Origin of the sequence: Sphingobacterium siyangense (assembly GCF_007830445.1) — a bacterium.
Classification (GTDB): domain Bacteria; phylum Bacteroidota; class Bacteroidia; order Sphingobacteriales; family Sphingobacteriaceae; genus Sphingobacterium; species Sphingobacterium siyangense.
The window spans coordinates 115,344-173,014 of the sequence record NZ_VLKR01000007.1 but is presented as its reverse complement, the minus strand read 5'-3'; the positions used below and the strand labels follow the sequence as shown (position 1 = coordinate 173,014).

The 57,671-nt window shown below is 39.5% G+C and carries 45 protein-coding genes (2 of these 45 cut by a window edge); 9 read left to right on the top strand and 36 right to left on the bottom strand.

What is annotated here, in order from left to right; genetic code table 11:
* From IQ31_RS08670 to IQ31_RS08600, 15 genes are all read right to left on the bottom strand, one after another.
* A protein-coding gene (locus tag IQ31_RS08670; RefSeq protein ID WP_145327774.1) for a hypothetical protein crosses the window boundary here: on the bottom strand, window positions 1-1,085 show its 5' portion. 691 nt of this gene lie to the left of the window's left edge; only the first 1,085 of its 1,776 coding nucleotides appear in the window; its start codon is at window positions 1,083-1,085; the stop codon falls past the left edge of the window.
* Between the two features lie 84 nt (window positions 1,086-1,169).
* Window positions 1,170-3,977 (bottom strand): M16 family metallopeptidase, encoded by a 2,808-nt coding sequence (locus IQ31_RS08665; protein ID WP_145327773.1) that lies wholly within the window; start codon window positions 3,975-3,977, stop codon window positions 1,170-1,172.
* Between the two features lie 5 nt (window positions 3,978-3,982).
* Entirely contained in the window at window positions 3,983-4,438 is a 456-nt protein-coding gene (locus IQ31_RS08660) for a hypothetical protein (protein ID WP_145327772.1), read from the bottom strand.
* Between the two features lie 2 nt (window positions 4,439-4,440).
* Entirely contained in the window at window positions 4,441-5,895 is a 1,455-nt protein-coding gene (locus IQ31_RS08655) for a RagB/SusD family nutrient uptake outer membrane protein (RefSeq protein WP_145327771.1), read from the bottom strand.
* A 12-nt stretch (window positions 5,896-5,907) separates the two neighbouring features.
* Window positions 5,908-9,231, bottom strand: coding sequence for a SusC/RagA family TonB-linked outer membrane protein (locus IQ31_RS08650; RefSeq protein WP_145327770.1), 3,324 nt, complete (start codon window positions 9,229-9,231; stop codon window positions 5,908-5,910).
* Window positions 9,232-9,241: 10 nt separating this feature from the next.
* Complete coding sequence (locus tag IQ31_RS08645; RefSeq protein WP_145327769.1) at window positions 9,242-10,300, bottom strand: FecR family protein; 1,059 nt, start codon at window positions 10,298-10,300, stop codon at window positions 9,242-9,244.
* A gap of 62 nt (window positions 10,301-10,362) precedes the next feature.
* The gene (locus tag IQ31_RS08640) at window positions 10,363-10,935 is read right to left on the bottom strand and encodes an RNA polymerase sigma factor (RefSeq protein WP_145327768.1); all 573 of its coding nucleotides are present in this window, start codon (window positions 10,933-10,935) and stop codon (window positions 10,363-10,365) included.
* A 422-nt stretch (window positions 10,936-11,357) separates the two neighbouring features.
* Complete coding sequence (locus IQ31_RS08635) at window positions 11,358-12,110, bottom strand: carboxypeptidase-like regulatory domain-containing protein (protein ID WP_158638832.1); 753 nt, start codon at window positions 12,108-12,110, stop codon at window positions 11,358-11,360.
* 91 nt (window positions 12,111-12,201) lie between these two features.
* Window positions 12,202-13,725, bottom strand: a complete 1,524-nt coding sequence (locus IQ31_RS08630) for a family 43 glycosylhydrolase (RefSeq protein ID WP_208734174.1) — start codon at window positions 13,723-13,725, stop codon at window positions 12,202-12,204.
* Between the two features lie 322 nt (window positions 13,726-14,047).
* A complete protein-coding gene (locus IQ31_RS08625; protein ID WP_244294431.1) occupies window positions 14,048-14,527 on the bottom strand; it encodes a cupin domain-containing protein in 480 nt (159 codons plus the stop codon).
* 38 nt (window positions 14,528-14,565) lie between these two features.
* Complete coding sequence (locus IQ31_RS08620; RefSeq protein WP_070565284.1) at window positions 14,566-14,976, bottom strand: Dabb family protein; 411 nt, start codon at window positions 14,974-14,976, stop codon at window positions 14,566-14,568.
* Window positions 14,977-14,987: 11 nt separating this feature from the next.
* Window positions 14,988-16,313, bottom strand: a complete 1,326-nt coding sequence (locus IQ31_RS08615; protein WP_145327765.1) for a hypothetical protein — start codon at window positions 16,311-16,313, stop codon at window positions 14,988-14,990.
* An 87-nt stretch (window positions 16,314-16,400) separates the two neighbouring features.
* Window positions 16,401-17,780 carry a sensor histidine kinase gene (locus IQ31_RS08610; RefSeq protein WP_145327764.1) on the bottom strand — a complete coding sequence of 460 codons (1,380 nt, stop codon included), beginning with the start codon at window positions 17,778-17,780 and terminating at the stop codon, window positions 16,401-16,403.
* Window positions 17,777-18,466 carry a response regulator transcription factor gene (locus IQ31_RS08605; protein WP_145327763.1) on the bottom strand — a complete coding sequence of 230 codons (690 nt, stop codon included), beginning with the start codon at window positions 18,464-18,466 and terminating at the stop codon, window positions 17,777-17,779. The genes IQ31_RS08610 and IQ31_RS08605 overlap by 4 nt, the downstream gene beginning before the upstream one ends.
* Before the next feature lie 131 nt (window positions 18,467-18,597).
* Window positions 18,598-19,308 carry an SH3 domain-containing protein gene (locus tag IQ31_RS08600; protein WP_145327762.1) on the bottom strand — a complete coding sequence of 237 codons (711 nt, stop codon included), beginning with the start codon at window positions 19,306-19,308 and terminating at the stop codon, window positions 18,598-18,600.
* A 294-nt stretch (window positions 19,309-19,602) separates the two neighbouring features.
* On the opposite strand from IQ31_RS08600, the gene IQ31_RS08595 reads away from it, so the two are divergent.
* Complete coding sequence (locus IQ31_RS08595) at window positions 19,603-20,529, top strand: hypothetical protein (RefSeq protein ID WP_145327761.1); 927 nt, start codon at window positions 19,603-19,605, stop codon at window positions 20,527-20,529.
* Window positions 20,530-20,759: 230 nt separating this feature from the next.
* Here IQ31_RS08595 and IQ31_RS08590 read toward each other — a convergent pair whose 3' ends face one another.
* Together IQ31_RS08590 and IQ31_RS08585 are read right to left on the bottom strand one after the other, a co-directional pair.
* Complete coding sequence (locus tag IQ31_RS08590; protein ID WP_145327760.1) at window positions 20,760-21,518, bottom strand: riboflavin biosynthesis intermediates N-glycosidase; 759 nt, start codon at window positions 21,516-21,518, stop codon at window positions 20,760-20,762.
* Between the two features lie 115 nt (window positions 21,519-21,633).
* The gene (locus tag IQ31_RS08585) at window positions 21,634-22,080 is read right to left on the bottom strand and encodes a nuclear transport factor 2 family protein (protein WP_145327759.1); all 447 of its coding nucleotides are present in this window, start codon (window positions 22,078-22,080) and stop codon (window positions 21,634-21,636) included.
* Between the two features lie 530 nt (window positions 22,081-22,610).
* On the opposite strand from IQ31_RS08585, the gene IQ31_RS08580 reads away from it, so the two are divergent.
* From IQ31_RS08580 to IQ31_RS08560, 5 genes are read left to right on the top strand one after another with little or no spacing between them, the layout of a single operon-like run.
* Window positions 22,611-25,820, top strand: a complete 3,210-nt coding sequence (locus IQ31_RS08580) for a SusC/RagA family TonB-linked outer membrane protein (RefSeq protein WP_201665659.1) — start codon at window positions 22,611-22,613, stop codon at window positions 25,818-25,820.
* A gap of 37 nt (window positions 25,821-25,857) precedes the next feature.
* A complete protein-coding gene (locus IQ31_RS08575) occupies window positions 25,858-27,771 on the top strand; it encodes a RagB/SusD family nutrient uptake outer membrane protein (protein WP_145327758.1) in 1,914 nt (637 codons plus the stop codon).
* Window positions 27,772-27,803: 32 nt separating this feature from the next.
* Window positions 27,804-29,000, top strand: a complete 1,197-nt coding sequence (locus IQ31_RS08570) for a DUF5000 domain-containing lipoprotein (protein WP_145327757.1) — start codon at window positions 27,804-27,806, stop codon at window positions 28,998-29,000.
* A gap of 30 nt (window positions 29,001-29,030) precedes the next feature.
* A complete protein-coding gene (locus tag IQ31_RS08565) occupies window positions 29,031-30,266 on the top strand; it encodes a DUF4998 domain-containing protein (RefSeq protein WP_145327756.1) in 1,236 nt (411 codons plus the stop codon).
* 9 nt (window positions 30,267-30,275) lie between these two features.
* Complete coding sequence (locus IQ31_RS08560; RefSeq protein ID WP_145327755.1) at window positions 30,276-31,499, top strand: hypothetical protein; 1,224 nt, start codon at window positions 30,276-30,278, stop codon at window positions 31,497-31,499.
* Window positions 31,500-31,595: 96 nt separating this feature from the next.
* On the opposite strand, the gene IQ31_RS08555 is transcribed toward IQ31_RS08560, so the two are convergent.
* The 12 genes from IQ31_RS08555 to IQ31_RS08500 all read right to left on the bottom strand — a co-directional run bounded on the left by IQ31_RS08555 (window position 31,596) and on the right by IQ31_RS08500 (window position 43,166).
* Entirely contained in the window at window positions 31,596-35,648 is a 4,053-nt protein-coding gene (locus IQ31_RS08555) for a hybrid sensor histidine kinase/response regulator transcription factor (RefSeq protein WP_145327754.1), read from the bottom strand.
* Window positions 35,649-35,835: 187 nt separating this feature from the next.
* On the bottom strand, window positions 35,836-37,074 hold the full coding sequence (locus IQ31_RS08550; protein WP_145327753.1) for an McrC family protein: 1,239 nt from the start codon (window positions 37,072-37,074) through the stop codon (window positions 35,836-35,838).
* Between the two features lie 4 nt (window positions 37,075-37,078).
* The gene (locus tag IQ31_RS08545; protein WP_280176850.1) at window positions 37,079-37,786 is read right to left on the bottom strand and encodes an McrB family protein; all 708 of its coding nucleotides are present in this window, start codon (window positions 37,784-37,786) and stop codon (window positions 37,079-37,081) included.
* 51 nt (window positions 37,787-37,837) lie between these two features.
* Window positions 37,838-38,779 carry a 5-methylcytosine-specific restriction endonuclease subunit McrB gene (locus tag IQ31_RS08540; RefSeq protein ID WP_145327751.1) on the bottom strand — a complete coding sequence of 314 codons (942 nt, stop codon included), beginning with the start codon at window positions 38,777-38,779 and terminating at the stop codon, window positions 37,838-37,840.
* A gap of 173 nt (window positions 38,780-38,952) precedes the next feature.
* Window positions 38,953-39,357, bottom strand: coding sequence for a hypothetical protein (locus IQ31_RS08535; protein WP_145327750.1), 405 nt, complete (start codon window positions 39,355-39,357; stop codon window positions 38,953-38,955).
* Window positions 39,358-39,442: 85 nt separating this feature from the next.
* On the bottom strand, window positions 39,443-39,823 hold the full coding sequence (locus IQ31_RS08530) for a hypothetical protein (RefSeq protein WP_145327749.1): 381 nt from the start codon (window positions 39,821-39,823) through the stop codon (window positions 39,443-39,445).
* 118 nt (window positions 39,824-39,941) lie between these two features.
* On the bottom strand, window positions 39,942-40,508 hold the full coding sequence (locus IQ31_RS08525; RefSeq protein WP_112373548.1) for a hypothetical protein: 567 nt from the start codon (window positions 40,506-40,508) through the stop codon (window positions 39,942-39,944).
* 76 nt (window positions 40,509-40,584) lie between these two features.
* Window positions 40,585-41,094, bottom strand: coding sequence for a hypothetical protein (locus IQ31_RS08520; protein ID WP_145327748.1), 510 nt, complete (start codon window positions 41,092-41,094; stop codon window positions 40,585-40,587).
* A gap of 3 nt (window positions 41,095-41,097) precedes the next feature.
* Window positions 41,098-41,514, bottom strand: coding sequence for a hypothetical protein (locus IQ31_RS08515; protein ID WP_145327747.1), 417 nt, complete (start codon window positions 41,512-41,514; stop codon window positions 41,098-41,100).
* An 87-nt stretch (window positions 41,515-41,601) separates the two neighbouring features.
* Window positions 41,602-42,006: a hypothetical protein gene (locus tag IQ31_RS08510; RefSeq protein WP_145327746.1), complete on the bottom strand. Its 405-nt coding sequence runs from the start codon at window positions 42,004-42,006 to the stop codon at window positions 41,602-41,604.
* 189 nt (window positions 42,007-42,195) lie between these two features.
* Window positions 42,196-42,576: a hypothetical protein gene (locus IQ31_RS08505; protein ID WP_145327745.1), complete on the bottom strand. Its 381-nt coding sequence runs from the start codon at window positions 42,574-42,576 to the stop codon at window positions 42,196-42,198.
* 203 nt (window positions 42,577-42,779) lie between these two features.
* Window positions 42,780-43,166: a nuclear transport factor 2 family protein gene (locus IQ31_RS08500; RefSeq protein WP_145327744.1), complete on the bottom strand. Its 387-nt coding sequence runs from the start codon at window positions 43,164-43,166 to the stop codon at window positions 42,780-42,782.
* A gap of 476 nt (window positions 43,167-43,642) precedes the next feature.
* Between IQ31_RS08500 and IQ31_RS08495 the strand changes: the two genes are divergently transcribed.
* Window positions 43,643-43,984 carry a hypothetical protein gene (locus IQ31_RS08495; RefSeq protein ID WP_112373554.1) on the top strand — a complete coding sequence of 114 codons (342 nt, stop codon included), beginning with the start codon at window positions 43,643-43,645 and terminating at the stop codon, window positions 43,982-43,984.
* A gap of 175 nt (window positions 43,985-44,159) precedes the next feature.
* Here the strand turns inward: IQ31_RS08495 and IQ31_RS08490 are convergent, their stop codons facing one another.
* Complete coding sequence (locus IQ31_RS08490) at window positions 44,160-44,918, bottom strand: hypothetical protein (protein WP_145327743.1); 759 nt, start codon at window positions 44,916-44,918, stop codon at window positions 44,160-44,162.
* Between the two features lie 378 nt (window positions 44,919-45,296).
* Here IQ31_RS08490 and IQ31_RS08485 point away from each other — a divergent pair, with 378 nt between their 5' ends.
* Both IQ31_RS08485 and IQ31_RS08480 read left to right on the top strand, forming a co-directional pair.
* Window positions 45,297-46,286 carry a hypothetical protein gene (locus tag IQ31_RS08485; RefSeq protein WP_145327742.1) on the top strand — a complete coding sequence of 330 codons (990 nt, stop codon included), beginning with the start codon at window positions 45,297-45,299 and terminating at the stop codon, window positions 46,284-46,286.
* Window positions 46,287-46,563: 277 nt separating this feature from the next.
* Window positions 46,564-47,382, top strand: a complete 819-nt coding sequence (locus IQ31_RS08480) for a hypothetical protein (protein ID WP_145327741.1) — start codon at window positions 46,564-46,566, stop codon at window positions 47,380-47,382.
* 309 nt (window positions 47,383-47,691) lie between these two features.
* Here the strand turns inward: IQ31_RS08480 and IQ31_RS08475 are convergent, their stop codons facing one another.
* The 6 genes from IQ31_RS08475 to IQ31_RS08450 form a co-directional block, all read right to left on the bottom strand.
* Window positions 47,692-49,257: a DUF4832 domain-containing protein gene (locus IQ31_RS08475; protein ID WP_239468733.1), complete on the bottom strand. Its 1,566-nt coding sequence runs from the start codon at window positions 49,255-49,257 to the stop codon at window positions 47,692-47,694.
* Window positions 49,258-49,301: 44 nt separating this feature from the next.
* Complete coding sequence (locus IQ31_RS08470; protein WP_075991434.1) at window positions 49,302-50,516, bottom strand: SusE domain-containing protein; 1,215 nt, start codon at window positions 50,514-50,516, stop codon at window positions 49,302-49,304.
* A gap of 123 nt (window positions 50,517-50,639) precedes the next feature.
* Entirely contained in the window at window positions 50,640-52,280 is a 1,641-nt protein-coding gene (locus IQ31_RS08465) for a RagB/SusD family nutrient uptake outer membrane protein (RefSeq protein ID WP_145327740.1), read from the bottom strand.
* 17 nt (window positions 52,281-52,297) lie between these two features.
* Window positions 52,298-55,294 carry a SusC/RagA family TonB-linked outer membrane protein gene (locus tag IQ31_RS08460; protein ID WP_145327739.1) on the bottom strand — a complete coding sequence of 999 codons (2,997 nt, stop codon included), beginning with the start codon at window positions 55,292-55,294 and terminating at the stop codon, window positions 52,298-52,300.
* Window positions 55,295-55,729: 435 nt separating this feature from the next.
* Window positions 55,730-56,908 carry a glycosyl hydrolase family 28 protein gene (locus IQ31_RS08455; RefSeq protein ID WP_158638830.1) on the bottom strand — a complete coding sequence of 393 codons (1,179 nt, stop codon included), beginning with the start codon at window positions 56,906-56,908 and terminating at the stop codon, window positions 55,730-55,732.
* Between the two features lie 129 nt (window positions 56,909-57,037).
* Window positions 57,038-57,671 carry the 3' end of a hybrid sensor histidine kinase/response regulator transcription factor gene (locus IQ31_RS08450; RefSeq protein ID WP_208734173.1) on the bottom strand. Its footprint extends 3,431 nt past the window's final position, so 634 of the gene's 4,065 nt are visible here — the last part of the coding sequence; its start codon lies off the right edge, out of view; its stop codon occupies window positions 57,038-57,040.

Below are 57,671 nucleotides of genomic sequence, written 5' to 3'. Positions count from 1 at the left end.
GGCTTATCATTTTCATCTATCTTGAGGGTTAGATAATTGACCTTAGTAAAAGATCCTTGTTGTTTACCCACGAGAGACCATGCATTATTTTCATACTTCATTAACGATGCATACTGTGCGTTGGTTCCTGCCGTGTAATCTCTAAATGCAGCATAAGGAATTCCTTGTTTAGAGAAATCCAAGGAAATCAAATTTGCTCGAGTTGGAGTAAATCCAGTTGCCGGCCCCACTGGCTCCCATTGCTTAGTTTCGCTATTATACAGTCCAATAATACCTTTCTTTTGTTCGTCGGTACCTCCATTTGTTTGGACCGCAACATACAATTGTCCTGTTACTGGGTTGAATTCCAATGTCGATTCATTCACATTTTCTGATCCCAAGAAATCAGGCAACTCTACTTTTGTCCACACAGGCGCCGTCAACCTACCTACCTGAACAACAAAACTTTCGGATGTACCACTTTCTAAATCCTGCAATGTCAGGGTTTGGGGATTGGAATAATCTAAAATGGTTTCCTTGCTTTTAAAATCGGTACCATTGGACTTCAGTACTGTGCCGTCGTTGACAGTATATCGGGCAACCAACTTGGTGATATCGGCATCTACAGGTAGATCTACTTTGATATCAAGTTTGCTTATTGTAGCGGGATAATCGCGAAACAAATAATCTGGATTATCAGTGGCATAGAAACCAAAGGAAAGAATAGATCCCGACTTTTGTGCCGAAACGCTATATTCCGACATTCCGTTTGGTGTCACAAAACGGTAGACAGTTGCTTTGGAAAGATCGACAGCTGTAACCCCAGATTCCTGAATATTTTTCCCAACGTATGCAACCAATTTCTCCGAGGCAACCTTAAATGAAGGTACTGCTTTTGTGATATCGACCGAGTTGGGCACACGAATAGAAATATGCTGTCCTTCAATCGTACCATATACTGCATCTTTAAGGCCCGGATTGCTTGAAGGGTCAAAAGAAAAGGATTGCAACTGTACATTATCTGCAAGTAATGCCTCCTGTTTGCATCCGAGAAGAAACAGACTAAAGATCATCGTGATCAATATTAAACAATAGTGTTTTTTCATCCCTATATTTTTATGATGATGAAGCTTAGGTCTTATCTTTATCAAACTTGTCTGATATATCGCTGACCATTTCATCTGTATGAATTATTTCTTTAAATTTTCTGGTAATAATACCGCCTTTACTTTGTAGGCTTTATTAAGCTTAAGTTTAGCATAATCGGCAATGTCCGCAGCTTTTATCTGATCAAGCATTTGCTTATAACTGGTAAAGAATGACCAGGTTCCAAAACCATAATAAACATGGTTGCGCAGTTCTGCACTCCAAAATGTATCTTTTCCAAATTGTTTGTCGTATACCTGGTACATTTGTACTTTAGCATTATTAAGTTCTTCAATAAAGTAAGACGGATCTTTTATGATTTTATCAAGTTCGACCTGAACTTGTCCGATCAAAAACTCTGCTCTTGAAGGTTCGCAGGTAAAATTAATGCGTGTACGCATCAAATCGGTCGGTTCAGAAGTTGCACTGACACTAACACCTACGCCATATACGCCTGACTGCTCTTCTCTCAAATTTTTTCGGAGTTTAACCTTGAGCACATTTTCCAAAAGTTCATTTTTTAGTATCTCAGGGTAATCATAATGTGTAGAAGTGGTCTGATAGAACAAGTTAACCGTGGCCTTTTCTGCCTGGCCTGCATATTGGACAATTTCTTGATCTTGGCGTTGTTTATAAGCTGGCATCCGCTGCTCACTGCGGTAATATCCTGTAGGAAGTGCCGCTATATACTGTTCTACAAATGCTTGAATACTATCTATATCAAAATCACCGACGAGCACAAAATCAAAATCTTTAGCTGAATGGAAACGTTCCTTGAATACTGGTACAATACGATCAATCTGTAGATCCTTTTCAATGCGTTCGACCGAAAGTGTATTTTCTTCCAAATCGTCCGCCCCTATAGCTTTATTGATCGCTTGATTATAGGCATCCATCACATTGAATTTTTTATTCCTGGCGGCATCTAACCCTTGCTTTTTGATGCTTCCAAAAATTTTCTCATCGACACGAGGCTGAGTCCATTTGAGGTAAATCAGCTCAAACATAGACTTGATATCCTTTTGATTAGCTGACGCCGACAGTCCCTCTCGATTTGGCGCTATCATAAACGTGGCCGACGCTGAGTTTCCATTTAAAAATTTTGTTAATGCCGCCCGCGTAAATGCCCCCGCACCACTGGCTCCAATTATATTTTTGGCATACACAGCGTTGACATAATCGGAGCTGTCCATAGCAATAAAACCGCCTTTTCTAAAGGCTGTTAGTTGAATATGATTTTTTCTACTATCATTTTTCTTCAAAAAAAATCTGGCGCCATTGGAAAGTTGCCATTCGGTCACACCGACCTCGTTGATCAGTTTCTTTTGTATCACTTTACCGGATATAGGCAGATCGCTCAGCAATTGCTGGGGTATTTCAATATGATCTGTCCATTTCTTCAAATCTGCCTCGGCGGACTCTGCGAACAACTGGCGCAAAACACTTTCGTTGGGCACCTCTGCCATTAGGCGTTCAGGGGCGGTTAGCATCACAGCTGTATTTCCCGGCTTAAAATAACCCTGGAGATGATGCAGGAGGTTTAAAGAATCGAGTCTATCCAGATCACGTAATATCTGCCCATTACGTTGTTCCTTATCCATTAATATTTGGCCAGTAAAAAAGACATCTTTTAATTGGCTCAACATGATATTGGCATTTAGTTCTTTGTTCTCCGGCGCGCGTTGAAGCTGTCTTTTGTATTGCTCTCTATAATCAGACAGTTCTGAAGAGGTAAATCCATAGCGCAAAATACGTTCGCGTTCTTTCAAATATTTAGAAATTCCAGATTTGATCTGCCCCTCGTACAAGGTAGCTCCACCAACAGAAAGTCCATTGTTCAGTAAAAGATCAGAGACCGACATGGAAGCACTTTTGTAACTGTCGTCCAACTGGGCAATTCGATCAAATCTTTTCTTTAAAAGTGCATTTACTGCACTACGTTTTAAATTTTCAAAAAAATCAGCTTCCGTCTTTACAGCTTTGCTAGCCGGCAAAATCCCAATATAACTAAAGTCAATACTATTGGCCTCTTTGTCCGTATAGATATTAAAAAGTGTATCGGTATGATTTGCCAAGCTATATGAAATGCGCTTTGTTTCTGGTTTTCTGTTTTTAGCTTTTCCAAAAAGCTTTTTGATCATCTTCTCAACTGCTTTTGGATCTTGGTTTGTTACGACAGCCAATCCCATTAGGTTTGGCCTATACCATTTTTGATAAAAATCTACCAGCGTCGGCCGACGAAAATTACGCAATATATCCAGCGTGCCAATCGGTTTACGAAGGCCGTAACGGGAATGAGAAAAGATCAAAGGCAGGGTCTGATCGCTCAGGCGGGCAGAAAGACCTTCCTTGGTCCGCCATTCTTCTATGATGATGCCGCGCTCCTTTTCGATTTCCAAAGAATCGAAACTAAGATTGAACGCCCAGTCGCTAACGATATCAAGCGCTTTCTCTAAGTTTTCCTTCGACTTGCTATCGATCGTGATTTTATAAACCGTTTCATCATAGGAGGTATGTGCATTTAAGTCAGCCCCAAATTTAACGCCCAAAGACTCCAAGTAGGTGATGACTTCATTTTTTGGATAGTGCTTACTTCCATTAAAAGCCATGTGTTCAACAAAATGGGCTAATCCCAACTGATTATCCTCTTCCTGTAGACTGCCGGCATTGACAAAAAGCTGTATAGCAGTCTGCTGATTATTCGTATTATTAGGATAAATAAAATACTGAAAGCCATTTTTTAATTTTCCACGCAACAACTTTGGATCCTGTTTAAGGTCCTGCGCTTTCAGCTGTATGAATGATACAAGAAGAACACACAATATCCCTATTGTTTTTTTCAGAATATCCATATGTTCTATATTTTAGTAATTTTCAGACTGGATTGTTTATGATCAGGGCCGGGTAGGCCAAGTGTAATATTTTTATCGTTTCTGAGCAGACGAATAGTTAATGTATTGTCTTTACCTTCTTCTATCGAATGATTAATCCAGCGTATTGTTATAGGCATTTCTACGACACCTGGCTTAAACAAAAGCGACGAACCCGAATTAATAACTTCGTAATCTACGCCCGTTTTAAGGCCATCGCCCGCCACCACTTCATAATCCACTTCAATGGCTTCGAACTGTGTTTTTGTACTGAAATAAACTTTATAGTCAACCGACTCATTTCTGTTAGCCTGCACAGTTATTTCCGAAACGTTATTTTGGTGGATATAGAAAAAAGGATGATCATATGGAGTTTCTAATTCTTTATTACAAGCTAAAAATAGCAGGGAGATGAAACTCATTAAAAATAGGATATTTTTCATTTTTATTTATTTACAGTGGGATTGGGAGTGATGGATTTATTGGCATCTAATTCTGATTTTGGAATAGGAAGAATAAACAGATCATTGGGATAATTTATCTGACAGTTTGCCGAGTTACATCCGGTCCCACGATCCAGCGATTCTTTATAACGCATGATATCGTAGATACGCTGGCCTTCAAAAGCCAATTCCTTGCGTCTTTCCAATTTTATCAATTCCAACAATTCATTTGGTGAAGTATATTCGACAACAATTTCCGCGGTATTTTTACCTAGTGCCCTCGCTCTAACGGTTTTTAAGTCTTCAATCGCCAAATTATATTGTTGAGTATGAAAATATGCTTCCGCTCTATTTAGATAGAGTTCGGCAGACCGGATCACTTTAAAATTGACAGGCCAATTCAAATCAGTTGTTGTTGAATACTTCCCATTCTTAAGAGACATGTATCTCTTCGAACTTGATTGTAGTTCAAACATTGATTTACGGATATCATCTGTGCCTAATAAATTTAAAAAATTGTCTGAAGGATAGGCTAAAAACGCAACTCTATCAGAATAGAAGCTTGACATAAAATTTGAAGACCTAATAGTCAGATTTAGCTGCCAGATCACTTCAGAATTAATGCTGTTAAAATCTGAAAACTGACTATCCGAAATGAACATATTTTTATAATCTTCGGCATTCACCAATTTGTACTTTCCATCGGTCAATACTACTGAAGAATAGTTAATTACATCTTCATAACGCCCCATGTATAGATATATCCTCGACAAAAGGGCTCGTGCGGCATCTGCTGAAGCATATATCTTAGTCTTTCCTGTTGAATTTCCCAAAAAGGTAATTCCCTGTTCTAGATCAGCTATGATTTGCGCATAGGTATCTTTCATACTTGCCCTGGGCACGCGCTCACTCGGTAATGGTGTTACTGTAGGAATAGGAATTCCCGGATGACTTCCATCCGCTGTATACGTATAATGCTGTGCATAGACATTTGCCAATGCAAAAAATAGTAGTCCACGCAAAACGTGGCTCTGTCCCATATAGCTATTAAAATCGTCAGACCTACCATTTAGTGATTTACGCACCGTTTCAGCAGAGTTAATAATATTATTGATATTATTAATGGCCTCATAGCCTGTTGACCATATGGCTAAAGTCCCACCAGTTCCATCTTCTTCATCAAAAGTATAGTTATAGTCCGTTAACATATAATTTTGCGTACCATTTGTGATGCGTTGTATATCATCGCCACGTAAATCGCCATATATCCCATACTGTGACTGAAAAAAACGCGAGGTGAGGTTATAACTACCAACAAGTGCATCCCGCATACCATTTAAATCAGAAAATAGTTGCTCTTTGCCGAGTTGTCCTATGGGTTCAACTTCCAAAAATGATTTACCGCAACTTGCCAACGATAATGACACCGCGATTACTGTATATTTAAATAACTTCATGTTAAATTCTGATTAAAAACCGATATTGATACCCATTGAATAATTAAGCACGCGACTGGATTCTGAAAGCATATTTGCATAGGTATTGTCAACTACGCTTCCGCTTGTTACACCATACTGTTTAGCTAAAACTTCATAATTTTTTATTGATCCTTTTTTCGATGAATATGGAGTCCACATCGCAATATTACTCGCCATAGCGGTAACTGAAATATGATCTAACTTTAATCGGCGAATTAGACCGCTATTAAAAGTATATCCTACACTGATATTATCTAACTTAAGGTATGTTTTGTCCAATAAAAAGCGGGTGGAGTTCATAATAGATGAGGTACTTGTATTCGAAAGTCGTGGAGAAGTTGCCAGCTGCCCCGGAAAATACCAAGAATTCAGCATATCAATGGATTGATTGCCACTCAAAATATTAAGACCATCCAATCCATTATTTCTAGTTGCCTGATCAAAATAATAGCCTCCTTTTGAATATTTGAAAAAAATTGAAAAATTCCAGTTTTTATAATTAACATAATTCGTTAGTCCTCCATAATATTGCGGGGTTGAATCTCCAACAAGCACACGATTTTCTGTATTATATACTTTAGTTACATTGCCATCCAAATCATACCACATTGGATCTCCTGTAGAAGGATCCACACCTGCCCAACGCACAAGGTAGTAAGAGCGGGAATTATATCCTTTTCTCATGATCGTATTGCCCGAAACACGGTCAATATCTTCATTTAACTGCAACACTTTGTTTCTATTTGAAGATAAAATGAACGTTGCATTCCAATTAAAGTTTTCCTTTTGTAGTATTGCTCCATTGACACTCAACTCCACACCTGCATTTTGCATTTTTCCGACGTTTTGATAAGTACGTCTAAAGCCTGTCACCATAGATACATAGGCATCGTCAATCATATCGTGGGTAACATTTCGATAGTATTCGGCCGCTACATTCCACCGACCTAACAATCTAAAATCTATCCCTGTATTGAGCATTTTTGTTGTTTCCCATTTCAGTCCGTCATTCACACCTCTCGACATCGTCGTTCCAGAACTCCCCCCGTAACTATAATTGGAATCGTATTTGTAAATACCACTAGCATAAGCTGAATTAAATCGAGAGTTACCATTATTTCCGTAGGATGCCTTAAATTTCAAGAAATCAACAATCTTATTTTTTGGCCAAAAAGCCTCATTGCTTATTGTCCATGCCGCACCGACAGAACTAAAGGTTCCCCATTTTACATCTTTCCCAAAATTGGAACTGCCATCTTTTCGATAGGTATAGTTTATTGCATAACGTTTATCATATACGTAACCGGCACGCCCAAAATAGGAAAGTAACGTTTGTTTATCGCGGCTTGTTGTGCCAAGACGATTATCAGTGGCTACAAAGCCGACTTCCCGGATATAGTCATTTGGAAAATTACTTCCCGTAGCGGAAACAGATCTACGTTCTTCTTTTCGTGCTTCGGTTCCCAGTACAACATCAAAATCACCTTTAAAAATAGTACGCTTAAATGCTAAGGTATTTGTACTGATTAAGTTTAAAACCTGTGACTGCCCTCGATAGGCCTCGCCGTTACTGGAAGAGCCCGTGTAATTATACATTGAAAAGTACTGATCTTCATTGGCGCTGGTAAAATCCGCACCATTAAGGTTTGTAAAGACTAATCCATCCCATAGTTGATAAGTAAATCCTAAGGTTCCCAAAACATGTGCGGTTGCTTGTTTTTGTTCATTTTGATCGATCAGACCAGGCATACCCTGTAAAAGCCCGCCATTTGGATCTCGCTCAATATACTCACCATTTGGACCAAATGGACTAATCAATGGGCTGTACTGAAAATAAGCATTGCCTGGATTGAACATGTCATCTTTAGAATAAGAAGCAGCAAGTGTACTGTTCAAAACCAAACGTTTACCCACATTCCCACTTACGTTTGAACGCACATCATAACGTTTTGTAGAATTACCGATAATGGTCTGTTTTTCGTCATAGATATTGGCCGAGAGGAAATAATGAACAGCATCTGTTGAACCCGACAGTCCTAGGCTGTGGAGATTAGTAAAACCAGTACGATTATAAACATCTGCCCACCGTGTATCCTGACTGGTATCAATTTTCCCCAACTGATCAACCATCCCCATGGCTTTGACCAGGTTTAAATATTGGCGACCATTCAGTTGGTTGAGATGACTTGATGGCCGTCTATTTATCCCTGTTCGAAATGAATAAGTAAGTTTTGGGGCTCCTTTTCCTCGTTTGGTTGTTATCAGGATAACACCATTGGATCCATTTGCGCCATAAATTGTCGTTGCACTGGCATCCTTAAGTACGGTGACACTTTCAATATCATTCGGATTTATATATGTCAATGGACTGATCGAATTTTGCATCCCAGGAATTGAATTAGTCGTTCCGCCAGTATACAAAGGCACACCATCTACGACCCATAATGGCTCATTTGATGTTGTACCGCCAACGGTAGAGGATTCTCCACGTATTCTAGTGCTATAGCGTGATCTTGCAGAGCTATTTGTCCCCCCATCTTGTGAATTAAATTCGACCCCTGGAACGACACCTTCCAGTAAAGCATCCAACCGGAGTGCAGGCCTGTTATCGAGGTCCTTTCTTGTAATCGTAAAAGCCGATCCTGTTTGGTTCTCTCTCGCTTCTTTGGTACCATATGCTGTTACAATTACTTCATCCAGATAATCCATACTTTTTTGGAGCACGATAGCGAGATTTTTTCTGATATCTTTAGCAGGAATTTCTCTGGGTTTATAACCGATGTAACTGACCACAATAGTTGCCTCCATAGGAACGTCCAAACTAAATTCGCCGATATTGTTTGTACTGGTAACTTTATTAGTTCCTTTGATAGCGACACTAACACCAGCTTGATATGAAGGAGATTTACCATCCTGATCATCGATGGACACACGTCCTTTCAACAAGATTGTTCCCTCCTTTTCTTTGATCCGAGTTAATGTAATAGTTTTATTAACAATCTTATAGTCAACATGAAGCTCTTTAGCTAATTTCGACAATGCAGCTTGAATCCCATCTTCATCAAGCGAAATCTGAAACATAGACGTGTTTTCTACAATACCTGCATCATAAACAAAAGAATAACCTGACTGCTCTTCAATCTGCTTTAATACTGTTTTAAGTGGCTTTTTGGTTGTATCGATATGAATTCGCTGTGCGAAACTTTGCTGTATGCTACAAGACAATAGCCCAATTGTCATTAAGGTGGTTAGTTTAACCGAAAGCAATTCCGGATTTAAAAAAGCCGGGCTTCGTTTAAAGAATTTTTCATTCATTGTATTAAGGTTAATTATTTGCGAAATTCACATAGAGGACGTTGCCTTTCATCTGAAAATTCCCATTCGTTAAGTTTTTCATAATCTCAAGCACATCTGAGGTTTTTGTGCCATTTACTATTTTACCAGAGATATGCTGGTTAGGAACAGCGGACTGATAAGAGAGCTCAAAACCGTACCACTGGCTAAGTTGATGAAGTACAGTCTTAATAGATTCATTATCAAATTCAAAATCTAGTTTGCGCCATGCCTCTTTCTCTAGCTTCACCATCCGTTGAAGAGACAAAGCTCCATCTTTGTTGACAACTATGTTATTGGGGCGCAATATGACATTTTGATTTCCATTGCTTAGCTCAATTTTCCCCTCGTGCAGTGTGGTAATTGTTTTATCAAAACTAGGATAAGCGCTGACATTGAATTTTGTACCGAGAACTTTGATCTGCTGATCTGCTGTTTTTACGACAAAGCTGCGCCCGGGTATTGTAACGACTTCAAAGTAAGCCTCTCCTTCCAATGAAATTGTCCTTTGTGCCGCCTTGGCGTAATCTGGAGACAAGACGATTTTCGATCCGGCATTTAGCGACACTTTAGTGCCATCTGGGAGAATAACTTTGGTAAACTCCCCTGGCGCTGTTGCCAAGGTTCTTAAATCATGATGTTCTTTAAGATCCACATAGCTCGTCGAATCCAGAAAATCGTGTAAGCTGCTACTAATTTCTTGAGTTTGGCCCGAAGCATCTGTAATCCACGCCGCTGATCTAAAAACTTCATTGCTATTTCCCTTTTGCTGAATTGACCAGATCCAAACTACAGCTGTAGAAAGCAGCAGCAGTGCAGCGGCAACTCCCCATGCCCATTGCAATCGCCGTACTTTAGTGGGTGCAATACGTCTGTGAATCTCTGCCCAGTTTTTATCTTTAAATTCGACAGCTGTGAGATTGCTATCGAGTATCGTTTCTTTATCATCAAAACTATTGTACCAAAGCTGGAATTGTACTATATCTTCTTCTGAAGCTATTCCCTGGTTGATACGGGAAATAATTTCTTTAATGTCTTGTTGCGTCTTCATATGATTAACAATTGTGGTCTATATAGAAGTACCACAAGTCTTAAGCAACGCACGCCAAAAAATTAAAAAAATAATAAAGATTTCAAATTATTTATAAAAATCCTTAAATGTTTGAGGCTTTTGCTGATTTGATTTTCAACAGTTCGGTGTGATATATTTAGTTTTTCAGCGATCTCTCGACTGTCCAAATGATCTATGCGGGAATAATTAAAGATAATCTTTGCTTTCTCCGGCAGGCGTTCTACCTCTTGGAAAATAAGTTGCTGAAGCTCTTTAATGCATAATGAATCGTCCAGACCAAGCTCTTCCACGCGATCCAATAGTCCATAGGAATTAGGATCAACAAAATCGATTCTTGAAGATCTATTTAGATATTTGATTATAGAAAACTTGGCTGCCTGAAATAAATAAGCTTCAAGATTTTGAATCTCCTCGAGTTTGGGATTATTCCAAAGTGAAATGAAAATATCCTGTAAAAGATCTTCCGCAATATCTTTTTGTGGTATCCGGTTATTACAAATCACAAATATTTTGTCCCAATACCTTTCATAGATTATCCTAAATGCTTCTTGGTCTCCAGCCCGTATTAACTTTTGCAAAGTTAAATTTTCGAGTGAACTATAGTTGTTTTTCATTTTTCGCCTCGTTTTATCTCGTTACGGCAAAACAGTTCGATGTGAGGTACCAAAACTACAACAATAATTAAAAGAAAACAAGACAGTTAGCAAGACAAAAGAGGTCATTCTTATAAAACTATTTTGAAACGACTGTTATTCTTATGATTTAAGAACGGCTATAAGCTACCTTTAAAATGGAAGGTTCAACATAAAAATTGGCGTCGTACAGTGAAAATCCAATAGTCTTTAAAAACATTGGAGGACGAAACAAAAAAGAGGAAACGCAAAAAAGCCACATCTCAAGACCTGGCTTCTAAACTAAAATAGATTATTCAATAGTGGTTTGTCTTTTATTACTAGCAAACCACCAGTTGTAAAGTTCTATTTATACGAATTGATTGATTTGGATACTTTCCAGTCATTACCCACACGCTCCAAATTTAAGGCTCGATATATTCATGGTAACATTTTTTGATGTACAGGATAATATCATAGTCGGACATGTATTTCGCGGCGTCAATATTCGGACGGTACAACTGCATGAAAGTTTGTAGAGAATCACCTTTAAGGCCCGTCAAATTTTGAACCTTACGCTTCGAAAAGGTATTATCAAGATACTGTTCTTCTTCTTCCTTTATCAATTTCTGTTGGAGCTTGGATTGAGGAGTACGATTTTTCCCGAACATAGAAATAACAGAAAGCACATCAACACTAATCAGCGAGGCGGTACTATTGCTAGCTTGATTAGGGTGTCTCGGGACATTTGAAGAATAATTTTTGCTGATGAAAATGTCTTTAAATTTGAGTTTGCTATAATTGAAGGTCTTGGCAAATTCTTCCCGAAACTTTAAGGAATCAGCCTTATAATTTCCTAAAGAATTGATCTTGACTTCATCCAACAATATCGTTGTTTGCTTCATATATATGACCAAATTATCAAGATTGCTATTATCAACTATATATTTTTCCTCGCCATATCCGATTGAAGAAAAGGTAATTGTATCGCCAAGCTTAATGCCTGGCAATATAAATTTGCCATAGCTATCGGAATAGGTGCTGCGTGAAGCTACTTTGATCGAAACACCTATAAGAATATCACCCGAATACTTATCTTTAATCGTGCCTTTCAGACCTTGTGCAGAAGATAGGTTTGCGATAAAGAGCAATAGTAACAACAACTGTAGTCCACTCAATTTCAATCAGTTTTACAATAAAAATATTATAAAACTAAACATTTAACAATGCTATTAACTCTTTTTAACACGCGTTTTTATTCCATGCGGATTATTTAGATCGAATTAGTGTTACATCATCTATATGGCAATAAGCATTCGCCTTTCCACGAGCCATAAAACCTATTTCAACGCGCCCGTTTTTAATGGATATATTCGCTAAAGTAATATTACGCCAATGCTGATCCACTTTACTCAGTTTTTGTTTATACGCTTTACCATCGCTTAAGGCATACATATATAAATCCTCAAATCCACTGCCACGTTTAAATTTTGCAGATAAAGTATATTTTCCATCCGCTAGTTTCACATGCTGGCTAGACTGAATAATCTGTGAAACCTTACGTTTAAAATCTATTTTATCATTTATCTGCAAACTCTTTTCTCCAACGACCTGCTTTCTATCCTCGGTTGTATTGAAATAATTAAGCACAGGCGATAAAGAATCACCAACAGAGAGCATATTCCCTTTAATGATCGTGGTTTGCCATCCTAATAACTGTTCCTGAACAGGTTTTACCGGACTTGGTATATGTCTTCTATCGGCCTCGAAACTACCGTTCTTCACATAATTATTGTCACTGTTAACCAGCCATTCTCCTGTTGTTGGATGAAGGCTCCATGAACTTAAGGAATTAAAAATAGGCTTTGGGCCATTAAAAGATAGAGGACACCACTGGTTATATCCCAGACCATTACCCGCAAAATTAGCCCATCTATCGCCACAATAGATAATTGTCTGCTTTTTAGTTCCTTTTAGCGTTACAAAAAATCCTGTTTGCGTGACATGGGCATAATCGGCCTCTGAGCCCTCCATGATCAGCATTTCATTGGTAGGCGTATATGGACCGTAAATATGATCTGAAACTAAGTAATAGGCAAAAGAGGAATCCCAGCCGTACAAGTTGGAAGCAAATAAATAGTATTTTCCATTATGTTTGAACATACAGTTCCCCTCTCGCCCTTCGCCTTTAAATACCATATTACAATCCAGTAGTCCTACCTTCCCGTCCTTTACACCAATTTCTGAGATGTAAATCTTGTTTCTTCCTTTTCCGTAGGAATACACCAGGTAAGACTTTCCGGTGTCCTCATCAGTGAATACTGTTTGATCTCCGGTGTTGCTGGTGCCTATCATACCAGTCATATCGATGCGCTGGTGCCATTTAAAGGGGCCATTGGGACGCTCCGATAAGGTAACTAACAATTGATCATTGTGTTGGATGAGCAGTGCATACTTACGTATTTCCTTGATGTATGCGACACCTAAACGTCCTGCCCAACGCGTAGTCCGGGTAGAATTTTTATTGAGTTCATCAAGAGTCAAAACATCGCCACGAGAGGTCCAGTTTACGAGATCCTTAGACACATAACAGGTTACAGAAACAAAATTGTCACGTTCAGGAGTAACACTAGGATCATTTCGGTATTTTTCAGATTCTTGATATTTTGCGCCATACCAAAAATATTTAGTCTGCCCATCTTCAGGATCTTTGAAAGAAAAAATACCTCCTCCTTGACTATAAATAGGATATCCATCTTGGGTGTCCCAAAAAATATCATTTTTAATCTTCAAAAATCCTTTTATTGAATCTGACTGACCTTGCAGCTGTGAAAATAACAGGCAAAAGATAAAAGAAAATAAAATGTTTTTAGAAAAGGTGATCATAGTCTTGGTCTAATGGAAAGATCCAAGATAAAGCATTAATTCCTAAAGGCCATCATGGTCCAACCTGTCCTTTCAAAAAAAGGCTCAACATAAAAATTGGCGTCGTACAGTGAAAATCCAATAGTCTTTAAAACATTGGATGACGAAACAAAAAAGAGGAAACGATAGGAAACAAGAAAAATTACTGGCAATGTTGTGCCACAGGTCAGACTGAGGCACAACATAAATGTTAGTTATTTTTTGTTACGAAAAGATCATCAGCCCCCTCATTGATAGGGATATACAATCTTTCCCAGCTTTTTGAATGAACCATTTCCCAGCTATGCCCAGTACCTTTCAAATCTTCAGCCAAAAGAATCGTTCCAGGTTCAATTAAAAAAGTTGAACCATCGCTGACTTTAAATCTGATTTTACCTTTCAGCGTAACCACATATTGTCTTCTTGGAGCTGGATGAGCGTTTTTCTCCCATTCTTCTGTTTTATTGCTTGTCCAAAATGTACTCGTATTGGCGTGTTTCAATGTTGGAATAAAGCCTTTTTGAAACGAACAGGTTCCATCCGGATTGTTGATCAATCGTACTGCAGGCATTTTACCTTCGGCTTCCACGTTGACCTCCTTAATTTTTCCATGACCTTCTTGCGCTTTCACAGCGGTTAAGCTTGATGCTGCCAATACGCAAGCAATAGTTAGTTTGGATATCATTTTCATTTTGTAATGTTTGAAATTATTATTTTGTTGTTTTAATTTTAGAATTCATAAACCGTGTCGTGCACCATCATCCGTTCAAAATAAGGTTTGTATTTAGCGACAAGGGCGAGGTGCCCCGGCAGTTTACCATAAGCCTCTAGTTCCTCCAATGTCGCAAATTCCATGGACGCATTGTAGGTAAACGAGTTGTCCAATACCGCCCTTGGGGAAGAAGCAGCTGGCTTTCCATAACGTACATTTTTGACATAGGGAAGCTTTTTAAGACCTTCAAAAAACTGTTTAAACTCTTCTACCTGTTCAGCAGACAAGTCAGGTTTTAGCCAAAAAAGCAAATAGTGGAAATACACTTTTTTTGTTTTCGCTTTTTTCTCTTTTGCCATCAGTGAGGTGGCCGCAAAGCTCATTACGCCAGCAGTACCTAGTGTAAGGATAAAATCTTTTCTTTTCATGTTATTGCTATTTAATTAAAATCAATTCTATATTTAAGCACAAATGCCCACTTGTGATCTGTTACCACCGCTTGATCCGCAGCATTTAAATTATAGATCGGACGATTTTGCGCATCAAAAGTCAGCCGGCTGCTATTACCGTGCATCAGTAGCGAGATACCTGCATCATAAATTAGACTTTTGTCTTTCAATGCCTTGTAGTCTCCTACTTGTACAGAAACCGCTGGCTGCAGCTGTAAATTATGTTTGGATGGATTGAAATAAGGGAGTGTACCGCCGACCTGTGCGTAAAATGTATTTCCCGTGCCAGCATTTGGCAAGCTATTTCCCGCACCATTCAGGCTTGCATTGGCCGCATCGATACCTGTAGCGGGGTTGTTTGTCCCTGCAAAGCGGAGATAGTTAGGACCATAATCGCTGTGCATGGCCATACCATAGGCACTAATCGAAGTTCCTTTCTCTTTGTCGATGGGCGCGTCATAGATGATATCCGCTGCAAAATTGCGCATATCGTCATTTTTGGTCATCTGCCGTTCATCCAGATGCCAAAGGGCATTGTGCATATACTCAAATCCAGCCCCTATGCTGAGCACATCTTTTTTACCGAGGTATGTACCCGAATTGAATGGCGTTTCGTTACTCTCTTTATCGTGAAATGCATAGCGGAAGTAGCCTGACACATCTTTGCGTGCTTCATTTTTGCTGAAGGTGGCTTTATTTAATTTTGGATCAGCACTGGCGGCTGAATATGGATCAGCCAGTACCACCCGATAGTCAAATTTTCCAAACTGCCCTTTTGCATAGATGCTCATTTCACGTACGACCATATCAGTCGCCCCAGTATTGGATGTCGCATACAGAGGCAAGTCGTAAAGCAGCGTATTGAGTGGTCCTGTTGTAAAACGGGAAAGACCGCGCCAAGTCGAACGACCGCCACCGATCGCAAGTTTGGGACTGAAACTATATTCTGCATAGGCATCCAAGAGATCCATATACGTATTAGTTTTGCTGTTGACGTTTACGTTGGTAGGCCCCATCTGTAATACAAACAGTAAATTTTCGGTAGGCTTGTAAGTCATCTTTGCCCTAATACGCCGCAAAGAAAGATCAGATACATTCGAAACGGACTCGTTGTTTACCAAGCTTCCCGGATTGAGCTGACTATATCTCGCCCACAGCTCAGCGTATCCGCTGAAGCTGATATAACGTGTATGCTCCTTATTTAAGAAATGAGTAAGTTTTGGATTTCCAAAATCATTGGTTTGCGCCTCGGCGAGCTCTGCGCTACCTAGTCCCAAACTGAGGAACAACGCCAAGGTAAGCTGTTTTTTATTCATGATTCAACCTAATTTTGTTTTTTTGATAAGTCAAAATTAGGCTGAATATGGAGGTGATATTATTAGAAAACCATTAGAATTTTTAGCTTATTCAAGCTCCTTTGGATAGGCCAGTTTAAGTTCGACTGAAAACACAGTCCCTACATGGAGAGTTGAATTAACCGCTACGTTACCCTGATGCATCTCAATAATTCGCTGAACAATTGAGAGACCGATGCCATGTCCCTCTTTTGAAGGCGTACCCGCCACACGGTAAAACAAATCAAAGATATGCGGGATATCCTTGCTGTCTATTCCGATACCATGATCTATTACCTGCACCTGCGCTACGGTTTTATTTCTGGAGAGCAGTACCTGGGCATGCCGATCGGCACTATATTTACAAGCATTCTCGATCAGATTAGCAAAGGCCACTTTCAAAAGGTAGGCATTTGCAGATACCAAGATTTCCTCTTCGTCGATTACAGCATTAGCATCAAAAGAGATGCTTACCCGATAGTCTTTATTTTTCTCTAAGACCACTAACTTTGCTTCAAGCAGTATTTCATCCAGTCTGATTTCTTCAAAATTTACCTGCGAACTATCGTAGTTTGCCCGGGCAAAATCCAGCAGGGCTGTCGAAAGTACCGTAGCCTCCTTTGCATCGAGCAATGCCCTATCAATAGAGTTAAAATACTCATCCACATTGGTATTCAGCTGCTGCGCCAATTCCAGTTCGGCGATCATAGCTGCCAAAGGTGTTCTAAACTCGTGTGAAATAATGGATACAAAATGGCGCTGGTTATTGAAAGATTTTTCCAACCGATTGAACGTATTGTTGAATGTTTCGATAAGTTCTGAGAGTTCGTCTTTTGCATTACTATAGGAGACACGTGTGCTCAAGTTATGTTCGGACACATCCTTTATCTGATGTATAATGTAATTGATTGGCTTAAGAATATAACGTGCAAATAGAAATGAAGAGAAAAAAATAAAAAATAGGGCAACGATATAAATCGTTATCAAAATATTTTTCAGCCGTTCCATATGTGCAAAACCCGTTACATCGTACGCATGTCCGATCAAGAAAAAAGGCTTACCCTCAAATTGATAGTTTAAGCCCATATACAGTTCTTTGCCTTGCTCCCATGTAAAAAAATTAGACGTTTTGACAGATTCCAATTTAACATCGGGATACGTCGGTTCGCCTATATCGGAAAAAACAACCCTATTCTGCTGATCGAAAACAGTAATCTGGGCTTCGTTGATCAGCTTTTTATTTTGTTCATGAATTCTTCTTATCTGATGTTCCTGCACCTGTGCATCAAAAATAAATTCTGCGCGCCAGATGATCTTATAGCGCAACCGATCTACAAATTCTTCCTGCCGATTTAATTCCGAGAAGAAATAAACCGCATAGGCGAATAGAAACAAGATGATAGCCGAAGAGAGCGTAAATACCCAGGAAGTTCTATTGACAATCTTCATTCTTTATTGGATAAAATAAATCCATGTCCGGATTTGGTATGAATCAATTTAGGTGAAAAATCCCGGTCTATTTTTTTACGCAAATAATTGATATATACATCAATATAGTTTGTTCCGGTATCAAAGTTTTTGCTCCATACATTACGTGCGATTTCATCCTTGCTGAGCATGGTCTCCCTATGTTTCAAAAAGAAGTGGAGGAGATCAAACTCTTTGGGAGTCAACTTAATAAGTTGTCCCTGACTATGAACCTGCTTACTCCGGAGATCAATACTGATACGATCATAAGTCAGCAGCCCCTGAATCTCTTCTTCACTGATTTCCCTGTGCCGTTTAAGCAAGACAGCGATACGTGCAAAAAGTTCGCGTATTTCAAAAGGTTTCACCATATAATCATCGGCTCCCGCATCAAAACCAGATATTTTTTCATCGATACTGCCCAATGCTGTGAGCATGATGATTGGGATCCTGGGGTAAGCCGCACGCATCTGTTTACTGAGCTCAATCCCATTCATTCTTGGTAACATGATGTCTATGAGAAGTAAATCATAGTCAACAGATTTAGCTTCTTTGATCGCTGATTCCGCATCACCAAAAACATTAACTAGGTAGCCCTGACTTGCTAATCCTTTTTTCACACTCGAAGCAACGCGTTCATTGTCTTCTACGACCATTATTTTCACCATTCTAGCATGCTTGTATGTATCTACTAATACTGCAGGACAAAGTTAGTTATTTTTCAAAAAGGCCGGCGCAGCCTCCATGAACTTTAGACAACGGTCAGGAAAACTCGGTAAATTTACCGTTATCGCTATTGCTAAAATGGCATTGTTACCACCTTTGCATGATATTTACCTTTTTTAATCTCAAATAAAACTGCATACCCACCAGCTCCATCGCCATTAACAGCAGTAATGTATAAACTATCATTTGAGTCATCATAGTAGCATGTTGCAAACTCGTTGTTTACATTGAATAGGCTTTCAATTTCCTTTGCCGGGATCTGGATAAATTTTCCCTTTATAGTAGCTTCAATGGAGGTATAATGGCTTGTAGGGATTTCGCCATCTGTTCCCCATACCTGCTGCCCTTTAAATTTGTCTACAACGGTATAACCATCATATTGAGTCGATGAAAAATCACCTTTATTTTTTTCATAATCGAAACTATCGGAATTTATTTGAACGGTTATATCTTTTGCCATAAATTTTGCTGTGCCTTCATCAGAAAATACATTAGGGATCTGCTTATAGGATTCGATATATTTAATTCTTGAATGGTGTACATAGCCAGTGATGCTCTTGTTGCTTTTGTCTGTATAATCTACAATTACCCAATCGCCGAACTGGTCATCAGGAAACGCATAAACAATTTCATCAGCAGCAATTTTTGAAACAACCGCACTATTCACTGTAGCTTGTTTCCTCACATTTACATAGCCGTCTTTGTCAATGATTTTTGCAAATTGGGCCGAGGCCAATTGGCATATTGTGAGAAAAAGTAGTACTAAAAAATATCTGTGATTCATTTGGTATAAAGTTATTACTGATAATATTTTGCACTCAGCTTAATAAGATCTTCGATCATTTTATCTTCTTTAATTGAGGTGCTGTATACAAATTTAAATTGAAAGCTGATAATTTCGTTACTTTTATTTCATTTTCTACTTTTTTATTACTCAGCTCATAGCGATAAATTTCCCTAAACTTAATGCATTCAAACACAGCACAGCATTACATATTATTTCACTGGCAGAAGAATTGATTTCAAAAAGTTTTGAAATAACCGTAAATTCATTTTAAAATAATAATGTTGAATTAGAATGATGAGATACTTCATATTGACAATCGCTTTTTGTGCATTCGTGTTTGTATGCTGCAGTAATGAAAAAAATGGTAAAAGTGACATTAAAAAAAATGACCAAACCGACACAGAGGGAAAACTTCCTATGAAATCTTATATGCTCAATCACGAAATAAGAAATATAGACTATGAAATATATTTAAATGATTTTCTTATTGCCCATTCACAGGAGAACAATGGTATCCCTGGCCCTTACAAGTTGAATCAGTACATTTTTTCCAGTGGAAAACAGGAGGTGAAAATTAGGATCTCGTCAAATAAGAGCCAAAAATCTATAACTTCTGATATGCTCAATGAAATAAGTAGAAACACAGGCATCTACCTGCTTGAAAATAAAGATTATGGTAATATCAGGGAGATCAAAAAACTTGAATTTCCAGCGCTTGAAAAACCGCTAGATGCTTATACGCATACCTGGGATTTTGAAGCAGAAGCGCCAACTTCGGTCACAAGTCTGAACAATTCCCAGGATCTTTCAGAAATGAATCAAAATAAGCTACAGGTGGAAGTATTAGCAAAATATGATCAACTACGTAAATTTTTGCTTTCAGGACATACGGATGAGTTTCTGCGAGAAATCGCAAACGCGAAAAGTAATCTCTTTATATCCGAAGGTTTTTCGGAGGCCGAGCAGGAAGCATACAATGACAAACTTAAAAAGTACCTGTCTGCGCATAGCGATCTACTTCCCGACCTTAAGGAATCTGCAATAAAATTATTCGGGCACGGAAAAGCTGTCGCACTTGAACAAAACCTCACACTGTCATCTGGAGAAAACAAAAAGAATGACGAGCAAAATTCTAATTATATAATTTTCCACAAACCTCATGGATCTGATTCATTTGAAGTGTTTCGCTACTTTATAGCTTATTCAAGTGGAAGGTAGGTGTGGCACGCTGAAACGGCGACGAGCTAACTTTCGAAAGAAAGGTTTAACATAAAAATTAGCGTCGTACAGTGAAAATCCAATAATCGTTAAAAACATGGCATAACGAAACAACAAAGTCTACCCGAATTGTTCGATTTAATTTTATGTTTAATGTAATTGGCTAAATTCGGCATGTCAACAATAGCTTGATCAATCTTTTCATGAAATGGGGACATTCCTATTTCGAGCTAATAAAAATCCATCCATGAATAAGGATGAGGATAGGTCAGTTGATATATCGTTTGCTCCCTTTCTGACAGATTATCATAATAAATACCGAATTCGCTCAAATATTCCGCACCCAATCCCATTCTCCAAAACATATCCCTACTGTCCTTATCCGAAAACTTCGACCAAGGCGGTGGCATAGGGTTTTGAAGTGCTTGAAATTGCCCAAATTGACCTAGAAAGTCTCGTACTTCCATCAATGCAAAGCCCAATAAATTTTGACCGCGCCAACAATAGATGTTTTCAATATCGAGGTCATCTTGTGCAAGTCCAATACCCCATATGGTATCAACGGGGCTTGCCTCAACAAGAACTCTATTTTCTGTTTTTAACAGGTATTCTGCCAACGCCCAATGTTGATTAAACTTATGGATGTTTCCGTTCCTAACGATCTCAAATTTGCGTTCGTTCCAAATCTGATCATCATAGCCTACAACTTGCCTTCCCAATTCTTTGGCCTCACCCGGTTTAATGCAGTTGATGATTTTCTCAAAATTCTTTTTATCATCAAAAAGCAATGCTTTTTGGGCCATCATCCAATGCTCCGCAGTCCTATAGGTAATATTATCTACTGTAAACGGACTCTCATACCATTGACTGAAAACAAATTTCCCAACTTCCTGATTTTGCTTGGCTATATGCCCCCAAAAGAAGAGAAATTTGAAGCTATCTCCATTTTCAAATCTATCGGTTAGCCACTTGATAGTATATTTTACCATATGCTCAATTCAAAATTGATCGCCTATTATCCATCGACATACAATGATACGCAAAAAATTGAAGCCACATCTCTCGACATGGCTTCACAACTTATATATTTGTAAGGGATGGCTCTTATTTATACGAATTGATTGATTTGGATACTTTCCAGTCATTATCCACACGCTCCAAAGTGACAAGATCAGTCTTGGTGAAATTCTCAAATTCCAAAGTCACTTTAGCGATCATATAATCTGCGGATTCTTCTAAAATAGCTGTGCTTACTCTACAGTTCAGCTTCTCTCCTTTTTGTTTTTTCAAGGATTTAACCACTTCGCTACGGCTGTTAGATAACGTATTGGTAGTTTGGATCTTTTGATTAAAATCAGCTGCGAATAACTGCTCTACTCCTGCTGATTCGCCCGCAGTCGTTACTGCAACATAGTGCTCTAAAGCGAAATCAGCTGTAGAAAGGTTAATGTTAGCTTTTGTTGCTTTTGCTCCAGGTCCTTCAGCTGCCATAGCGAAAGTTGATACTACGATTAAAGCTGCTGCTGCGAATATTTTTACTATTGCTTTCATAATGTCTTTTTTTATTGTGTTAGTTCTGTTGTTCTTATTTGTTGACTCAAAACTACGACACAATAGGCCCCTAGCCTATCGGCTTTAGACTAACGATTAGGAAAACGCGGTGAATGGCGGAAATGGGAAGGTGAATCTAAATAGGAAGACGACTGATGTCAATACACCATCAACGACAGACAACAATGTACTGTTTCGTGTAAAAGCAGACATTAAAAGTGAATTTACTCAATAGCTACTTACCAAACTATTTCGATAAAGAAAATAAGCCGTTGATTCTAGCGACAACATGTTCTCGCAGCCCCATATTGACGGCACCAAGACGTTATTTACAAAAAATCAGGGTGAGATATTCGGCCAAAGTAAGGGAGATATTCGTATGGGTTACACCAGACTATTGGTGCAAAACCGACCATTTACTATTGACCATTTCACCCCCTTTTTTTGCTGTAAATCCCCTCGAATTATCCAATTCATTGTAACGATAATTGTATTCAACATAACTCAATTTATAACCAAAATTCTTATTAATGAAAAGATGGAAGAAGATTAAATCTCGTCTAGGAATTTTTATATTTCTAATGACGGCAGCTTGTTGTGCAGCTATGGCGCAACAGGTTCGTGTACATGGAAAAGTCTCCTCGGAAAATGACGGTACAGCTGTATCGGGCGTCACAGTAAGTGTATTGGGGGGTACTATGCGCGTATCTACGGATGGAAATGGAAACTATGTCCTCAATACCAACAAAACGGCGACATTGGTATTTAGCAGTGTCGGCTATGCACGTCAGGAAATTCCCCTGACCGGGAAAAAACCAGATGCCAGCAATACCATCACCTTAGACATCCAAATTAAACTAAACGAAAATGTTATCGACGATGTCGTTGTCACGGGTTTTGGTCAACGCGAAAAAAGAGCTTCCGTAGTCGGCTCCGTAACCACGATTAATCCGAAAGAATTAAAAGGACCGACAAGCAACCTAACGACTATGCTCGCCGGAAGGGTTGCCGGTATGATTGCCTTTCAACGCAGTGGTGAACCTGGATCCGATAATGCTAATTTCTTTATTCGGGGACTTGGAAGTTTTGGTACCGGAAAACAGGACCCATTGATTCTCATCGATAACATCGAATCTTCACCGACCGACATGGCCCGTTTACAGCCCGATGATATTGCAAGCTTTTCTGTCCTTCGCGATGCCAATGCGGCTGCCATGTATGGTGCCCGAGGTGCGAACGGCGTCGTTCTGATCACCACAAAACTGGGTAAAGAAGGTGCTACAAAATTTGAATTCCGTACGGAAAGTAATGTCTCTACGAATACCCGCAATTTTAAATTTGCAGACAACATCCGCTACATGGAAATGGCTAATGAGGCTTATCTGACCAGACCTGCTGATGCTTCCAGTGGACAGGGGCTCCCGTATTGGCAGACCAAAATTGACCATACAAGAGCCGGAGACAATCCGCTGCTCTACCCAAATAATAATTGGATTGACCAGCTTATAAAAGACTACACCATAAACCAACGCAATAACCTAAATATCAGCGGCGGTGGAGCAAAAGCAAAGTACTACCTATCCGGCACGTATAACATCGACAATGGTATTTTGAAGATGAACGGAATCAACAATTTCAATAACAACATCAAGTTAAAAAATTACTCCGTCCGTTCTAATGTTGATATCAACTTTACACCTACTACGACGGGTATAGTACGTGTATATGCGCAGTTTGACGATTACAATGGACCGATCGGCAGCACAGACGAAAATGGAAGCCGTATCAATGGTGGAGCTGCGACCTTCAGACGTGCCATCTGGTCGAATCCTGTCATGTTTCCGGCGATGTATCCGTCTTCTTACATGCCTTACATGAATCACCCTTTATTTGGCAATGCATTAAATAGGAATGGTGGTTTATTTGTAAATCCTTATGCCGAAATGGTACGTGGCTATCAAGAATTTAATACATCTACGATCATGCCACAGATTCAAATTAACCAAAATCTAAATGCATTGATCCCGGGTCTGAGTCTTACGGCAATGACTTATCTAAAACGTTATGCTTACTTTGAAGTAAGCCGCAAATATAATCCATTCTATTACACGGCATCTGCTGATGCTACTGGCGATCTAAGCCTCCGGGTCATGAACGATGGTTCCCTGGGATCGATTGGTACAGTTGGTACCGAGTACCTCGATTATTCAGAGTCTGCAAAAGAAGTAAATTCGATGTTTTATGCGCACGCGATTGCCAGCTATAATCATGCTTTTGGTAAGCATAATGTAGGGGCGACAGTCATCGGTTTAGTTCAAAATTCATTGAGTGGGAATGCTGGGAACTTGCAATTGTCTCTACCTTCACGCAATATCGGTCTTTCTGGTCGCTTTTCGTACAATTTTGATGACCGTTATATCGCCGAGTTCAACTTTGGTTATAATGGTTCAGAACGTTTTGCCAAAAATCGACGTTTAGGATTTTTTCCTTCTTTTGGCCTTAGCTACAATATATCCAATGAATCATTTTTCGAACCTGTAAAAGATGTCATTTCAAAATTAAAAATCCGTGCCACCCATGGTTTTGCTGGTAACGATCAAATCGGTCGTTCGCAAGATCGCTTTTTCTATTTATCTGATGTCGACATGAATGCCTTTCAGATTGGATTTGGTGAGCTTTCGGGCTATAACAGACCGACCATCGCCATACGTCGCTATGCCAATCAGGATATCACATGGGAACGATCACGCCAAACAAACTTTGGGCTCGAACTAGGCATCTTTAAAGACCTCGAATTAAATGTGGATGTATACAAACAGGTCCGAAGCAATATTCTCACCGGCCGATCTTATATACCGAGTACCATGGGGCTGCGGGCGGCTATTGTCGCCAATACAAATAAAGCCGAAAGTAAAGGGGTGGATGTAACGCTAAATTATAACAAAAATTTTGGCGACAGCTGGTACTTTCAGGGACGCGGAACGATGACTTATGCCGTGAGCAAAAAACTGATTGTGGATGAACCCGCTTACAAAGAAGCAAGTCGCTATACAGTAGGAACTTCAGCTTCCCAAGAGTTTGGTTACATCGCTGAGCGACTTTTTGTAGATGATCAAGAGGTGCTGAATTCTCCGGTTCAGTTCGGGAAACCAGGCTTAGATTATCTGGGGGGAGATATCAAATACCGTGACGTAAATGGCGATGGACAGATCACAGATTTAGACCGTGTCGCGATCGGATACCCTACCACGCCAGAAATGATCTATGGCTTTGGTGGTACTGTGGGTGGAAAGGGCTTTGACTTTAGCTTTTATTTTCAGGGATCTGCACGCTCTTCTTTTTTCATTAATCCCGAAAATATTTCGCCTTTCTATTTAAATGGTGGCTCGCAAAACGGCCTTTTACAGGTCGTTGCTGATAGTTATTGGAGTGAAGAAAATCGAAATCTATACGCCTTTTGGCCTCGTTTAAGTGAAAACATTATTGCAAATAATAACCAGAGAAGTACCTGGTGGATGCGCAGTGGCGCTTTCCTTCGATTGAAAACAGTGGAAGTAGGCTACACGTTTAAGGAAAGTTTGATGAAACGCCTCAAAGCAAAAAACCTTCGGATATACGCCAATGGAATGAATTTATTTGCCTTAAGCTCTTTTAAAATGTGGGATGTCGAGATGGGTGGAAAAGGAATAGGCTATCCGATTCAGGCCGTATATAACATGGGCTTACAACTGAGCTTTTAATGTGAACTACAATTAAGAAATCATGAAAAATAAAAATATGAAAAAGACAGCAACCTATATCGCATGCCTCTTGTTTAGTGCTTTTGGAGTTTCTGCCTGTAAAGATTATATCGATGTCGTTCCGGACAATGTAGCGACAATTGACAACGCTTTTTCCTTACGAAATGAAGCCGAGAAATTTCTCTTCACCTGCTATGCGTGGTTGCCAAATAATTCGGATGCGCAAAGCAATATTGGATTTCTTGCCGGCGATGAGGTGTGGCTACCCGTTGCCCAGCGTGAAATCTATCCAGCAGATAACTGGCGGATCGCACGCGGTGGACAAAATGTCAATCAACCACTTGTAGACTCCTGGAGAAGTGGTTTATGGATTGCTATCCGAGATTGCAATATCTTTTTAGAGAATGTTTCTGATCTGTCCAAAGTACCTGATCTCTCCAGCGATGATCGTTCGCGATGGATTGGAGAAGTAATGTTTCTAAAAGCGTATTACCATTATTTACTATTCCGCCAATATGGCCCAATTCCTGTTGTCGAAAAAAATATATCCCTTGACGCGGATCAGTCTGCTGTACGGGTAGAACAGCGTCCTGTTGATGAGGTGGTCAATTACATTGTTTCTTTGCTGGACTCTGCTGCACAAAAATCTGTTCCTTTAATTATCCCAAACAAGGCTGCGGAACTTGGACGGGTGACCAAACCCATCATTCAGGCTATAAAAGCTGAGGTATTGCTGACTGCTGCAAGTCCTCTATTCAACGGAAATACAGATTATCAGTCCATGCGCAATAGCAAAGGCGAACAGCTGTTCAATCCTTCTTATGACGCCTCAAAATGGACAAAGGCTGCAGACGCTGCAAAAGCTGCAATTGAATCTGCGGATGCGGCAGGTATTCGTTTCTTTCCTTTTAATAAGGCTGAATATGGGCAGTTTAAGATGAGCGATGCGACTGCTCAGGTACTGGGTATCAATCTTGGCTTCAATGAACGCTGGTCTGCTGAGCACATCTGGGCAAACCCCAATCATCAGGCCTGGAATATACAGCGGGATGCGATGCCTCTTTTAACTCCTGAAGCAGTGGTCGGTACAGCAAGACAACACCTCAGTGCCCCCCTGAAAATCGCAGAAATGTTTTATACTAAAAACGGTGTTCCGATAAATGAGGACAAAACCCTAGATTATAACGACAAGTCGAGCCTGCGTGTATCTACTGCCGCAGATCGGTACTACGTCAAAGAAGGATATACTACGGCACGTCTAAACTTTGACCGTGAGCCCCGCTTTTACGCGGACCTAGGTTTTGACGGTGGTATCTGGTTCAAATTTGATACAAAAAGCCTATCGGATGAGGATACATACTATGTGCAGGCAAAGTTAAATCAACCTGCTGGTGCTAATAATCATGGTTGGATCAATGAAACTGGATACTTTCTTAAAAAATTAGTGAATTGGGAACAAGCTTTCAGCAGCAATGGTGTCAGTTATAAATACTATCCTTGGCCAAACATGCGTCTAAGCGATATTTATTTGATGTACGCTGAGGCATTGAATGAAGCAAATGGTCCTTCTGCTGATGTTTATACGTATTTGGACCGCATACGTGAACGTGCTGGAATACCGGGTGTCCTATCTTCTTGGAACCAGTTTTCATCAAACCCAGACAAACCTACGACCAAAGAGGGACTTCGCGAAATTATTCAACGTGAACGGATGATCGAATTAGCCTTTGAAGGAAAACGCTATTGGGATCTAAGACGCTGGAAATTGGCCGTTAAATATTTCAATCAGAATATTACTGGCTGGAGCGTGAATCAAGAGATCAGTGCAGATTATTACCAGATAAGAACATTGTTTCAGCAGACATTTGTCGCTCCTAGAGATTATTTCTGGCCAATAGCCCAAGGTGAATTAACCGTAAATCCTTCATTGACACAAAATTTAGGTTGGTAGTCCTTTTAATTTTATCCTTAAAGTCTCAAGAAATGAATATAAACAAAAAACTAGTGCAGTCTATATTTTTCCTCTGCATCTTATTCCAAAACTGTAAAGAAGAAATTCAAGTCGCTCCTGTCGTCAACAGCGCAGCGCCGGGGCAGGTCAGCAATGTTAAAGTGGAAAACTTGGCTGGCGCAGCACGACTTACCTATACCTTACCAAAAGACCAGGACCTATTGTATGTCAAAGCTGTCTATCAATTAAAATCGGGCAAAGAAATGGAAGTGAAATCCTCCTACTATAACAATACGCTGTTGGTGGAAGGTTTTGCAGATACCAACCCGCATTCAATTAAGCTCTATGCTGTAAATAGAAGCGAAATCAGTTCGGCGCCTATTGAAGTCTCCGTAACGCCTTTAGAAAATCCGATCTGGAATACTTTCCGAAGTCTAGAGGCCATTCCAGCTTTTGGGGGCATTCGGATCACTGCAGAAAACGAGACCGAGAAAAATCTTACCGTGATGGTAATGGTAGACTCCTTGGGTGAATGGGTACCTTCTGTAGACAACATCTATACCTCCGCTAAACAGATTTCACGTACCATCCGTGGGTTTGCACCAAATCCCAAACAGTTTGCGATTACGGTAAGAGACAAATACATGAATTTTACCGATACGCTTGTGACGACTTTGACACCGCTGTTTGAACAGGCACTTCCCAAATCCAGATATACCGCTATCACATTGCCTACGGACACCAAACAACAATATGCTTCTACGGGACTATCCAAAATGTGGGATGGAGACAATTGGAACTGGCCAAATATATCATTGACTGACGTCACTGTTAATGGTCCACAATGGGTCACATTTGATACCGGGAAACTGGCCCAAATGAGCAGGATTGTAATTTGGGACTATCCAGAATATACCAACAGCGGTCGTATGTATTATTATGGTGGGAATGTGCGATTTTTTGAAATTTGGGGTTCGGACAACCCGCCTTCGGACGGAAGTTGGAACAACTGGACGCGCTTAGGCATTTTCGAAAGCAAAAAGCCTTCTGGACTACCCATGGGACAACAAACGGATGAAGATTATCAACTTGCCAATTCGGGTTTAAGCTTTGACTTTGATGTGAGTGCACCAAAGGTCCGTTATCTACGCATCAAAACCATTAAAAATTGGCAGGGATCTTCCTTTATGTCCATCGCCGAGTTACAGGTTTATGGCGATCCACGTTAAGACAACTTGTTTATTATCAATTAGACTATTATGAAAGTAGCACATATTAAAACATTCTTTATCATGTCCTTGCTTAGCATGGCCATGCTTTCTTTCCTTTGCTGTTCAAAAAGTGATGATTATAAAAAGTATCTGGAAGGCGGTGAAATTTCCTACACCGGAAAAATTGATTCTGTAAAGGTCTTTTCGGGTAAGGAGCGCGTCTATATTACTGGATTATTTATGGCCGACCCCAAGGTAGATCGCCTCAAAATATACTGGGATAATCGACAAGATTCGACTGAGTTAAAAATCAATCGCACGGCAGGCGTAGATACCTTAAAAATTTCACTGAAAATAAGTGAAGGGGTACATAATTTTGAGCTTATCACCTACGATGCCCAAGGGAATAAGTCGCTTAGCGTTTTTAAAACTGGCGTGTCTTATGGTGAACGATTTAGTTCGGGACTTATCAACAGACCAATGTATGCTGTTGACTATTTTGCTGGGGATCAAAAAACCACCGTCAATTGGGGAGGAATTGATCTGACAAGTGGCGCTCAGTTTACAGAAGTTGAGTACACCAATACGTCAGGGAAATTGATAATTCAAAGAGACTCTATTAAGTTAGGTAAAAGTATTCTATCGGATTTTCTCCCTGGTAAACCACTCCGCTATCGTACATTGTTTGTTCCGGATTCGTTAAGTATCGATACGTTTTACACAAACTATTCAGCAAATATTTCGCCCAAGGAGGTTTATCTAAAAAATATGAATTTTCCTTTCGAGACTTCCGAAATGGCCGGCGATCGCTGGGGTACACCTGCCGTATGGATGGTCAATGATGCGGCAAAAAACTTCAAGACAGCAGACGGAAAATATTATGGTGGAATTGAGATTCGTGATAAAAAAGCCTGTTTATCTTTGGAAGCTGGTTGGTGGCAATGGGCATCACCTTCACCTAACTTAGCACCAATTGTAAATGGTAAGATTTATCAAACGACCAACCTACAACCGGGCAAATATCGTTTTACGGTTTCCAAGATTGACAAAGGCAGCGCGGGTGTCGTTCACCTCATCGCTGCAAAAGGCAATACCTTGCCCGATCAATCAGCCTTGAATACCGCCATAGGCTTTCAAACTCTTTCAGGAAGCAATGCGATATTCGAATTTACAGTAACTGAAGCCGGACCTGTAACCCTAGGTTTCCTCGGAAACATGAATGGAACCGCTTCAGATGGTTCTTATTTTAAAGTCTCAGGCAATATGATCTTTGAAAAATTATAACCTAAAGATATGAATAGAATAGTTTATTATGCCTTTTTTACAGCCTGCACTTTAGCAGGTTGTAAAAAAGCTACTCCCGAGAATAGTATAGTAACGCCTACGGAAAAAACAGATCATATCGCACTTGCTGAGCTTGGTAAATTAGCCTTTTCCAATATCACGACTACAGGTGCTATGGTTACAGGAAAAGTGCTAAACAAAGGTGGTGCCCTTGTTACCAGTCGTGGCATCTGTTGGAACAAAGATCCAAATCCAACAATCGACAATAACCCCATTGAGGCAAATTCCAGTAAAGGTTCTGGTGAATTTACTGTGGCGCTGACGACCCTCACGCCCTCCCAAACATACTACATCAGACCTTACGCCAAAAATAAGGGCGGTATTTCTTATGGTGAGCAACAGGTATTAACCACCGCCGATATCCAATCGGTTACCTTCGGGACGAACCCGATCTTTATCGTGGGGTCATCAATCGCTTACTATGATGTCAATATCATCAGCAGCGGTGGTGGTGCTGTGACCGAAAGAGGGGTCTGCTGGGGCTTACAGGAAAAACCGACCATAAATGATCATAAGGTTATGAATGGCTCAAAAGGTACAGGCAAATTTAGAATCGGTATGCTCAATCTCAATCCCAGTACAAATTATCATTTACGCGCTTATGCGACCAATGAAACAGGTGTAAGCTACGGACCCGATATTTCCTTCCATACGATCGCCAAGGGCAAGGTGACCTATACATTCAATAAAGTCGACAATCCAACAGCGCAACAACTTGCTGCATACCAACGATTGCAAGTGGCTCTGGACAGCGCGGTATGGTATGCCAATAATTATACTTCAGCTACCAAACATGTTTATCTCAACTACGACCCCGGGGTTCCGACAGCCGACGCTAATAACGAGGGCTGGATGCGATTTGGTGCCAGTGAGAGCTACCAAAATATCCGGACCATGTTGCATGAGATGAATCATACCTTCGGTACCGGGACGACAAGCTGGTGGTCACAAGCGATTATCAATGGTAAATATAGTTTGGCAAATGCCAACAAAATGTTAAAAATGATCAGTTCAGATGAATCAGCCGTGATAAATGGTGATAGCATGCACTGGTGGCCCTACGGTTTAAATCAAAATTCTGAAGTCAGCTCAAGCTGGGATTATGTTTACAATTGCCTGATCATAGAAGCGATGCGAAAAGATGGCATGACAAGCCACAGTGGACCTTACTAGCGAAGACCATAGGCTAACAAAAAGAGCAGGAAAACAGTATTCCCTAACAAGGTTACTGCTTTTCTGCTCTTTTGCATTTTAGAAGGCTTTAAAAGATTAACTGAAACTATTGGGCAAATTTCCCAGATGGCTGTAGCGCTTGCGGTATTCAGAGGGCGAACAACCAAAGATCTTGGAAAAATGCTGTCTAAAATGTTTGATATCTTTAAAGCCAACATGATATGCGGTTTCATTGATATTCGTTTTGCTACTTATAAGTAGTTGTGCTGCTCGACGCATCCGAATATAACGGATAAATTCATTGGCAGATTTTCCAGAAATAGATTTTATACGTCTATACATATTGGAATGGCTCATCCCAAGTTCGTCGGCAAGCATCTTGACCGTAAAATTTTCATTCAACAAATGCTTCTCAACCACCGCTATTGCCCGTTGTAAAAAATCTCTAAAGGCAGCCGGAACTTTATGATCTTTGGATTGCAAGGTAATTTCACTGTAGAAATAGGTATGTAGTCTATTTTTGTTTTCTATTAGACTTTCTACGCGTGCCACGAGCAGCTCCTTGTCAAAAGGTTTAACGATGTAATCATCTGCACCAACTTCTATTCCTTTTAATTTAACTTCAAAAGACGAACTTCCAGTTAATAAGATAATAGGTACATGGCTTTGCTTTCTATTGCTTTTCAACTGTTTGCAGAGATCGATCCCAGAGGATCCACCCATCATCACATCACTAATGATGATACAGGGTTCTAATTTCTCTAAAATAGTCAATGCCCTTTCGGCACTATTTGCTTTGACAACCTGATATTTGTCAGAAAAAATACCAGCAATATAGTTTAGCATATCCTCACTGTCGTCCACGATCAGTATCTTCTCTTGCATGTCATTTTCATACAATTCATCAATTGCCGGACTTTTTACAGAGCGGGCTGAAACTGGATGTGAAGGATGCTCTTCTTCAGTGGAAGGAAGATAGCCATAAGTTTTTTGCTGTAATGCAACGGTGATATCCAGAGCGGATGAACTGACCTCGGTAATAGGCAAATTGATTGAAAAAGTTGCTCCAGAATGTGGGTTTGCGCAATGCTCCAATTTACCTTGATGCAGCATGATGAATTTTTTAACAAAAAATAGCCCAATTCCAAAACCATCTGCATGATGGTTAATTAAGCTAAAATTACGTTTAAAAGGTTTAAATATTTCTTCTGTTAGCTGAGTTGGAAACCCCTGTCCCGAATCGATGATATCACAATTTAGCTCCCTGCCTATGCGGCTCACCTTAACAGCGACAGATCCGCCACTAGCCGTATATTTAAGTGCATTTTGAAGTAAATTGATAAAACAGATCTCCAATTTTTCATAATCTGCCTTGATGATTTGTTTTTCAATAGCCGTTTCAAATGAGTATGTGATATTTCGCGAACTTGCCAATTGCCTAAAGGATTCAAAGGTGTTCCGCCAAACCTGTATGATGTCAAATATAGTATAGGCGAGTTCATCAAAGTTGCCATCAGATTTTCTAAACAAAAGAAGTTTATCCGCAAGGTTTAGCAATCGCTTGGAATGATTGTAAACGGACAGTAATTCTTCTGATTCAGCCATATTCTTTTTTGATTTGATGACAATATCTTTGATCGGATTGACAATGAGGGTCAATGGAGTTCTAATCTCATGGACGATATGGGTAAAAAATGCCAATTTATCTTCAATTAATTCGTGCTCTTTATCCCGTTCAAACTCTGCAGTCTTTAATTTAAAAAGCAGCATTTCCTTATTCTCTCGATACCTATTATAAAGATAAAGGAGCGCAACGAGTAGTAAAATGTACCCCATATATGCCCATATACTTCGATACCAGGGTGGCAAAATTTCGACATCAATAATCTTTTCTGCTTTGTTCCATTCGCCATTCGCGTTGGTCGATCGGATATGCAATTTATAGTTACCTTCCCTGAGATTTGAATAATAAGCAATCCTTTGCTTATTGACTTCATTCCAACCTTTGTCCCACCCCTCTAAATAATAGGCGTAGTCGATCCTATCCGAAAAACTAAAATCCAATGCCGCAAAGGAGAAGGATAAAGTCGCCTTTTCAAATGGTATTTTTAGACGTTGAACAGTATTCAAGGGGATTTGATTATCCTCCCAAGTTTGCCCATAAGGTACATTATCAATGCTCAATTGAGTTAATTTTAACGGGCGAAACCTGGCCTGAAAAAATATATCCTGCGGTCTGAATATATTAAAACCGCGTATACCACCAAAAATCAACTGATCATTCTTTAATTTGATGGCAGCATTGTAATTAAATTGATTACTTTGGAGCGCATCAGACTGATAGAAGTTTTGAAATGTTCTTTTTTGCACATCCATTTTGGATAGTCCATCAAGTGACGAAATCCACATATTACCTTGGGCATCCTGTAAACTATTCAACAAAGTATTGCTCACCAGTCCATCCTTTTTGGTATAACGCCTATAGTTCATCGTACTTAGGTTCAGATGTAAAAGTCCTCCCCCCTCTGTGCCAAGCCAAAGAAAACCGTTTTCTGTTTGTTGGATAAAACGAATTGGGCTGCCGATGTGATAGCTCTTGTATTGCATAGTAGGCAAGTCCAGACGGAATAAAGAGTTCCAAGATCCCATCCACAAAACAGCATCTTTGTCTTCAAAGAAAGTTAACACATCATGTATTGGCAAATCGAGGTGTTTAAACTGATCTGTGATGGTATCCAGGCGGTAGACATTTCCACTGGCGAGTGTTGAAGCCCAAATCTTCCCCTTACTGTCTTTAAATAAACGCCATACAGCATTATTGACATATGGAGTGTTTGGATAATAACAGGCATATTGTTTTACTTGGCCTGTTTTTGTACTTAATTTAACAACCCCCATATCATAGCTTCCAATCCACAACTGGTCTTTTTGATGCTGAATCAGCGACGTTATAAAAGCGGGTTTGAGTTCCTTATTTGTTGAATAGGGATAATTGACCAAGGTACCTTTCGCTATACTCCATTTGTATAATCCATCCCCATCGGTTCCGATCCAAATATGATTTTGATCAGCTTGCTCAAACGATAAAATAAAGTCAGCAGTATTTACCCGCTCGCTATTGGGATTAAGTTTAAATGTTTGAAATCTTCTTTTTACCGGATCTACAATATTAATACCCCCTCTTAATGTGCCAATCCAAAGCCGATCATCTTTATCTTCCAGTACTGCAAAAATAGACTGACTGGTTAGTTGCTGTTGGTCAAAACCAATATTATCTTCAAACGTTCGCGTTATAATATTAAATTTCTGTATGCCATTACCGTCTGTACAAATCCACAGCTTTTTGTCTTTTCCAAAATAAAGGTTAACGATAGACTTCCTGTCAGTATTGTGATTATAGGTTGCAAAAGCACCTGTTTCTACATGATAACAACTAATTGTTTGGTGACTGGCGAACCAAATATCTCCTGTAGGTGCTGCCGCCATTGTTGTTGACTGCAGATCGGCTTTTTTAATGATTGAAAAAAGTCTCTTTCTGCTATTATAATAGGCCAAACCAACATGGTCTATTAATGCCCAGACGCCGGCATCAGCAGCTTTGCAAATCGCTGAAACACGATAATCAAGTTGATTTTGGCCAGCACCTTTTAAAGGTATCTTTTGGACGATACTTCCACCTCTTGTTTCTTCAACTTTAAATAGCCCTTTGGATCCGCCATGCAGAAATAACTGGCCTTGATTATCCTTTTCTATCTGATGTATTGGAAAATTCAGCATTTTATTTCCTCCATCTGAGTATACTAAAACTTGTTTACATTGTGTGCGATTGGGATCTATCACTGCTAACCCACTTTTCGTTGCTACATATAGCTGTGAAGAAGCACTTTCGGCAACAGCTGTTACACGATTGTCGGGAAGGGTACTCTTAGACAATGGGTCGTTTTTAAAAACCTTAAATTCGTACCCATCGTAACGATTTAGGCCATTTGATGTCCCAAACCACATAAATCCATCCCTATCCTGAAAGATCGTGGTAACAAAATCATTTGAAAGCCCTTTATCGATACCCAAATAAACAATAGGCGACTGACACCATAAGACATGAATAGGCAAAAATAATCCCAGGAGGATCAAGTAGAGATTTTTCATAAAAAGTTTATAATTGTGTTTATGACACTTAAATTACGAAAAGCCTATCGATCAACAAACTGAAATACAATATTTATTATCCAACGATCGTATGCTTGTTATGATAAATGCGGTTAATTCCTTTGCGACTGAGTTTATTACATTCGAGAGGACAATAGGTTGGGAGCCGACAGGAGAGCTGGAATGGCTAAGTAAAATTAATCAGTGCAAGAATATCATTCCCTAAAGATTTGCTCAAATTGCCTTTTTCATCCAAGATCGACAGCAAACCAATTTGTGCTATATATTCTTTTCCATGAGAGGAATCGCACAGCTCTTGCTTTTTCTGGGTATTGGCATGGGGATACAGCAACATCCCTCCTACAGCATTCCAATAATCCGCATAAACATAGATCTGTCGTAGATCTTGCGTGGATATCATATCATAGCTATAGTTCTTCCATTTGGTATCAATGACAAACTGTTTTCCACTGATTCGATGTTTCAATAGGATATCTGGTCGAAGGGTCTTATCGCGCCAAAATTGCTTGCTCTCCTGGCCTCGTACTTCCCAATATTTCGAACAGTTCGCCAACTGCGCAAGCACATACTGCTCCCAGAGCTCATTCATATTGAAAAGCAGAGCCAGCATATTTTCAGTTCCCGCTTTGACATTGGGGGCATAGTTTAAAATAATCAATCGTGCTAATTCAATTGCTGTTCGATAAGATTCCGTTTTACGGCTATAAGATAGCCTATCAAATAATTGCTGGTCGGCCCAGATCTCTTTGACTTCTGGAAAATTCAATTGCGCCGTCTTGCACCGTCCATAACGATAGCTCCCATGCGACAGGCGAGCAACTATTTCCAAGCCTAGCTGGAGAATCTGATGCAGCACATGGTCACCGCCATATACTTGATGGGTATTGTAAAAACGCTCTTTATGAACGAGATTACGCTGAATATGCCCTGCAAACTCCAGTTTTCCTTTGAGCGCAACGGTATTTTTAGTTTCCTGATAATATTGTTTCACCAGTCCGTGATGCAGCAATTCTTCTACCGCTGTTAAATACCAGTCAAAATAGATATCCAAGAGATGGATGTGCTGTTTGTCAACAAAAGCTTCACCCACTGCTGTAACCTTTAACCGCTCCGTTTCGAGAAGCATTTCGATCAATACTTCGCGCCAATTGACGGTAGATGCAGTCCGCTGGATCTTGGGCAGGATTTCAATGACAAGATCGTCCACCTGAACAATCCCGACATAGTTTTTAAATCGGATACCCTGATAGACAGGCGCAAAGTATTTACCCTGATATAGATCATTGTATTTGAGCAGCACATCGAAATAAAGTTGCGCAAATCGCAGACTTTCTCCAGACTGAGTCTTGTAGGATTGATTGAGATACAAGGTATCATGCTCATAGACTTGAAGGACATGCTGCATATGATTATCCGATCAATTGATTCAAGGCATCAATAATATTTTCTTCTGGTACCTCGAATACATTCAGCTTTGGTTTATACTGCGGCTTCCGTATTCTTTCGAAGTCCGGAAAGTGATCTCCTGAAAAGTTGTCATTTTCGATTTCAACAAAACCTGGTCCCAGCACCAGAGCAATTTTCTCCTCATCCCGATAAAAGTATTCTTTGAGTAAGGGTACGATGCAATTGTTAAAAGCATGCGTGAGATCGCGCGTTGACTGCACATTAATCAGATAAGCATGTCCAATTTGATGGTCTTTGTCCAAAAGCACTTTGATGCGATTGTTGATTCTACTGAGGACATGTTGCAGATTGATATTTTCGATGATGATTTCCCCAAGCAGCTCGGCTTTGGGCATCATTTCCACAAAGGCAAACCGACGGCGCAAAGCGGTATCCAAAGCTTCCACCGAACGGTCGGCTGTATTCATGGTACCGATGAGATACAGATTGGATGGTACCGAAAATTTCTGCTTGCTATAAGGAAGGATAACTTCAAGTGCTTCATCCCGTCCTGCACGTTTGGATTCCTCAATCAACGTAATCAGTTCACCAAATATGGCGGATACGTTGCCCCGATTGATTTCATCGATAATTAAAACCACAGGCTTTCCTTGAATATCCTGATTGGCCATCGCCTTTTGAAATACCCCGGAATTAAACTTACCGACCAGTTCGGCACTAGCAGATGTTTCTTCACTCGAGTGCAGTTCGAGATAGGTATTTTATGCCGCATGGGCACAGGCAATCTTAAACAAACCGCTTTCTACTTCATAGATAAGCTGCTTGCTTCCATCGTCGGTTTCATGAAAACGGGGTTTGATTCCTTCCACAAAATCCTCATAGCTCATGCTCTGATGAAAAGTTGTAAAAAGGATCTGTCCGCTGTCCACATAACGCTGATAACGTGCTTTCAGTGAAGTCCTATCCCCAAGGGACAGTTCCGTTTCGCTTTTTCCTTCGATGATGGAAAGAGCCAAATTGATGCTATTATAGGTTTTTCCCGTACCAGGAGGACCATACAAAATCTGGTTGAGCTGTATTGGGATACTGTTTGCAAATGTTTCGGTACTGACAGATGTTTCCTCATCCCCTATTTCTTTAACGATAGCGTGGTGTTTTTCGACACGTTGGTTCAGCTTATTGATCAGACTGACAAACTCCTGAGGTGTAACGCGGTGCGCTGTAAACCGTTGGATAGATTGCTTGACACTCAAAATACCCTGATCGACGATAGCGATAATATTGGCCAACTGGCTATCAATATCCTGGTACATCGTTTCCAAAGAGACATAGTTTTCCTTGAGGCCAGCGATTCGAATCGTATACATTTTTGCAGTTTCATTGATTTTCCGTGCCAGCTTATACTTTTCCACCAAAGGCTTTTTAATTGTCTTGATTAAGCTTAACACAGCACGATTTTGATCATCTTTGGGATCTTGGGTTTGGGTAAATTCAAAATAGTACGTATAAGTAGACTCCCCCAGCACGAATATTAGACTCATCGCATCGCCAGAAGAACCCGGGAAATTGACGGGAATAGACCAAAAGGTAGTTGCAAAATAGCCCGAACGCTGGGTTCCGATAAAGTAATCGGTTTCGGAATTCTTCGTGGCACTTTGTCTCACTGTAAACGTAAAATTGTTGTCTGCCTGATGTTTGGACATCAGCCAATCAAAAACACTTTTTTCGTATGCTTCGTAACTTAACAGATATAGTACTGGCTTGCTATCTCGGTATTCCTACCGTGTTAAATAATATTCTTGAAAATCTAATTTGATCGCTGTAGACACAGCTCTTAAGGATTGGACAGCTGCCTGTCCTTGGAACAAAGATACGATTAATACGTCTGTTTTTGTCGATATACTTTTGGTTCATGCGCTGACAGCACATTGATTAAACCATCGGCATGCAAAAAGATAAAATGCTGAACATTTTCTTTACTAACAATCTGATAACTATTTTTTACTATCCAATCAATCAAATCAGATTTTTCCACCGTAAATAAGGACCAGTTTCCTGTAATACCATAATCGTCAATTATTTTTAAAGAACTGTTTTCATTTTGATTTTGATAATAAAGTGCATGAAATCCAAAATCGAAGACAAGGTTAGGTTCAATATTCTCTATTTCAAAACTTATCTGCAGTCCATTCTCTTGATCATCTGATAAACTTATTAAATAAAGGTCTCCATTAATCATTTCAGCGGGATGCCATTTTTTTAACATGTTGTTCTTTTTCATATGCAAATTTAGTGGTGTTTAATGGCTCATAAAAATGGGTAAGCATTCCCTTGAGCGAATTCAAGCTTCGTCTTTTTACTCCATTTTAAACTTCCGCCTGCCAAACCACTTCAATTTCATCACCGCTTATGATGTCGATAATATTATTTACATTACCTATAGAATAGTGTTTCAGATCCCAATCTGAAAACATTTCTTGACTTTCTCTACGAAACCAATCTAAATAGTTTGAATTATCAGATACCACTAAACCTCTATAACCTGGATGCTCATAGAGGCTTCTTGATCTTGCACCTTCATCTGTCACTTGATAAGACATTACACCTTTAAATTTTAAGATTAATATTCGGTCATCTTTCATTTCAGCCAGATGAATCTCTATGCTTCCACCGTTGTCCGTTAAATGAACAAAATAAAGATCATTTGGTGGAGGAGATACTGGATCCCACTTTATAAAATCATTCATCAGCATTTATTCTTAACATTATTGTAAATAAAGTTGGTAATAATACTTTTCTGCCATAATCAATCGATACTATTCCATTCAAACATAGCACGCTAAAGCGAAACCTGCATTAAAAAGGTTAAAATTCCTCAAAAGAAATCGTTTCTATTTGATTCTTATCCGCACGATTCATATCAACCCTTGTAGCCATAAAACAAAATCCGTCCGATATTCCCATACCAACTTGATTTTTAAGATTACGAATATATTGAGTGTTCCAGTTCTTTACCTTTTCAACAATATGAGAGGATATCTCCACATTAGCCTTTTCCAGATCAGTGTTACTAAGCAACAATTTAACAATGTGAAGTTTTTTACTACCAGCCTGCCGATGATAACTATAGGCTGCTCGATCATTCCAGATTAACCCAACATAATCTCCCCAAGCAAGATTAAATCCCTCTAAAATCGTAAAACGATCTGATGAAATCACATCGAAAGCCTCTTTTGCCAATATATTTCGACCTTGCTTTCCAAAATAGATAATACTTGCATAATCGTCCTTTTTATCCATATTATTGAAATAGATTAATTGATCCATATGAACTTTTTCCAGCACCCCGATAGCCTTTTTCGTTATAACCATATTTCCTGAGCAGGCTGTAAATAAAAAACAAATTAAACCAATTTTCAAATAATGTATCATAAGCTAAATTTTATGTTATATGCAATTCAGCGCCTAATAAGAAGATCCTTTACCATAGAAGAAGATATCTCAATCCCTACTCTTGAATAGTGATCATCTGACTACTATAATGCTTTTGACCTAAAGCTTGAAGAGGATAAAAATCTGTTAATGACACATTGTTATAAAACCTATCGCTCTCAATTTTAAAAATAGAATCTTTTACAGACATTAACATGGAAGTAGTGTCAATACAGATAGCACATTGCTGTATCTCCTGTTTTAAAAAAATAATTTGCCATTTTTTACAGAAATTGAATTCTTTTATATAAGGATTTTTTCTTGCATAATACGTTATTTTTAGATGGTCTAGATCGTGAAGAATATCCGCTACCCGGCTCGCTTTCATTGTTTTTGCACGACCAATTGAAAAATTCGAACTATCCTGGTAGAAACCGCTTAACAAATCATCCATCTGCCATGAAATATCGTTTACATAGGACGTATCCGAAGAGAAAATCATCACCTTGTCATATTGGCTATTTTCTTTACTACTGTTTCCGCAGCCCAACAATACGGGAAACAATACATATATAAGTCGTTTCATATTTTAGGTTTTTGAGACATCACAGACGGTTACCTCTTCCTTACTTAACCAGCGAAATGTAGCAGGTTCATCCGAAAGCACCTCAATTGCATTTTCTAAATTATAAATAACGAAATGTTCAATATTTTTTCTTTCTAAAATATCATAGCTGCCCTCAATAACTGAATCCAAATAAGCCGAGCATGTAGATCTTGCAAATCCTCGAAAATCGTCGTTCTCGTTAACCATCTTTATTAGCGCCAAGTCGATCGTAACTTTATACGAAACAAAATACTCAAATTTTATTTCGAGAATTTGAGTGTGATCAACTAAGTTTTTTAAAAGAATAACTATTTCACTGTATTCCACATACATTTTATAAAAAAATAAATCTTGAGGAAGGGATAAATCAATAGCCCATTTTTCATATTTATCTTTCATCGTGTAGTATCTAAATTTTGTTTCTATTACTTTTTCGTCCAAATTCAATATGGGGCCGCTGATGTTAGTCCTACAGGGCCAACCTGACTACCTATCCAAATTTTCAATTTCATTTTTGAAATTAGCTAATAGAGAATAAAATCGAGTTTTCAATAGCTCACTTTTTCTTTTATTATCTATAACAATTTCATTAAAATAGATCGCATCAACCCAAATATTTAAATTATTAATATTCGTTTCGAGCATGAAATCATAGGCCTTTTCGATATCTGATAATTCGAAACTTGAATATATATCCTCAGATTTGGATAATTGCATAGCTCTCAATAATAGCTGACTTGACCTTGAATCCATTTTATAGCAATTATTCAATTGATCAAAATTTTCCAAAAACGACAGGTCATTACCAACTTCACGCTGAAGTTGATTTAATGCTTGGGCTAAAGAATCTTCAAAACTTTTTAACGCCAGTAGGTGCTTTTTAATATCCATTACTTATTCTTTTTTACCCCCAATAATCTAGGTAACTGATCGCTCTATTTTTTCACAATATGATCAGCCATAGTTACGAATCTTGAGGTTCTAATCCTATTTTATTTCCTGTTCATAGAAGGCTTGTCACTGAAGATTTAGAGGACAATACCAGTACCATTATCAGTTCTTATCATAAGCCCAGTCCGATTAAAGGTTAATCCAGGAAACTTCAGGATCTTGAAGAGTAATTACATCAATTATATTATCACTAGTACATACCATATAATGATACTTCAGTAAGTCATCAAAGATTCCATAACTCTCCTCATCAAACCATTCAAGAAATTTTGAAGCATCTGTTTTACAAAATGTATATATTGAGGGATTATCCAAAGTTTTCATTCGTCCTGATTCAATCACTATTCTATAGGCTAATGGATTGTTAAATTCTATTTTTAAACACCTATCAACGAGATCAGATTGTTTTAATAAGACAACCTGTTTCCCTTTTTTAAAATACATTTCATAAAAAAACAGATTATTTGGTAGATCCATTATCGGATCCCATCGCGTATACTTTTCTGTCATAATTACTATAATCTAGCAACCACACGCTATTTGCACGAAATCTCAGCATGAATGGTGAATACCTAAAGTTAATTTAAAAGTTCCATAATTGATATATCAAAAAAGCCACATCTCTCGACGCGGCTTTTAAACTAAACTTAAATAAATGATTTCAGTAGTGGCCTGTCCTCCACTCGATCTGGCAGATTACTAGCTATTAGATTTTATTTATACGAATTGATTGATTCCGAAACTTTCCAGCTGTTACCCTCGCGCTCCAAAGTAACCAGATCAGTCTTGGTAAAATTCTCAAATTTCAAAGTCACTTTAGCCACCATATAGTCTGCAGATTCCTCGATGATAGCTGTGCTTACTGTACAGTTTAGCTTTTCGCCTTTTTGTTTTTTCAAGGATTTAACCACTTCGCTACGGCTGTTAGACTGCGCACTGGTAGCTTGGATCTTTTGGTTGAAATCTTCTGCGAATAACTGCTCTACTCCTGCTGATTCTCCTTCCGTAGTTACCGCAACATAGTGCTCTAAAGCGAAATCTGCTGTGGAAAGGTTAACGTTTGTTTTTGTTGCTGTTGTTCTAGGTCCATCAGCTGCCATAGCACATGTTGATAATGCGATTAGGGCTGCTGCTGCGAATGTTTTTACTAAAGTTTTTTATCGAAATTATTTGTTTTTTATTTGATGATAAAGCTATCATGAGTGTCCTTTCAATACACTCATGATGGTTCATAATGTCTTTTTTTATTGTGTTAGTTCTGTTGTTCTTATTTGTTGACTCAAAACTACGACACAATACGCCCCTGGACTACGGTCTTTAGATCAACGCTCGGGAAAACTCGGTGAATGGCAGGAATGGGGAGGTGAAAATTTGTACGGATATTCAGTCTAATTTTTGAGCGGCTTTCAGTTTACTGGGCAAACTAAATATCAACTAAGTAAGAGCGAATATGAGATCAACTCTCACGAATACGAATCGCTCAGCCTAGTCCAATTTCTTGTGATTACTTTTATTCTCAGATAATTAAAACATGCCCAAAAGGCATACATTATTTAACAAATAAAACTTAAAAACAATGAAAAAGTTATTGATGAGTTTGGTAGCCCTAGCTGCGCTATCGACAGCGGCTTTTGCAGGCACGGACACAAAAGCACCCAAAGAAAATGCAGAAGTAAAAACAAGTACTTCGACAGCATCCGAAACCACAAACAAAGTTGAAGTTACCGAGTCAACAAAAGAAAGCAATGCAAAATTTCTAAAAAAGTGTGTTTACACGCTAACGGTCTACAATACTAGTGGCCAAGTGATTGACACCTTTACTTCGCAAACCTATGTTGAAAATTCCTGTTCAGGATTCTTCGACAACTGCAGAACGATTTACAGACATATGCTTGCCCATGGTGAATTAGGAATATAGTCTGCAACTTATATTTCATTCGAATTATAAGTACTGAAAAATAAGCGGGGCCAAGGCCCCGCTTTGCATTGATTTAAAAGGCTAGGTCAGAAATAAAACATATTTACCTTTTGTCTGAAAAAAGAATACTTTTAAACGTATTGAAAAAAACTTCGTAAGCCTGGCAATCGGGCATTTAGGTATGTTTATATAACACTTCCCAATGAGGCTGAAACTCCAAACTATTGAAGTCGAAAGTATGCAAACTTTCTTCCTTGTATAAAACCATATAGGTATCCTGAATCCAGTTTAGGAATTTCCAGTCGCCAAACTTTTCGGGCTTTCCCCATCTTCGAGTCTTGAAAATGGTAGCTTTTGAGTCTATTTTTTCAGAAAGTTCTTTAAGTATTGATTTTGAATCAATATTTAAGTTTTTCGCAACTGCAATCACCATAAAATAGCCAAACTCAATTTTATATCCATTTTGAAAACTACGTTGATTAGTTATTGTTATATAAATTTCTGGAGGCACATCTCTTCTTTCACATATTGTCCAAATTGGCGACCAAAGTTCAAACCGTTGAAAGTAATTTTCTGAGTTATCGGAAATAGTCCATTTTTCATGTGATTTTTCATCCCATTTTAGTCGTCCAACTTTAATGGGGGCATGATATATAAACGTCTCATTATTATTTTTAGATATCCTTCTTTCCAAATTGAATTTGTCTACTCTTATCCCCGTTTCATTTGAATTATTCACCTGCTTCAATAGCAAGTCAAAGTAGGGCTGAAAGTCCCGTTTCCAATTGGTCTGTATCCAAGGTGCTTTAAGCTCGTCTGTAGATCCAAAAATAAGATAAAAGTCATAGCGTCTATTTGTCCAGCTCGAATCAGCATCGCTTAAATCGTTGTACAGATTTACAATCTTTTTACCTAACCCCTTTATTAATTTCATTTTTTCTATCCCCTGCGTATTTTCAATTTTTTGTAAAATAATTATTCCTACTCATCAATTCCAGCAGCAGTCAACCCAACAAGACTACCCTCAAAATATTCTAGACATTAAGATCAGGCCTATTTTTATGATGAATTTATCAAAAAACAATCTATTAAACTACTTTAAGTCCCCTAAAAACTGGTATTATAAAGTAAGTATCATACTGACTCAGATTACCTTTCTTATTTCTGTCCCCAAAGCTTGTCCCCAAACTCTATCAGACAATATCAAAATCAAAAAACACCTTCTATTGAAAGATTGATGTCGTAATTATTTTTAGGCTATAAATCCGAATATAAAATGGTATTATTGGATATACACTAAAATTTAAGCCATATGGGAAGGAGCCTTTTCTTACTATTTTTTGCCAAGATACTGTTGACAATCCATGTCAGTTGTTCGGGGCAGCCGAATCAAAAAGAGACTGCTATTGATTCAATTAGAAATACAGGCAAGAATTCTGATAAATTTCAGGTATTCCCTAAAAGAATAACGCTTGGAAGTCCTGTTTCCAAGGAAATAGGATTATTAAAAAAAGTAATTCTTGAGAATAAGAAAGTAAATACGAAGGAAGAATATGAAAACAACTCATTTTCAGGGGTAAGATATTTTTTCGACCCTAAAAACTATACCATTTTAAAGGTCAACACAGATTATCCAGCAATTTTATTCGAAAAATACAATTATAACGCTAACCTTGATTTGACGAAAAACTATCATCAGTTCTATCAGCATCCAATGGTTGGTTTTATGCAAAACCATCAAATTTATGTAGGCGTAAATGCAAATACTGCTTTTGAAAACCCCAGCTTGTTTCCCATCAAATTTAACGGTCATAGTCTCGTTGAAAAAATCGATGACAGACAAGTCAATAACTACCAATTATTAGATGAAGTTGCTGTTGATAGCTTGGAATTAAAATACGGTTCCAGTAGAGTTTATTTTAACAACGACTGGAACCTTTTAAAAGAAGCCAATCCAAAAAATGAATTTTATGAAAAGGTAGTGCGCTTAAAAAATTCACTTAAAGCTGCTGCTCAAAAAAAGGATATTAATCCCGAAGATATTGATTTATCCATTTCAATGGTAATCGATAGGAATGGAAAAGTTAATCATCTAGAGGCTTATATGGAATATTCAATTCCGGAAAAACAATCTGTTCGAGTAGAAGATTCGGCATTAAAATCCTTTGTAGAAACTTTAAAGATTGATCTTGTCAACAATTATTCATTTTTTATTCCAGCTCTGAACAAAGATAAAAATCCAGTGAGTGCATACTTTTTAACCCGATTAAACATTGGATTACCTTATCGAAATTTTAAATAACGAAACAAAAGAACATAAACCCGAAAAAGTCACATCGCTCGACGTGGCATTAATAGTTCAAAACGGCTACTAGCTACATTTCAAAAAGAAAGAATCAACATAAAAATTGGAATCGTACGGTGAAAATTCAATAGTCTCTAAAAAAGCAACCAACGCTTAAGCCATGATAGGGAAAACTCGAAAAATAGCGAAAACGAGCGTTAAAAAAAATACAATACTAAGCAATAAAAATACTATTGCCATTGATTAACTTTAGTGAATATTAACAAATTCAAAAATGAATTACTATTTTACATTATTATTTTTAGTTGCTTTGCAGTACGTTAACGCACAGGAATCCTTTGTCTTTAAATACCTTCCTCAACCACAATTAAAGTACGAGACAACGGGTATATATCAAACCAAAGCAGCAGGCAAATTGGAGGGACTATTTCCCTTTACAATGAATCTGGAAGGAAATAATAAGGTCCAATCGACCACCTCTACAGGCGCAGAAGTCAAGCAGATAATTCCCTATAAGACAGAAATACTTTTTGTAGAGACTAGCATGAAATTTAACGAGCAAATAACTCCATTAAAGGCTCCGCTAAGTGGCTCTACGATATATGGCTATTACGATGAAAATGGCAAAACAAAGATTGATTCGATCGTAAACAACACGCTAGATTCCCTGGAAAAACAACATTTAAAAACCGAAATGGAACAGAATCAGTTTGAAGATAAAACGCCAAATAAACCAATGAAAGTTGGTGATTCAGTTGAAAAAACAGAAACAGTGGCATTTCCAGTCTTAGGAGCAGATCAACAGGAATTTTTGGTAAAAACCAAATACACCCTACAAAAAATTGAAAATGGGATTGGTTATTTAGATGCTACGCAAACATTTAAACTAAAAAATCCAAATGAGCAGGTCGAAGTTCTACCCAGCAGTAATGGTTCAGGAAAAGTTGAATTTAATATTAAACACACGTATGTGAGCAAAAAAGTAACAAGCGCTAATCTGCACCTCAAAGTCAAACAGGATGGATATGTCATGTCCTGTATTATTTCGTCAAATAAATCCGACATCACAACCGCCTCTTCACTGATACGATAGGCGGTCTAAATCATATTGCAAACTAGATCAAAGTTTAATCGCTATTGTTTTTTTATCAAATCTATTGAAGGTATAAAAAGAATACATTACGGAAACCATAACTTGTTGCCTCAAAATTCAGTTACATATAGGCCCATAACTCGCGACTTAGCATATAAAAATTGGATAATAAAACTAAAAAAAGGGCGCAAAAGGATCATAAAAATTACTGTACAAGTACACGCTAAAATAAAAGGCCTGATCAATATCAGACCCTTTTGACTAAAAAACTTTCGCTAATTTTGGCTTTTAAAACTTATGCGAATGATCTCACTGTACCTGCACCTCCAATAGTTTTAACCATCCGGAATCAGTTATATCGCCATTTACGGCAAGCCTTATTCCCGGCTGATTTTCATTTGTTGTATCTACAATGGCGACGGCCCAGGTATAGTTTCCAGCAGCTACATCGACATTAGCTTTCAACTCGTATGCGACTGGATTATTCTTAAGCCAGGCGGAAGGTTCTCCTTTATCATCAACAAAAACTTTTTTCACCCTGTTTTCTTCGTCCAGGAGTGCAAAAGCTACTTTATATTTATAATTCCATTGAGGAATATTATTCGGGAAATACCCCCAGCCCATATTCCGCCAGCGGTGGTTAATTGTCGTTTCAGTACCCGAATTGACTTTCTCCGGTAAATAAATACGATCGGGATATAAACGATAGCCACCTTCAGAAATAAAACGCTGGCATAAGGTAAAAGATTTGGTGAACCAGCTTTCAATTTCACCGATACGGAAATCCATCATGTTTACAGCAGCTTCCAAGGAGCTGTCAAATTCGCCCTGCCGAACATCTTCGGGATGGTCTTGCCTGTATTTACCGCTTGGATCAGTCCAGTAACGGTGTGTACCAGTCGTAATCCAACCACCTTCCATAATAATCGGGCGTTTAAAATTCCAGACCTTGGCAAAATTCTTCTCCCAGCTTTGATAATAATCGGTCATTCCAAAGGCATCCTGACGCAGGCTGTACCCTTTATTGATCATCTTATTCAATAGCTTCTCCGAATTAGGATTGGGAGCTCCATTGCCCGCAGGGTCGCCAACTAAGCGGTGATAATTGATCAGCAAGGGCACTTTTGTAAAGTTCTTGGAATACACATCTGAAATCCAATCAACAACTTCTTCTTTGATTACCTCAATATTTTGGCCGGAAGGATTATTAGGATCTTCGTAAATGACGCTATGTCCCTCCCCCCACAAACCGAGTCCATAGGCATCGACAAAGGAGGTTTTATTTAAATCATTAAAATCCTTCGCCAACTCTTCGATCAGCTTGCTATAATATTTCCGAAAAACAGGATCTTGCAGCACGGGTGTTTTTCTATCCGGAAAAGAAGCATTGGCAACATAATACTTGGCGCCTGCATCGAAAACAAACTGCGGCGTATTTGCTCCTTGATCGCGACCGTCGACGACGATACGAAAGGCGATTGGCAATCCTTTATCTTGTGCCCCTTTGATCATTTTATAGATTGCCGTGCTGGGATCCCTCCAGGCATATACGCCATCTACAGGATTAAAAGTTCGCCAGCTGGTACGGATATAACAGGCAGATGCATAGTCAATTGCTTTGACCGTTTTACCTAAGTCAGGTACATAGAATTGGGTGTCCCAATAGGAAGGAGTCCCCGAAGCTGAAGCATACATGACCCAGCCGTTTAAAGGGTTACGAAACATGGAACTGCGGTTGTAGCTGGGTTTCACCAAGGTCCCTGCTATATCTTTTTCGTTATCAGCACTATCTTTCTTGCATGAAACCGCTAGAAAGCAAAGCATGATAGCAAATGCGCTGAGGCAGGCTTTTTTATAGTTTATATTGTTTTTCACTTTCAGAAATGTTAAAGTTAATTTAAATGCTTTGATACAATTGCTTACCGTTTTAGCCCCAGAATTGTCATGTTCCTTAGATCAAAAATCAGCACATTGGTCGTGGCAGGAATGGTAAAATAAGAATTGCGGTTGGCGCCAACGGTACCTCCGCCCAATTCTGCTACTTTTCCTAAAGTAAGCGTCAGGGTCTGAGCCACACCTTCAGTCGTAGGCGGAGCACTAAAAGCATAAGCCAGGTTTTTGTTATTACTGTTGTCTCCGGTCACGATAAACTTGGTGGTCCCGACTTTACCCCCGGTATAGACCAAAACCTGCGGATCCGCCAAACTTACCTGACAATCCATTTTTACCGGAGTTCCCCAGCCATTGATACTTCCGTGCATCCACAAATCCGTCACCGTGGTCGTATAAGGCTGGTCCCCTGTCCATGTCACTATTTTAGGAGCAAGTGCTTTCGCTGGAGAATAAATGGTTGCTGTCGCTTTTTGCATATTGACCACAACGCGATACTCGCCCGCAGTTGCTATTTTCCAGGAGAATACGTTTTCTCTCATTTTGATGCCAACGGCATTTCCATCGTTTAGTTCAGCGCTTCCATCCGAGGTAACAACATAATTGGTTTCACCGTTAAATTCGACCGGAATTTCCAGTTCGCCAGGCTGCAAATTCAATACATAAGCATACTGATCCAGATTTTCCAATGTTTTTGGCATCTCCACTTTGCTCCCGCCAACGGCACTTCCGCTCAAGAACACTTTATCGGCATCAAAAACAACCGTCTTGATCGGATTTACTGTAATTCTTACGGTACGTACTTCGGGTGCCTCAAAAGTAGCACCGCCCTCCCATTGTGCAACGACTCTAAACTCCAGCGTAAAGCTCTTATTTGCTGGTATGCCCCACTTTTCATTTGCCCAATTTTGTAATTGTTCGGAAGTAAAGCTTCTGCTCAATACGTTATCGTCTTCATAGTTAAATATGGCTGTACCGGTACCAAAATTGTTCCCCACCACATCTAACATCGTACTGTAGCTGACCAAATGATCATCTGATTGTACCCTAGCGGGCTTCCAGTTAAATGTGACGATATCTTTGGTCAAATTGACCTCGTCCAGCGTAATGTTTTCTGACGAAGGCTGAAGGTCCATCGTTTCATTGACTTTGGGTATATCCTGAATTTCCTGTTTGCAGGATAACTGGCAAAGTACCATGCTTAAGAAAAATAAGGTTTTGTATAAATAATTGATGATTTTCATTGATTTATATTTTTGCTAACGTTTGGATAGAATCATGCGCTTGACTAGCGCAACTGCTTTTTTGTCATCAGATGGGAAAGCTGCCGAAAATACGATTAGGATTCGGACAGCCTCCCATAACCATTAATTATAACCCGGATTCTGTGGGAACGGCGCCCCTGTATTGGCATCCCTGATCACCTGTGGAATAGGCCATAAGATATTGTTGTCCGTAATTTTATCCTTGATCGCATTATTATATTTTTTGACCCGCTCCACCAAAGTATTGGTACGCACCAGGGTAAATCTTCTGCTTTCTTCACCAACTAATTCACGGATACGCTCATCGAGCAGGAAATCCATATTCATCTGAGCGCCGGTAATTTCGGACGCTCCAGCTCTTTTCCGCACTTCATTGACGGCTTGGGCAGCTTTATCTGGCATATTTTGTCCCAAATAGGCTTCAGCAAGCAACAGATAGGTTTCAGCCAAACGGAATTTCATACGATCTTTATAACTACCGGTCAAACTTAAATTTTCAGTACGTCCGTAAAAGAATTTTGTAATCGCTGGAAATAAGCTTTTTGTCGTAAACCAGGTCTGTTCGGTAATATTGGCTTTTTTACCATATAGCGAGGTCTCATTCGCGTTGTTGTAATACCAGTTGCGTTTAATGTTATAACCTGAATTACGGATATCATTTGCTTCGAAAATACCAGCGACATTGCCTGTAGCATTGGTACCTGTGGTGCCTACCCACCACTTCATTGGCACTAATTGTGCAATACCACGGCCGCCCAATGTGTCAGCCAAAACAAATCCTGTAATCGTCGAGTAATTTGGTATCCAAGCCCTACGCGTCCAGTCATCCGAATTGGTACCACCACCGATCGTGTTAAACTGGAACTGCAATACCCAGATACTTTCTTTATTGCCACTTTTTCTATTTTGGTTATTTTCCAGAAATAAATCGCTAAATACATCGCCTGGTTTGCTGCCATTTACGCCATATCTGTTTTTCATAAGGTTATAATACCCACTATTGATGACCGCCAATGCGGCCTTTTCTGCTTCGGCATGATTGCCCTGCAATAGGTAGATTTCACTCAGCAAATGACTTGCGGCCCATTTGGTCAGCTTTCCTTCTTTTACGTCATCCGGATTTGTAGGCAGGTTATCCACCGCAAACTTCAGGTCGTCTACCATGTGGCCGATGACTTCGGCTTTTGGTGTACGGGTAAAATTAAGCTGAAAATCATACAGGATAGTTTCTACATAGGGTACATCGCCATAGAGATAAACCAAGGTACGGTAAGCATAAGCCCGAAAGAAGCGGGCTTCAGCCTGAAAACGTGCCTTATCCGCGGGCGTATCCCAATTGGTGTTTTTTTCGGAATAAACCAGCATCAGGTTTGCCGATGAAATAAGGTTATAAGCCCAGTTCCAGTAGGTGCCCACAAACCGCTCTGAGGCAGTAAGTGTAAGGTTGGCAAAAGCCGTCAGTGAGCCATCGCTATTAATGGCATCGGCGATATCCGTAGATACCTGTAAAGCTTCATATGGGCAGGCACCATTATGGATGAAGGCGCCACCTTCGCCATAGGTATTGTATTCTGAACGTGTGAGTGTATACAAACCAGCACTCCCCACTTCGAAACCGTAGGTGCTGGTATAGGTGTTTGAGGGGGCCAGTTCAGTTTTCAGTTCTTCCTCCAGAAACTTTTTACAGCCTCCTAAGGTGAACAATACGATAAGCCCTAAACTTGTTGTGATAATATTTTTCATTTTCATGTCCTAATCGATTAGAAGTTTACATTTAAGCCAAACATATACGAACGTGCCGTCGGATAGGAGGCCATCCAGGTGTTGTCGTAATTGAGGACCTCTCTGATATTAGAAATCGTATTCAGATTGTTGACGCTGGCGTTTATATCAATACCATTTACACCGACCTTTTTAGCAATTTTGTGTGGCAATTTATAACCAAAGGTGATGTTCTTCACCTGTACGTAGCTCACCTTTTTATAGTACCCGTGCCCCAATGGATTGAGATAGCCGGGTGAAACGATCGTCGCATTGGGATTCTCCGGTGTCCAATAATTGGCATCGTGGACGTAGTTGGTAATCCCGAAAGTCCAGGCCCCTAGATTGGCCATGTGATCATCGCGCCATACATCAAAAACCCCGGTTACCAACGCAGATGCATAAAAATTTTTGTAAGAAAACCGATTGGCTAAAGATGCTGTATAGCGTGGATTTTTAGATCCGATGACCACCCTGTCACTCGCTTCTATCTTGCCGTTACCGTCGCGGTCGTACAGCTTGGCAGCTCCGGGTGCTGCCCCATCCACAGTAATGGTTTCTCCATTTTGCCATACACCGATCATTTTATAATCGTAGAATACTCGTAATGGCTTACCAATAAACCAGTTGTTGGCAATATCATCGATACCGTCCCCCCTCAACTCGACAATTTTGTCTCGGTTTAAGGAAAACACAGCGGTCGTATTCCATTGAAAATTTTCCCCTTTCACGTTCGTCGAGTTTAAGGTGACTTCAATACCTTTATTTTGGGTGGCGCCGATATTGTCCCAAATGCGATTATACCCGTTCATGATAGGTACGGTGCGGGTCATCAGTAAATCTTTCGTTTTAGAAAGATAGGCATCGATAGTTCCTCCCAATCTGTTATTAAATAACTGAAAGTCCAGCCCCAGGTTGGTCGAATAGGTGGTTTCCCATTTCAGATTAGGGTTGCCCACACCATCACCGGCCAAATAGGCTGTCGTAACGGCAGTACCATCATCGCCCCAGATATATTTTACATTGGAGTATAAGCGGTCTAACGTGCGGTATGGTGTAATCGCCTGGTTACCGTTGGCACCATAAGAAAGGCGGATTTTCAGCATGTCCAGCCATTTGGCGTTATCTTTCAGAAAACGTTCCTCCCCGATTTGCCACGCCGCCGCTGCGACAGGAAAAAATGCATATTTATTGTTGATACCAAATACCGAGGCTCCATCTGTACGTCCTGTCAGGGTCAATAGATACTTGCCTTTGTAGGCATAATTTATCCGGCCCATGTATGACAGCATCGCAGATTCCGATAAGGAAGCGCTGTTGGAAACAAGACGGCTGGCCGAACCGATCATAAAGTATTCGGTATCATCGGTTACAAAACCTGCACCGCTCTGGGCTGTTGACCAGCTTTTCGTTTTTTGCATACTGAATAAACCCGTCACATCAAAACGATGATCGCCGATCTGCCGCTCGTATTTGAGCAGGTTCTCCCAGGTATAATCGTTATAATTGGAATTATTAATGGAAGCACTACCTCCGGCCTGCGTACCCTGATCCCTGCCTTCAAAGGTATTGCGCCCGTAATAGGTTCCGGTAAATCCGTTCCGATAATTATAACCAAAATTTGATCGTAAGGAAAGACCCTCCACCGGCAGCAAAATATTGGCATAGCCAGAAAGAAAGAAGTTGTTATTATACCTATCCTGAATCGCATTGACGTTGCGCATCGGATTGACGATCAATGAATACTCCATGGGTTCGGGCACATACTTCCCCGATTCGTCTTTATAGCTCCCATAAGGACTTTGTTTTATGGCATGTTCCAAATTTGGCGTAATACCACCGTCGCTTTTCCGGGTATATTGCAGGCCAACACCAGTGGTTAACCATTTATTAAAAGTCTGATCCACATTTGTGGTAATATTTAAACGGGACAACTTAGAATTGTATACCACACCCTCTTGATCCAAAGCTGCAAGGGCAGCCATATATTTTGTATTCTCTGTACCACCGGAAATGCTCAGCTGATGATCCATGGTCATGGCTTTTCGAAAGACGTAATCCTGCCAATTGTTAGTAATGCCTTTCGCATAATTACCGCGCTCTGTTACGCTAATAATATCCCCGGCGATAGGATCTAATAGCGCTCCAGTATAGCCTTGCCTAATTCGGGCAATATCTTGTTGAAAGCGGATGTATTCATTTGGCCCCATCACATTGATGCGTTGCATAGGCTCGGCCATGCCGATCAAACCTTTATAGTTTACCTGAGCTCTACCCAGCGCCCCCCTTTTGGTTTGTATCAGAATAACCCCATTGGCCGCACGCGAACCGTAGATGGCCGAAGCCGAGGCATCTTTTAAGATCGAAAGGTTTTCGACGTTGTTGGGATCGATATCTGCCAGGGATCCGCTGTAGGGAATACCATCTAAAATAATCAACGGACTATTGTTGGCCGATATCGAATTTTCACCGCGTATCAACAGGGTCTGTGATGCTCCCGGCGCAGCCTCGCCGGTCGTAATGGAAAAACCGGCCACCTGCCCCACCAAGCGATCCATCAGGTTTGAGGTAGATACCATGCTGAGCTGCTCTTTTCCAACCACGGCCAAACCTCCTGTTAAATCTTTCTTCTTGGCTGTACCATACCCTACGACCACAACCTGATCCAGGACATTATTTCCTGACATCTTCACATTGATGATTCCTGATGGATTGACCTTTAATTCCTGGTTATTAAAACCAATGTAGGTAAAAAGTAGCGTAGCCGTGCGTGGCGCCAGAATGGTATAACGGCCATTTGCATCTGTCTGAACACCGGTTTTCGCTCCTTTAATCATGACCGAAACACCCTTAAGTCCTTCTCCTGCATCATTGGTGACCTGACCTTTGACATTTATTTGATCTGTTGCTTGCGAATAAGCATAATTAGCCGCCACCACCGATAGGGTAGCACTCATTATCCAGCTCCTGAGCCAGAAATGTATTTTTTGTATCATTGATTTATAATGGTTAGTTTAAAATTTACTTGCGTCCTTTACTTTCCCTTTCTCGTAAAGAATATGAGTTTAAAATAGGTCTGCTTCAATAGGCTTGGATTTTTAATTTAAATTTTGTGATACATACTATCTCATTGCTGCAAATGCATGCGCAATGCAGACGGCAAGACTTCGTTTTCGTCCTTATTGACGAAACCTAAAATTCCGTTGCGCGTTGCTATTGATTTTTGTAGAGTTCGGATTACCCTGCGTGAGCCTAATCACGTGGTCGGGAGGAATTTTCATACACATATTTTGCTTTTTTAAAATTGGTTAAGACAAAACTATAATCATCACCAATTCGTAGGGTTCGTTTTTGTACGAAAATGGTTTGATTTTGTACAAAAGGCAAAAACATGTGTTTTTCGCTGTAAAATGGGGGTTAGAAGCGCTTTATTATTCTTTTTTTATACACATTAGATGATCTAGGATAACCGTATCGCTTGGTTGCACATCGATAGCTTCACCCCGACCTTTATAAATGATATCGCGGAAACTGGCCTGCGAGATACCTTTGGCTTTTATCGGTTGATGACTGATTAAATTTCGTACAAATAAGCCCTGGACATGCTCGCCATACTCGACCACCAAACCTTGTTGTGCTAGCGGACTGATGACCATATTCTCGATAAAAACATGACTTATACGGAGCTTACCCACAGGCATAATCCGTATGGATCGGTGTGAAATTGAATAGAAGTCCTGCCAGTTCTGGAGATAAATAGTTGAAATGTTGTCGATTTCGCCCCTATAAATCGAACCACTTACCACATTTACATTTTCTTCACCTGCTCCCACTCCGGTATCTGTCAACCCTATATTAATAAAGTCGTCACCGCTTTTACCTTTGCAATTCGCAATAATAATATTTTTGCAGCCAAAACGTATGCCCATGCCGTCTTGGTTCAAAATCTGTTTGTCTACTCCATCAACAGTTACTGCCTGCCTCACATTAAAAGTAATATCGCTTACCTTACCGTTTGTACAGCGTTCCAATACCAGTCCATGCCCATGATAATCCTTTAATGTAATGCCGCTAACCTCAAATACATCGGTGTGCGCCAATATAATGGCGTGGTTCCGCCATCCACCTTTTTGGTTCTCTCCGGGCTTACCTGCATCCGTACCATAAGATTGTCCAAATCCGCTGGGATTTAAGGACAAGATTTTATTATGGTCACCGGTAGCTCTGGGATGATCAGCACCTTCTAAAAGAACATTTCCTTTTCCAATAATCCGGATATTCTTTGTGGGTGCTATATCTTTAATTGCCAGCCCTGCATTTGCAGAACGAATAAAATTATCCCGGCATTTATCCGATAGCTTAATGGTACAGTTATTCAATTCAAGTTCAAAATCACCCGAAAGCAAAATGGCCTGATCGATGAGCCAGACACTTTTTTTTGTTACCGCATCGTATTTAGGGATCACTACTTTCCCAGTCGACTTTTTTGCTTCATTTATGGCTTTTTGTATACGTTCTGACTGGGAACCACTTTTGTATTTATTGGGGCTGATGTAAGTTTCATCTAGCTTTTGGGCGACAGCCGCTGTCAGATAAATTACGTTAAACAAGCAAAAGCAATATGTAAGCAGAAGCGTTTTTCTAAAAATTGTCATTTTCATGATCGTTAGGATTTCAAAAATATAGAATGGCCTTTCACCTATCTGAAAGGGTATATCGGTCAACTATTGGCTGTATTTTTATTTCTTTCCACTGGAAACCTTTTTCTTAAACTCTGAAGGGCTCAGTTCAAACTGTTTTTTAAAACAGACGCTAAAGTATTTGGCATTGTTAAACCCGGTTTGGTAAGCAACTTCCGCTATCGTCAAATCCGATTTTTCTAACAGATAAGCACTTCTTTTCAGCCGCATATTCAAAATAAATTCTTTGATGGACATTCCCACAATATCATGTATTTTTTGATAGAGTATGGTTCTACCTACGTTCATATCAGCCACAAAATCTTCTACGGAATAACTGGCATTGTCAATATTTTCTTCAATGACCTGAATAGCCTTAATCAGCAGTTCCTCGTCCATGGAGGTCACGGTTACATTGGAGGGATCTACCTGAACGTGTTTGCTGTATTTTTCTTTTAGTTCCCGCTGATTTCTTAGAATGGTTTCCGTCTGTTGCAACAGGTAGTCAACATGAAACGGTTTATCAATAAACACATTGGCGCCATATTCCAATGCTTTTATTTTATGCTGGTTGTCATCTCCCGTACCCGAAATCATAATAATAGGAATATGGCTAGTCTTAAAATTTTGCCTAAGGCTACGGCATACTTCCAAGCCATTGCGATTTGGCATGATCAAATCGGTAATAATAAGT

What these genes read in the sequence shown, in the direction of transcription:
- IQ31_RS08590 (WP_145327760.1), bottom strand. Translation starts at nt 21,518, where the DNA reads ATGGTAAAATATACTATCAAGTGGCTAACCGATAGATTTGAAAATGGA.
- IQ31_RS08540 (WP_145327751.1), bottom strand. Translation starts at nt 38,779, where the DNA reads ATGTCCAAACATCAGGCAGACAACAATTTTACGTTTACAGTGAGACAA.
- IQ31_RS08645 (WP_145327769.1), bottom strand. Translation starts at nt 10,300, where the DNA reads ATGAAGACGCAACAAGACATTAAAGAAATTATTTCCCGTATCAACCAG.
- IQ31_RS08480 (WP_145327741.1), top strand. Translation starts at nt 46,564, where the DNA reads ATGAATTACTATTTTACATTATTATTTTTAGTTGCTTTGCAGTACGTT.
- IQ31_RS08655 (WP_145327771.1), bottom strand. Translation starts at nt 5,895, where the DNA reads ATGAAGTTATTTAAATATACAGTAATCGCGGTGTCATTATCGTTGGCA.
- IQ31_RS08550 (WP_145327753.1), bottom strand. Translation starts at nt 37,074, where the DNA reads ATGCAGCATGTCCTTCAAGTCTATGAGCATGATACCTTGTATCTCAAT.
- IQ31_RS08490 (WP_145327743.1), bottom strand. Translation starts at nt 44,918, where the DNA reads ATGAAATTAATAAAGGGGTTAGGTAAAAAGATTGTAAATCTGTACAAC.
- IQ31_RS08515 (WP_145327747.1), bottom strand. Translation starts at nt 41,514, where the DNA reads ATGAAAGATAAATATGAAAAATGGGCTATTGATTTATCCCTTCCTCAA.
- IQ31_RS08615 (WP_145327765.1), bottom strand. Translation starts at nt 16,313, where the DNA reads ATGAATAAAAAACAGCTTACCTTGGCGTTGTTCCTCAGTTTGGGACTA.
- IQ31_RS08465 (WP_145327740.1), bottom strand. Translation starts at nt 52,280, where the DNA reads ATGAAAAATATTATCACAACAAGTTTAGGGCTTATCGTATTGTTCACC.
- IQ31_RS08605 (WP_145327763.1), bottom strand. Translation starts at nt 18,466, where the DNA reads ATGGTGAAAATAATGGTCGTAGAAGACAATGAACGCGTTGCTTCGAGT.
- IQ31_RS08525 (WP_112373548.1), bottom strand. Translation starts at nt 40,508, where the DNA reads ATGATACATTATTTGAAAATTGGTTTAATTTGTTTTTTATTTACAGCC.
- IQ31_RS08460 (WP_145327739.1), bottom strand. Translation starts at nt 55,294, where the DNA reads ATGATACAAAAAATACATTTCTGGCTCAGGAGCTGGATAATGAGTGCT.
- IQ31_RS08555 (WP_145327754.1), bottom strand. Translation starts at nt 35,648, where the DNA reads ATGAAAAATCTCTACTTGATCCTCCTGGGATTATTTTTGCCTATTCAT.
- IQ31_RS08470 (WP_075991434.1), bottom strand. Translation starts at nt 50,516, where the DNA reads ATGAAAATCATCAATTATTTATACAAAACCTTATTTTTCTTAAGCATG.
- IQ31_RS08580 (WP_201665659.1), top strand. Translation starts at nt 22,611, where the DNA reads ATGAAAAGATGGAAGAAGATTAAATCTCGTCTAGGAATTTTTATATTT.
- IQ31_RS08650 (WP_145327770.1), bottom strand. Translation starts at nt 9,231, where the DNA reads ATGAATGAAAAATTCTTTAAACGAAGCCCGGCTTTTTTAAATCCGGAA.
- IQ31_RS08665 (WP_145327773.1), bottom strand. Translation starts at nt 3,977, where the DNA reads ATGGATATTCTGAAAAAAACAATAGGGATATTGTGTGTTCTTCTTGTA.
- IQ31_RS08535 (WP_145327750.1), bottom strand. Translation starts at nt 39,357, where the DNA reads ATGAAAAAGAACAACATGTTAAAAAAATGGCATCCCGCTGAAATGATT.
- IQ31_RS08595 (WP_145327761.1), top strand. Translation starts at nt 19,603, where the DNA reads ATGATGAGATACTTCATATTGACAATCGCTTTTTGTGCATTCGTGTTT.
- IQ31_RS08505 (WP_145327745.1), bottom strand. Translation starts at nt 42,576, where the DNA reads ATGACAGAAAAGTATACGCGATGGGATCCGATAATGGATCTACCAAAT.
- IQ31_RS08520 (WP_145327748.1), bottom strand. Translation starts at nt 41,094, where the DNA reads ATGAAACGACTTATATATGTATTGTTTCCCGTATTGTTGGGCTGCGGA.
- IQ31_RS08485 (WP_145327742.1), top strand. Translation starts at nt 45,297, where the DNA reads ATGGGAAGGAGCCTTTTCTTACTATTTTTTGCCAAGATACTGTTGACA.
- IQ31_RS08500 (WP_145327744.1), bottom strand. Translation starts at nt 43,166, where the DNA reads ATGGCAGCTGATGGACCTAGAACAACAGCAACAAAAACAAACGTTAAC.
- IQ31_RS08625 (WP_244294431.1), bottom strand. Translation starts at nt 14,527, where the DNA reads ATGAAAATGATATCCAAACTAACTATTGCTTGCGTATTGGCAGCATCA.
- IQ31_RS08570 (WP_145327757.1), top strand. Translation starts at nt 27,804, where the DNA reads ATGAATATAAACAAAAAACTAGTGCAGTCTATATTTTTCCTCTGCATC.
- IQ31_RS08620 (WP_070565284.1), bottom strand. Translation starts at nt 14,976, where the DNA reads ATGAAAAGAAAAGATTTTATCCTTACACTAGGTACTGCTGGCGTAATG.
- IQ31_RS08660 (WP_145327772.1), bottom strand. Translation starts at nt 4,438, where the DNA reads ATGAAAAATATCCTATTTTTAATGAGTTTCATCTCCCTGCTATTTTTA.
- IQ31_RS08495 (WP_112373554.1), top strand. Translation starts at nt 43,643, where the DNA reads ATGAAAAAGTTATTGATGAGTTTGGTAGCCCTAGCTGCGCTATCGACA.
- IQ31_RS08560 (WP_145327755.1), top strand. Translation starts at nt 30,276, where the DNA reads ATGAATAGAATAGTTTATTATGCCTTTTTTACAGCCTGCACTTTAGCA.
- IQ31_RS08585 (WP_145327759.1), bottom strand. Translation starts at nt 22,080, where the DNA reads ATGAAAGCAATAGTAAAAATATTCGCAGCAGCAGCTTTAATCGTAGTA.
- IQ31_RS08510 (WP_145327746.1), bottom strand. Translation starts at nt 42,006, where the DNA reads ATGGATATTAAAAAGCACCTACTGGCGTTAAAAAGTTTTGAAGATTCT.
- IQ31_RS08610 (WP_145327764.1), bottom strand. Translation starts at nt 17,780, where the DNA reads ATGAAGATTGTCAATAGAACTTCCTGGGTATTTACGCTCTCTTCGGCT.
- IQ31_RS08640 (WP_145327768.1), bottom strand. Translation starts at nt 10,935, where the DNA reads ATGAAAAACAACTATAGTTCACTCGAAAATTTAACTTTGCAAAAGTTA.
- IQ31_RS08530 (WP_145327749.1), bottom strand. Translation starts at nt 39,823, where the DNA reads ATGAATGATTTTATAAAGTGGGATCCAGTATCTCCTCCACCAAATGAT.
- IQ31_RS08565 (WP_145327756.1), top strand. Translation starts at nt 29,031, where the DNA reads ATGAAAGTAGCACATATTAAAACATTCTTTATCATGTCCTTGCTTAGC.
- IQ31_RS08600 (WP_145327762.1), bottom strand. Translation starts at nt 19,308, where the DNA reads ATGAATCACAGATATTTTTTAGTACTACTTTTTCTCACAATATGCCAA.
- IQ31_RS08575 (WP_145327758.1), top strand. Translation starts at nt 25,858, where the DNA reads ATGAAAAAGACAGCAACCTATATCGCATGCCTCTTGTTTAGTGCTTTT.